Raw genomic sequence first — 40,726 nt, forward strand, 5'->3', positions numbered from 1 at the left:
GAAAAGAGAAAATAATCGGAGAAACGATGTCCTCATCTATTCCTGTAATACTTTACAGGGAAGATGATATAATAAAGAAGAGCTTTTCTCTTGGTTCACTATGAAAACTATAAACTTATCTACTGAGCAGGATACCATAAACCTTGCCAATTACCTTGCTCCTCTCTTAAAAAAGGGTGACATTATAACTCTTTTTGGCGATCTTGGCAGCGGAAAAACCTTCTTTGTAAAACAGCTTGGTTTGGCACTTGGCATCAAGGAAGAAATTGATAGTCCCTCCTTCGTTTTAATGAAAGAATACTCCGGTGGACGCCTCCCCTTGTATCATTTAGACCTGTATCGGCTGAAAAACGAAGCTGAGTTATATGACTTGGGGTTATTTGATATTCTGGATAAAGGGATCACAGTTATTGAATGGCCCTCATTGGCAAAAGACATTCTTCCCTATCAAACCTGCAAACTGCAATTTCACTTTGACGGGGAAAAACGTTGGGTAGATATTATTCCCGATAGTGAACACTCTAAGTATTTCGTTTAAGGAGAAAAAATGATTACAGCACTACTTGTAATTATCTGCATAGCTATTGCGGCAGGTATTGTCTGGCTGATATTTACTAAGGATAAAGTTATTGCCCGCACCTGGGGAATAGTTGGATTGTCCTTTATTATCGGTTTAACTGTTTTCGGCTACTTTTTTATGCAAAGCAGGCAAGCTCCAACCAGTTTACGCGTAGTTGGTTATGCCAGTAAACTCTTTGAATCTGACTTGGTAAAATGGAACCTCACAATGCAACGCAATGTTAGTAATGATAGCTTAAAAGAGGGCTACACCAAAATGAGCAGCGATGTAACCGCTTTCCAAAAATATTTAACGGAGCAGGGTATTCCAGAAAAGGATATCAGCATCCAGCCCATAAATAGCTATCAGACAACAGATAACTATGGTAATCACACCGGTTATACCTTAAATCAAAATGTCTTTGTGGTCTCTTCTGATATCCCTAAAATAGAGACCCTGGCTTTAAAACCCGATTTCTTTGCGGAACGAGGTATTTTACTGCAAAATTCCAACCTGGCATACCTCTATACTAAGCTGCCAGATTTGAAAAAACAGCTTCTTTCCGAAGCAACTAAAGATGCTGTTGCGCGGGCTCATGAAATTGCCGGTAGCGGAAATACCAAGCTTGGCAAATTAAGAGAGGCACGAGCAGGTGTCTTTCAAATTACCGAGCCCTATTCTACCGAAGTTTCAGATTATGGTATATACAATACAAGCACACGCAGTAAAAGCATTTCCGTAACTTTAACCGCTATTTTTAAGCTCCAGTAGAAATATTTCCACAAAGAATGTTCAAATTTTCACGCAAATTGACTTGCGAAGGGAGTGAAATAGCTTAGTATTTCTTTATAAGATAATCCGTGATCAGGTGTAAAGATGAAATTTAAATGGTTATTTCTACCCTTGGGTTTAGCATTGATCATTGTCTGCGCTTTTGCTTGTTCTTCGCAACAGAAGAAAATTCTACGCGTGGGAACCGATGCAGAAGATCCGCCTTTCACTTATCAGGAAGGGAACGATATTAAAGGCATTGATATAGAAATATGTAAACGGATTGCAGATAAATTGGGTATTCAGTTACAAGTTACCCGCTACCCTTTTGAGGACTTGTTTTCTGCCTTGGCACAGAATAAAATTGATATTGCTGCTTCCGCTATAACCATCACTCCCAAACGCAAACAGACAATGGATTTTACAATTCCCTATTTTGAAACAGACCTTGCCGTAGTTGCCAAAGCAGGTTCTCCTGTGCAAATTGCAAACATTGAGGATATGGGAAAATACCGTGTCGGCTGCCAAAATACTACCACCAGTCACCAATATTTAACTGAGAATTTAGTAGAAAAAGACCTGCTGCCGAAAGAAAAACTAAAACTCTACCCTACAGTGATAGAAACTTTGGGAGAGCTGCTGAATAACAAGATAGACCTGATGGTCTTTGACGAATGAGTAGCTAAAACTATTTCTGAACAGGGAGAAATAAAAGTTGTCTATACCATTCAGACCAACGAACAATATGGGTTCGCTATGCAATTGGGCAAGGAAATAAATGTAAGGATTAATAAGGCAATGAAGGAATTAAAAGATAGCGGGGAACTGGAAAACATCATCAAAGAATATATGCACTAAAAAAACCCTTCACCTTTCACCCTTCACCCTTCACCGTTCACCTTTCACCTTTCACTGTTCACCGTTCACCCTTCACTGTTCACCCTTCATTTCCAACGCTCCGGCAAAGCACAATTGAGTACACAACGAGCATCCAACACATTTATCCGAATCAATTTCAGGATAGCCATCTGCATCTAATTCAATTGCCTGATAAGGGCAGCGAGTGCAATTTCCGCATTTTAGGCACAATTCCTGGATGAGAGAAGAGCTTTTGGTTTTCTTAGGTAAGTTCGGAAAGTCCGTAATAGGTTTTGGCTGTGCTTTTCCAATAAGTTCGGCTACACTTGTTAAGCCCTTTGCTTCCAAAAGGTAAGAAAGTCCCATTTTCAATTCATCTATAATGCCGTAACCGTATTTTTCCACAATTGTGCAGAATTGAACATTTTTGGCGCCTAAAGCTAAAAAGTTTGCTGCATCCAGATAGTTCATTGCACCTCCGTTTCCGGAGATGAAAATTCCGCTTTTTCCAGCACGGGCTAAATTTAAATAACTGATAGGTAAAATGCCTTCACCGCTTAAGCCAACTATTATTCCTTCGTCCCAGGGTTTTTCTTTTTCCCTGAAAGCCAAAGCCGGGAATGTATTCGCCAAAGTTATTCCGGCTTTTTTTGCGGGGTATTTATCCAAAACTCTTTTAACTGCAGAAAGAATTGGATAGATAGCAGTTACCGCACCGGTTAGTTTAAAAAGTTTAGGAATTTCCGGATTGCTGATTTCCATCACCCAATCAATTATCTTAGCAGTTAAAACAGGGTCTTGAGCTACAATATCACCTTTTGTTCCATCTCCACCTTGAGGACAGGATAAACTGTATTCAATTCCCATCGCACCTGCTTGTTCCAGCTTTAAAGTATTGGCTTGCCAGCACTTTTTATCATTAATATCATCACCGGTAACGGGACCGCCTGTTGAAGCCATCGTTAAGCGATCGGGAAAGTCCTTTATTAACAGAGCTATTTCTTCACAAACCCTCTCCAAAGGATGCTCGGAAACATTATCACAATTGGCAAAGGTCTTTTTCTTATCCCCAAAGGTGAACATATATTCACCTGGAATATGAATATCTTCATTATCAAAAGCCGTTTTCATAATTCCCCCGCTCCAGCCGGCAAGATATGCTTTTTTCATTTGTTCATAGCCATCGGAAGGGGGAGCGGCTGAAAGAATAAAAGGGGAATCCATTTTTCTGCCAAAGAAATCGGTCTGCAGTGAAACAGGATATTTTTTCCAACCCCAAACAGGAAAACAGCACTTAGTTGCTTTTTCAGGTTCTGCAATATCTTGTTTGCCTAAACGGGAATGCACTAATAAAGCAGTATTTTTACCTGAGGCAACTGCTTCAACCACTGTAGTTGGTCCGTTTATCATATCTCCACAGCAGAAAAGACGGTCTGAAAGGGTCTTTAGTTTATTAACAGCAAAAGGAGGTTTGTTTCCGATAGCAATAATAACCAAATCAAAAGGACGAAAGGATTCTGTGGTTCCTTCTTCGTCCCTAAGCAAATTCGGGGCAAACTTTTCTCCCTTGGGAAGATAGACCTTTTTCGTCTTAATTCCTTTAATATGTTTGCCTTCATTAACTATTTCCGTTATTCTGGTGCGTGGTGAAAATTCAATTCCCGCTTCAATCAAAGTTGCTTTTTCCGGTTCCGTTAAGGGCATTTCCACAAAATTTTCCAGGGTTATCATTTCTACATAAGCAGCGTTATTTTTGGCAATTAGCAATGCCATATCGGCAGCTATTGCTCCTCCTACAAGAGCAACGCGTTTATCGGTAAAATTGTATCGGGAAGGGTTTTTTAGAATGTCAAAACCGTAAATTGCTGTTTCATCACCGGGAATATTTAAATGCATAGCTTCATTTAAGCCCCCGGCAACAATCACTGCCTCAAAACCTTCATCCAATAAATTCTGCGGTTCATCTATTTTTTTCCGGATATGTTCTATTTTGAATGTTTCTGCCAGGAATTTCAGGTCTTCCAGCAAGTCAATTGTTTCCAAACGCTCTTCCGGAATTAAATTTACCTGACCTCCTAAGGGTTCAGGATCAAACAGCAGCGGCTGATAACCAAATTGGGTTAAAGTTACGGCAGCTCCAATGGCAGAAGGTCCTGCCCCGATAATAGCAATTTTTTTATTTAAAGAAAGAGGGGAAGCAAATTCAGGCACCATCTTCAACTGCCTGGCTTTACGAATTATCGTTGCCTGAACGGCAGGAATTTGAATTGGAGTGTCAAATTTTTCACGCGCACAGGCATTTACACAATGGTCATCGGGACATACATTTCCGCAAATTCCACCTAAAGGATTGCTGGCTAAAATTATTCCCGCAGCACGCTTAAAATCGGAAGGTCTGCCTTTAGCAGCTGCCATCATAAAATCGGCAGGAGAACAATCACAGGGACAGGCATTTTTACAGGGCTTGTTCTCACAATATTCACAACGACTTATTTCACTGAATAATTGGGCATCCGTCAAAATCATTTTTTGCCTCCTTTATTTTTAGCCACCGAAAGCACCAAAAATACCTCTCACAGATAGCACAGATTTCACAGATTTTATAATTCTCCATTCTCCATTCTCAATTCTCCATTCTCCATTCTCAATTCTCCATTCTCCATTCTCCATTCTCCATTCTCCATTCTCCATTCACTTTTCACCCTTCACCTTTCACTTTTCACCGTTCACCGTTCACCGTTCACCGTTCACCGTTCACCCTCATTTATCACTTATAATATGTCCTTTTCCCACACCCCGAACTTGGCATCCCAATTCTTTGTAGATTTTAATGGTTTCATCAGAAAGGAAATTGGAGCAATCCACGATCAAGGGTTTGGTATTGCATAAATTAACAACATATTCAGGATCAAGTTTTCGGTATTGACTGTGTCCTACAGCAAAAATAACCACATCGGACTCGGGTAGAACATTATTCAGATCGTTTTGTATATGGTTTTCTTCCATTTCAGGCCAAGCTTCTACATAAGGATCGTGGGTTTTAACCTGGGCAAGGTCTTTGCGCAAAAATTCCACTAAGGTCTTAGAAGGAGAGTGCCTTGTATCGCCAACATCTTCCAGATAGGATACCCCCAAAACGGCTATTTGCAGGTTTTTCAGTTCCGGATAAATACTTTTAACGATTTCAATTGTATGTAGAGGCATTGTATCATTAGTATTAACAGCTTTAATAGCAAAATTCAAACTTCCATCTACACCAAAAAGGGATTTCATTGCCCAATTAGCTAAAACGGGGTCTTTAGTTAAACAGTAACCACCAACTCCTAAAGAAGGACGCAACAAATTGTCATGAGTTCCTTTTCTTTTCCGAATGGCATCACGCACTTTAAATATATCCACTCCAATCTGTTCTGCAAATTTAGCCCACTCCAAAGTGAAGGCAATATTTACAGCACGATATGAATTTTCCATTGTTTTGGCAAGTTCGCTGGCATTTGTGCTATCTAATTGGGTTAAAGGATAGTTTTTTACATCTAAAATATGGGAAAGAAATTCCCGGCAAAGCTCTATGCTTTTAGGATTCACCCCGGAAAAAACACGCCAAAAATCACGAATAGAAGCTACATAATGAGCTCCGGGCATAACTCTTTCATAAGAATGAGCAATTAGGGGAGGGTTCTTTTCAATATCTATACCCCGCTTAGTAAATTCCTCTTCCAGAATTGGCTTAACAACCTTTTCACAGGTTCCCGGAGGAACGGTTGTTTCTACTAAAACCAAACATTCGGGCTGAATGTATTTGCCTAAAGTCCGAATGCCTTCCCGGAAAGCTGTTATATCACAATAACCCTGTTCCGCATCTCCAAAAGCCGGCTTTGTAGCATCCAGCTGAATATCTACGACTACAATATCTACCAGACCATAAACACTTTCGTCACTGGTAGCACGGAAATTACCTTTTTCCTTTACGGTACGATGAAAAATTGCCGGAACCTCAGGATCGGAGGAATTTACAGGCGGAATGCCACTATTAATTACAGGAACTTTCCAATACGATCTTTGCGAAGCACGTTGATGACCATGCACAAAATAAAGCGGCTTTCCATCTTCATCTGTAGCATCCGCAACAACAGTAGCCATCACACAACCTACAAAACCTAAACCCTGAACAGCCACAATTTTACGCCCTAAAGCTATTTGTTCGGCAGTTATTTGTTTTAATATTTCCTGTTCTTTTTCTCTCTCTTCTTCACTTGGAAGAGGATACTCTTTACCATCCGGGGCAATTGAAACTTTTAACATATTTTATTATCTCCTTTAGCTTTGTGTAGTATTGATAACGGAAAAACGACATCCTGTCGTTTACTGGTTGACCCGGATGTCAGCATTTCAGGAAAAACGACATCCTGTCGTTTAATGGTTGGCAGGGATGCCAGTATTTCAGGAAAAACGACATCCGGTCTTTCTCATTTTACCACTTAATTTTTAAATCGGTTTTTACGCTTTTTACAGTGCCTTTATTGTCAAGAGGTTTTTCCGAAAGTAAAATCACGAGGCAATCGTTGGCAGGTTTTGACTTACAATTTTCACCTGCCTTCAATGTAACCACACCGCACAATCATTTTCACTTACAACCGCAGTATTATTGGCCTCCAAACCTGAAAACTGTGAAGTAAAACAGAATTTATCCGCAGAAATCACTTTTTTCCATCCCAAATTAGTTGTTTATCAATTCCTTCATTTTTGCGTTATACAGCGAATAAGAATCCCGTATCGTTCTCATATCGCGATACGAGAACGATACGGGAGTCATATTGGAGAGTTATTGAGAAAATTCGGGAATTTCCTTGGGAATGATAAGTATTCAATTTTGCTAATAGTTTGTTGTGTATTAGTGCAGCCAATTATTTTAGCAATGAAAGAATATGCCGACCTGTTTATCAAGAAATGTGTGACTGAAGGATTATATTATTGTAAGATTTCTTTATCTTTGCTTTATATCGCAATTTTCAGATTAAAATCCAGCCAAAAAGCTGTTGCAAGATAATAAGAATTTAGGGTGTAATTACATAGAAAACAGGTGAAAATATGAGTCAAAACCTCCTACCTGTTCAGTAATATATCAAAGCAGGGGAAAAATGATAAAATGAGAGAAAATAGTATTATTAAGGCGGAGAGAATGTGCTTTAATAATAACTCTCACCGCTTAAAAATATGTTCAGTCAGAAAATAGGTGCTTTTAGCAGAATAAATCTCTTGACAAATAATCAGAATACCATTTATTGGAGATTGAGTTCAGTTTTTTCGTAGCTCTATGGTGCTAAAAAAAGGAAAAAAGAATGAGAAATTTTATTTCTTTTACAGGCGTAAATGCAGTTCAGCAAAAGAAATTGATAGTGCCCCAAAATCGGTTTCTTCTTTAGTTATCAGTGGGGAAGGAAATAGTAATTATGCTTTTTCATATTTATTTTGCGCTTATCAACTGAGGCGGAAAAGCAACATCAATGAAACCCGCAATCTATAGTTTCGTAAAAAGGGGACTTGTTAGTTTCAGAATGAAAAATGATATTTGGTCAACAGTCAGGTTGCTGCTAACAGATGGTTCTGTTTTGGCTTGCAGTTTAGTTACAAAAACCAATAACTTGCTTTATACCCTATACAGGGGGATTTGATGGCTTACTATTTAGCCACTATATACCCTTGGCAAAAGACATCTAATTATCCTTTAAAAACAACAATCTTACAAAACAATCCCATAATAAATATAATCAGGGAAGGCGTGATAAATGTAGGCGCTTCCCGCAAGGAGATAAAATGAAACCCCAAAAACGAAAAACGAAATTTACCTTTGCATTACACAAAGGTATATTGCCCGATTCAAATTGTATTCTATCAGAATTAAACGGTATTATAACCGAATTTAACGGTATTTTACTACAAACCAAAGAAATTAACTTATTAAAAAAAGCGAGGTGCAAATGAAACGCAAATTTCGCACAACACTACTATTCGTAGTGCTATTTTTAATTACAGCAACCACTCTTTTTGCTCAGACGAGAGTATTTGATGGGGGAAACATTAATGTTACCCTTCAAAATGATAGTGGTGGAATTGTTGTAATTAACACAATTGTTAATGTAACATTAACTGATCCTGAATTTAGCGCAAGTGACGATCCTCTTGGTGAGATATCATCAGCCACTGTAAATTTCAGTGAATTTGGAGGTTCAAATTCTGTTACTATGGAACAGGATCCTGTAACTGGTCTTTGGAGCTGCAATTACACAGTAGTTCCCGGAACCTTGAATAATGTTACTGCAAAGGTTATTGTCTCTGGAAACTTCAGAAATGGTGGTTCTTCCATTATTCCTGATGATGCATTATTTACAGTTAATAATATTACTATTAGTGTAGCTGGCTTGGATATCAATACGGTTATTCAAAACCCTGGTCCAACCGGATATGCTATAGTGGGTTCAAGTATTGTTGTCAGCTTTACCAGCACAACTATTGATGCTGCTTCTTTCTATATTTATAGTGAAGATGGCAATACAAGGTTAGTAGGACCTATAGCAATGACAGGTCCTGATCCTTCTAATGTATTTACGGGAACCTGGAATGTAGATCCACTTTCAGCTTTACCGGCAGATTCATATAAAATTAAAGTAATTGTTTATGATACAGATATTTCACCCAATCCTGGGGAAGTTAATGATGATGAGCTGGTTCTTATTGAAAGCACAGTTCCCGTTGCAGCTGATCTCCTTAGTGCTTATCTGGGTGTAAATGGTAATAATTCTGCTAATTATATTGCTGCTAATGATACCATATATGTATATGCAGAATTTAATCCTAATGTTTACAAGGTAACTATTGACTGGGGATATACATTTCCTGGGAAGCCAGCTGTAGATTACATTTTAGATAATGGTATCCTTGATATTCAATATCCCATTCCGATAACAAGGATTCCATCCACAACTAATTTGGAAATTAAAATTACAGCTCTTGCTACTGAAGCAGGTAATGTCTATACAGGCGATCTATTAATTAATTTGAATGCAGATGATAATCCTATTGTTCTGGATTTTACTCCTCCAACTCTCACAGCTGCAGATGTTGATCTGTATTATGATAATGATCCGGCTACAGGAAACTTAAGATTTTCTCCTGTTTCACCAGCGGTTACAGGATATTCCGATACTAATCCTGATCATATTGCTATTAAGTTGGATTTAGCTAACTGGGGAAATCCTGATGAAATATACGGTTTGCAACTGCGCTTTGAATTTGAAGGCAGAAGCGTATATTTTAGAGATTATACTGTAAATTCTCCTGAAGTTACTTACGCACCTCCTACTTTAACTATCAAATGGGATGGTTTAGATAATGGAGCATCTCTTCCGGAAGGTACTTACGGAATTACTTTGTGGAAATTATGGGATGAAGTAGGTAACATACTTGACTTAAGCAGTCATTATACTATTGCTGGTGAATATCCTCCTGCATCTCCTTTGTTAGATAATAATGAGCCACAGGTGATATTGAACCGTATGCATGTAGTAATTGATAATACTCCTCTGAATTTCTCGCAGGAACTTAATTCTCCCGATCAGGAAAATCCAGGTGATGAGATTGTCTTTACTCACAAGCATCATATTGATCATTTTATCGGAGATATTGTATTTCCCGATCAAGTATATGATGAGTGGGTAAACAGCTTCAGCTCAACAACCTTTAATTTCCAGGTGAGTCGTAATTTTACGGTTGATACTAATCAATTACGCTGGGAAAAAGGAACTTACTGGGTAATTGCCAGTAACGGGACAAATAGCTGGTATTGGCTAAATAATGTCTGGACTCCATATACGGTCTTTGATCCTTCAACGATGAGCGACAAATTGATATTTCCTACTCAAACTCATCAGTATGCCAATACAGTAAACTTTTCCTGGGACGCTACTCAGTTTGATGCTGGGACATATACAATCACAGCTTACACTCAAGATAATGCCGGAAATATAAAGCCCTCTGCTGTAATGACGATTCAAAATATTTATGAACTTACAGAGGATTCTTATACGGCAAATCTGGCTCTCATAGATGATATTGTGATAACTTCGGTACATAATGGAGGAGCTAATAGTTTAGCTCCTTATGATACTGACGGTGATCATAACTTCTATCTGAATGGTGATAGTTATTATACTTCCATAGATGCGATTTCTATTCAAATTACCGTGAATAACAAAAATTATCTGAAAACAACTAATTCAGTTCTTTTGGATCTAACTAATCTGGGTTTGGGCGAAAGATGGCTAGATCAGGATGATTTTAGTAATTTGAATAAAGCAGAAATAACTATATCCAATGCCGAAGTGCAATCATTGAGTTCAGCTTTAGCAGGAGAATGGATTCTTGGTATTGCTGGCGGGAATAATTATCTTCCTGCTCATGCTTATAGTGAATACATAAATACAGATTTAGATACTGTGATTAACGATGCTGTTTCCACACATTCGGATATCTTTAATCTGGTTATTCCTCCCCAACCAACATACCCTGCTCAAGGTAGTGTTTCTGTATCAGATCATAGTTTTTCTCCCGGACATCCGAGTAGAACATATAATGCATTTTCTAATCCTGCCAATGACGGTATTCAGGATTCTACGAAAGTAACCATATCTGTTCCTTCTTCTACTTATAATCTTACCTGGAAACTAAGCATTACTAATCCTGTAAATTTAAAAGAATGGAGTAAAACGGGTACTCTTGCTTCGGGTGTATCCTTACCTGCAACAGATTATGTCTTTGCTGGACTCAGTAACGACCTGAAAGCTATGGCTGATTCTACTGGCTATCAGGAACTGGATGTAAAACTATATGTTCATGTTACTCAATTTGATGATGATGGTTATATAGAAGCTGATGACCCTGCTCCAGCTTCTACGGAATTAGCTATTGATAACGAAAATCCAAAGCTAGAAGATATTAGCGATAATTACACTTATAACCACGATAGTAGATCAATTACTTTTGCAGATGATATGCCTATTCCAGTGGTCTCCGCGGCTAATAACAGCTTTGAGATTATCCTGCAAACCAGCGAACCACTTAGAACCACTAATTTGAATGATCTGGGAAGCCACACTTTTCATACTTCAGGTTGGAATGTAGCAGGTGTTTTTACTGCAGATAACACACAAATAGCAGGTGTGACAGGTTCTGTAGATGAAATTAGTGTTGTTCCCGGTGCGGATAGACAATATAAATTGAAAATAAGTGTTAGCGGAATCTCCGGTTTGGAATATCCTAATTCTAAATTGGTTTTGCGTTTACCTTGGGATGAAGCCGGAAACCCTGGCAGATACAATAATCCTATCTATCCTGTAGCGCTAGATCTGTTCCATAACGATTCTGCAGAAATTTCTTTCCCCATTCATATTTTGAATGCCAGACCCTGGATAAGTAAAATTGAATTTACTAATTTTCAATCCACGGGAACTGTAATTTATGATGAAGCCGGAAATGTTACGAATGCTATTCAGGGTTATGTAAATAATGTAGATAATACAGGAACATTAAAAGCACAGATTTCCGGAGGTTATAACAGAAGTGTAGTAACCAATTTTGTAGCTGATGTTTCCAGTATTTCTACTATGGCTGATGCAGCCGCTCTGCCTTTGGTTAATCCTGTTGTTGATCTGGGTGGAAATGTTTTTGAACTTACTTGGAATATAACAGATATAACCCTTCCCAATTTGATTCATAATAATGTAGCTAATCTAATCGTTTATGCAAATTCTATGGAAGGATCTACTCAAATGCATACTACTAATAGAAGTATTGCGGTAATTGTGGATCAGGAAGTTCCGATACTTGATAGTTCATCCTTTGATGATGAAAATAACTATGTAACAGCAGATGGTAATCCACAACCCTTTACTTTCAATGTTAGTGATGCATTAGCAGGAATTTATGATAATATTCCTGCTTCTATTAACCTTGCCTTTACTGAAAATGTGACAGCTACAGATTTACTTTATAATGCTGGTGCCATAACCGGTAATATTACACTGCTGGATACAACTGCAGTTAAGAACTTTGTAGCTACTCTATCTGTAAAAGACAAAACAGGAAACGAACTTGTGGAAAGCCGCTATATTAATGTAGTGCCTTCTCCTCACCCTGTTAATGTAGTAATATCTGGAGCAGTTCCTACTGCAAATCCTTACTTCCAACCTGGAACTGATATTACTGTTGCCTTTGAGGTAGCAAATTATCAACGAGCTGATAAGATAGATGTGATGCTTTTCGATCAGACCACTGGTTTACAAGTTGGTAATACACAGACAATCAGTGCTCCTGATTCCAGTTTATTTAATCTGTTATTCACTGCAGTCAGCATTCCGCATACGAATGTGTTATCTGCTCTTGTAGTAGTAACTTATTCAAAATATGATACGGGAACTTCTACTTTATTAAATACTAATGCAATAAATACTGCTAATAGTAATAATACTCTTATTGCTGATGGTGTTGATCCTGATGGGCTTCCTGTAATATCTGCCACTGCTGGCTCTTTAGATTATCTTACTGCAGGAACCGATCAGATACTAAGCTTTGATATTACTGATGCCGATTCCGGAGTAAATTGGTCAACTCCTGAAATAATATTCAATCCTGCTGATGGAATTACTATTGGTGCGTTGGATATAACGGAACCTGGTAAAGCTAAATGGAATATAACTGTAGATCAAGATATTGCAGCTCAAAGAGTGGTGGCAACTATAACTGCTAACGATAATGTTGATAACACCGGAACTCTTGTCCGCTATCTGAATATTATCCCGATTCCTGAAATTACTGTAACCGATATTTCAGTTACAGATAACAATCCTGATAATACTGATCCTACAAATTGGTTTGTTCCCGGACACGATCTAAAAGTAAGCTTTACGGTTACTAACCCTCAACGCGTTAATCAATTAATAGTTTCTCTCACAGCGAATGAAGACCCTCTTGCTTCTCAAACCTTCAATGTGAGTGATCCCGTTTTTCAAAGTAGCGATATGAATGTTATATTCTCTGCTCTTACTGCTACAGACCTTGATGGTAAGGTTATCAGAGCTACTATCACAGGTAATACTCTCACTTACTTTGATTCAACTGGAACAGATGCTTATACTCCGTTGACTGGTGATGGCAGCTGGGATGAAATCAATGTTGATACAAAACCTGTTATTCAAACAGTAACATTCTATCTGGATCAGGCACATACTACCGCAGTTGATAATATTGTAAAAGAAATGGATAATGTTTATGCGGCGGTAGAAGTAAAATCACCGAACGATCTCACTGATCCTGTAATTACCCTGCCCGCTATTCAGGGAAGTATAACAGCTACTCTAACTGCCGGTCCTCTTTCTGAAGGAACCGGTGCAGATAGAATTATAAAATACTATTATACTATTGATATCACTCAATTAGATTATTCTGCTTCGGCTCTTTATACTGTAGCTAATTTCTCAGTGGACACAAAGACCATTTATGGCTATGCTGCAGATACTTATATTCACGATATGATTATAATTGGCAGCCCTGTTGTAGATCAATATGGACAAGGTTATCCCGAACGAAGCTATAGCGATATAGGTAGAGCTCCTAATGGTTGGTTTGCTCCCGAGAATGATCTGATTACGGAATATCATTTTATCAGCACTCTTAATCCTAATGAGGTTGGTATTGTTGCCGATTTTGACAGGATTGAAGATAATGTTCCTGAAAACTGGTCAACTCCGGATACTTTAGTAATAGATACACCTGATGGACAACCGATAGTTATTAATCTGTCCGGTGGAAGAACAGTTAATATTTATCCGTATTTTGTAACTTGGGTAACGACTCCGGATTATAGTTCTGTCTGGAATGCTTACTCTGATGGCGAATCCATTCAAATTGATTATAAATATTTGAGTTTCCTACCTGAAGAGATAGTAGATACTACTTGGGTGAAAGTTGATAAGGAAGTTCCTACATACGATGAAACCAGATATTGGGTTGCTACTGCTACAGATGATAATCCTCCTGTTTATGAAATGATATCTTCTATGGGTTCTGTTATAAATCTGTCTTTAACACCTCCCGCTCCCGGCGTTTGGGAAACTAATAGATATCTTTATTTGAAAGTTGCCGCAAAAGATGATGATGGAGATGCAAGTAATCCTTATAACGGAGTAGGAGCTGGCTGGGTTAATGATCCCATAGCAGCTGGCTGGAATGTTGTCCCTTACAATACATCAAGGGTTGGTGATTACTTCTATACTGAATGGAAACTAAGTCCAGTAACTCCGAGTGATCTTGGTCCCGATTATATTCTGAACATTAACCTTCAGGGAGTTGAAGACCTGGTTGGGCATAAGAACTATATTGGTTCAGACCCAAGCTTGGTTCCTATTCATTCCATCCAGTATGTAGCTAATGGACCTATTATTACTATGGGCTTTACTACCAGTGCGGATGATGGGACGGCATCTTATATGATTGCCTATCAAAAAGTTGTAGGCGATGAATTGAATACAAAGACCAGCCCTTATATCAAACCTGGTAACAATCTTGGTTTCATCTTAAAATTGAATACAAACCGTGCTGTAAACACTCCACGGGGAGTTGCTGTTGAGTCCGTAGAACCTATACTGGTTCAAATTAACAATCCTGTTGAAATCAATGATGATAACGAAGTATGGCATGATTTGGCTATGCTGAGTGGCAATCCTTTTGAATGGTATCTGGATGATGATCTGGTAATAAATCCTGCTAATACTGTTAGCTCTCTGGGTTGGAAATATAAAGTTACCTATCGGATAACTTATACCGACAATACTACTACTCAGGAAACTTACACTTCAAACTGGTTTAATGTTGATGTGAATAGTAAGTCACTTATGCTAATAGATCGGACTTCTCCGCAATTTGCTCAGAATGGAATAGTTGTAAAGAGTGCTTACTCGGTTACAGATAACTATGTAGTTCCCGGTGAAGAAGTTCAAATTACGGTTAAATTTACCGATGAATCATCCTATAATGCAGTAGCAACCAAACCGTTTGTCAGTATAGAACATCTTGATACATTTATTGAAGGTGTTCCTGCTGTTTATATAGTAAATGATTCTGATATTACCTTTGATAATGCTCTTCACATTTGGGTTGCTCAAATAAACGGTCTTACTGCTAAAACCGATCCTGGAATCACTTCTCAAGAGATAGTAGTTAATCTTCAAGACCCTGTTATGAATCCTTTAACATCTGCAGATAGATTTGTGGAAATAGCTAATGAAGGTCCTATTGTTCCTATAATTCGCGGTGCTAAATATCTAACTCAGATATATGACGGCAGCTGGGAAGAAGTAGTTGTAGAACCAGTAGGAACAGGGACAATAAACTCTAAAATTGAAGTATATGTTGATGTAAAATATCCTGAATATATTGATGAGGTAAGCATTGACCCTGTAGCAGGTATTACTATTCCTCCAGCATATACTATCCGACCAGCCACTCAAGCAGATAAAGACCTGATTGGTAATAATAGTATAGATTATGTAGCAGTGTTTGATAGTGTTTCTGCAATAGGTATGGTAGATGGTGCTATTAACTTTATAGCCCATACTAAGCGAATACCTTATAATGCAGAGATATTTACTCATTCATTTGCATTCTCTGCACCAGTTGATATAATGGACTATATTGCTGACATCCCTGTAGTTCAAGGTAGAGTTATTGACGGAACCTGGGAAAGCAATATAATCAGTCCTGAAAGAAGAATGAGAATTAGTGTTCAAGTAACAAACTTGGGAGAGAACTTCCCGACTGCACTTCCTGCAGATATGAGCGGATGGTTTACACTAACAAGTGATCCAGCAGGATTACTTACAAATATACCTGCGCCTGTAATTACTGATTCTCATAAAGCTACCTGGACTATTCCTGCTGCTAATATTGCTGATCTTGATATTGAACAAGCCAATATAACTATAACCTACAAAAATATATATGGATTAACTCAAACTGTAACTCATAACTTCAATGTTGATGATATTGCTCCTCAGTATGCAGGTATGCAGTTATACTTGGGTGATGAGGTAAAAGCTGATGATAGTTCAGGAAGTTTCTTCTATGATGATTCCTGGGATAAGATCAGAGTTAACTTCATTGATCTGCCTAATGTTTATGTTGGCCTTCATAGTGTAGATGTTACTTTCATTCCTGATCCTGTAACTTATAGTTATGATCCCAGCCAATATCCTCAAGCAGCTGATGCCTTAGCTAATATGCAATATTCACCTCTTACTATTAATGCCGATGGAAGTGGATATTTAGATATTACATTTAGTGCTCCTTATACAGGAACAACTCTGGCTAATGGTAGATACATAATTACAATTGCAGATTTGAAAGATAAGTTTGATGCCACTGTCCCTACTTTTGAGAAATATTTTGACTGGCAATATAATCCTGCAATGATGACTCTTTACATTAATGGGGCTACATCAAACTTTGAAGTAAATGTTTCTGAAGCACCTCTCAACATCATTGCTAATACAAATTCTAATGTTCCGATTCAGGGCGTAGAATTCCGTTTATTCTATGACGCAGATGGTGACGAGACCTTCACTGCAGCCGATCTTAATTATGAAATTACCAGTCACCTTGATAATACATCCGATATGGAATTTCCTTATGAAACTCACTGGAGTATGACGGATGAGTTATATGCCTTTATTCAGGATCCGAATTATCCAAATCGTGATTATCGCGGCTTCTGGTTAAGAGCCAGCGTTATAACTCAAAATCGTGACCTCTATGATGTAGTTCAGTATGTGAAGGTTTTAGATAATGTAGCTCCAGTGGCTGAACCTGATCTTACTGAAATTGTGAAATCTATAGATTATGCCAATACTGCTAATAATAACCTAAATATTCCTGTATCTTTCAATATTAGAGATGCTGTAACAGTTCAGGTTGATGTTTATTCTGCAGGTGTTATTGTGGATACTATAAATGAAGCAATAGCTAACCCCCTTGGTGTTAATTTAATTAACTGGGATTTTAATGGTTTCCTTCCTGGAAATTATACTACAACGGTAACATCTTGGGATTACATTGGCAATTCCTCTGTTAAACCTGGACCGAATATTCTTCTGGAAAATGACATTAGTAACGCAATATCTACTGTTAATATCCTAAAGCATGAAGATATCAATAATGAAGAAATTATTAACAGCATAGAATTTGCCTCCAACCCTGTTGTTGATGCAAACGATTATATTATTCTGGAAGGTAGAATTACAAATCCCACTTCTACCAGCGGACCTCTAAATGGTATTGCTTCAGTAACCTTCGGAGCGAAGATTGTTGATAATACCGGCATAATTGCAGATGTTATTATTGCACCGGTAACCAATGATGTTGGTAATCAACCTCAAATTCCTGCTACCGGAATTATAACAAGTAACTTGATTTATATTGATCCGGTTGATAATGCAGCTATTGTCCGTCTTGCTATTCCGAATAGTTTCTTTGCTCCCTATATGGTAAACGGAACTGACTATACCTTTAATTTCAATATGGCTTTCACTCCCACTGCTATGTACACAGGTATTGATCTTCCGGAACAACCATATAGCTGGTTTAGTGTTGATCAGCTTGCTCCTCAGGTTACAATAAACAATACTTCAACGATTGATCCGGTTTCCTGGACTGCAGGCAAACAAGGTTCATTCAGTGTTACTCCGGTGAATTTTAATTATGATAGTGTTACAGAGATTGCTACTACTTTACTTGAGTGGAGTGTAGATGGAACCAACTGGTTTACTACAGTTCCTCAATTAAGTTATGATGCATATACTGGTACCTATAAAGCATTAAACTGGAATATTGCTGGAGGATCTGCAAACACTTTCTTGGGCGAAAACTACTTCGGTCCTGTTCAGATTAGGGTAACTGTTACCGATAATAAGGGAAATGCAGCTACACTGAATTTGAATACACCTATTAATGTAGATAATCAAGCACCTGAAACCAGATTTACTCATATAATTCATTCCATAAATTATCCGAATCTTACTGAGATTACGGATATTCCTAATGCTCCGGACGAAATATCTATTGTAACCAGTTCTCAGCAAGGAACCAATGGTGCTTCCAATCTCAGGTTATTTGTTGATGCCAGCAATCTTGGAACCGATAATGTGATGCCTTTGATGATGTATCAAAGAACTCCTGATGGAAACTGGCAACCTGTTGAATATGACCACGAGGCATGGAATCTTGGTAATATTACCTATCCAGAACTCTTTGAGTTTGAGATTCCTTTTGATTTGTTGTCTGCTGGTCAACATAGATTTGTGGTAGTGCGTAAGGATGCTATGGGTAACCTGGAAGGAGATAAAGCTTCCGAAACAGTTGCTTATAATAATAAACTAAGCAATGCTGAAAAACTTGCTGCTACCGATTTGATAGTTAATGTTACCAGTATTGATGATGTTGTAGCTTCAATTGAGTATCCTGAAGATATTGCATTTATTAGCGGTAAAAAAGCTTTAACAGCTAATACTACTGATAATAATGCTGTTCAATCTATTCGTTTTGAACATAAGGAAAATAATGTCTGGCAACCTATTGCTACCGTTGCTAAAGCCACAACTCAAACCATTACTTTTGATCTGGATATAGATCAGCTGGTTTGGGCTCCTGGTGTTCATTTGATTGCTAATGGCAATGTTTTAGGTGAACTCGTGTATGATGGAAATTCCTGGAATGGAAGTTTTGAGCTGAATGTGGGAACTACCTATAATTTCCAGTATGGTATTGATATTAATAATAATGGAACTTGGGATCAGGGTGAACCGCTGATTGATGATATTCACGGTTTCACAATGTTTACTCCGCTGCCTTGGACAATCAACTTTAACAGTGCTGATTATGCACAAGGTATAAATGAATTCCGGGCTGTTCCTTTAGATATAGCGGGAAATGAGCTTGAACATTATCAATCCCCTATCAGTCAAATATATATAGATAATGTTGCTCCTGTAATAAATAATCTAACAGCTATTAACAATGTGAATTGTGTTACTCCTGGAACTAATGTTAATTTCGTAACTGATGTAGATGAACTTCTGGTTGCTTCGGATGATATGGTTGGAGTTATGTATCAATATAGTGGAATTCCAATCAGTGAAAATTACAGGATGTGGCAAAATATTGGAACTTCTAATCAGATGGCTGGTAATTATCCCATAACCTGGCAAGCACCGAATCCTTTGTTTGATAATTTGGATAACAACTCTAATGGCTTGGTGGATGAAGCTGAAGAAGCAAATTCAACCTACTACATTCGTTCAATTGCAATTGATAAAGCAGGTAATTTTGCTATCTCTGCAGAAGTTGCGGTTAATGTTGATGCCAGCCCTGCGAAATTAGAGCTTACTCAAATTGATGATACTATACTTGCTAATACTAATTATATTTATGTTATAAATCCTAATGCAACTATTATAACATTAACAGCCACAGAAATTTCTACCGGTTTTGATCCTGCTCAGAAAGCTGAATTCTTCTACAAGTTTAAAGAAGAAGTTACAGATACCTGGCCCACTGACTGGACTCAAATCGGACAGAGAGTAAATGTAATTAATTCTGAAGCAACTGCAGAACTTGATTTTATTCAGGAAGGATATTATCAGTTCAAAGTAGTTGCGTATGATGCTCTCGGCAATAATGAATCTGCAATAACTAATGTAATCTTTAATGATGTTACTGGCCCGGAAATTACCTTTGTGCAAGTTGGTACCTGCCCTGTTATATCTGAAGAGTATGCATTTGCTAAACAAGCAAATCAATTCAATGGTGAACTTAAAGCTACTCTTTCTGATATAGCTGGTGTTAATACAGTAACCTTTGAATACTCTACTACCGGGATAGATAATTGGGTAAATATTACTACTCTTGGCGCAGGTTCTATCGTTCCTAATGGAACTGGCGGTGGAACAGTAACTTATAGTTGGAATTATTTCCCAACTCGTACTCCAGTATTATATTTAAGAGCTACTGCTCAAGATACTAATGCGAATAATATGTCCACAGAAGTTATAAAACTATATGTAGATACTATTCCTCCTAATGTTGAAGTAGTAAGTTTGACCAATACAATTTATGATAACAAGATGGCTGTAGATAGAACTCAGGATGTAACTGTTATTCTCAATTACACAGAGTTGAATAACGACGGTTTACTTGATATTGCTAAGGTTAAGATTCGCTTCTATGATTCAGCAGGGAATTTAGTCCTGCATAGAAATGGAAACTATAATGATGTAGGTATGGCTGCGACAGTATTTACCTTCACACCTGTTCAAATGGCAGGTATGGTAGAGGATATTTATCGTCTTACTGTTGTTCTGGAGGACTTTGCAGGTAACACTGTAACTCTACAGCCAGCAATTTATCAGGCGATGTACTTTGATATCTATGCTCCTGCTATTCAAAGCGTTGCCTCTCTTGCACCTAATGTGAATAATACTGTTGCTTACAATCATCCTATTACATTCAATGTAAATTATAATGATCTTATCGGTTTACCTGCTGAAGCTCTAAAAGTTCGGTTCAAAATCAATGGTATAGCAAGAGATTCAGTCCAAACATATATTCCAGTTGATAGCACTAATATCACATTCACCTGGACACCGATTGATTTTGACAACCATTTTGCCAATGGCAATATGGATGATATCATAGTTAACGCAGAACTTACATTGAAGGACTATATGGGGCATACTACCCCTGGTGATAACTTCAATATAAATGTGACTTATGGTATTCCTAATGTCGCACGCATTATGGCTATCACAGATGTTCAGAACGGTGAGCCCATCATTCATTATGTAAATTGGAATAATCCTGTTGATCTCAGTATCGGTTATATTAATGAACCAATTGGGATGAATCAGAATGGAACTGGTACTCCTATAGAGCTATATGCTTATGTTCCTCATAATGCTGAAATTCCAGCCAGTATTTCTTTCGCCTACAGAGCTATGGGTAGTTCCAATTGGCTTCCAATTACCACTATCTTTAATGGTGATTCTTCTTGGGAGTTCATTGATCCATCATTTATGGGGCAATTCCAAAGCCAGTTTACAGCTGAATGGAATATTCAAGGACTAACAAGTGGCATTTATGAAGTTCAAGCTACCGGTAATTATAATTCCGGCTCTACAGCTTCTATAATTACAGTAAATATCTACAATGATACCATTGTTCCCCAAGTTTCAGTTGCCGACATAGAAGCAGGAAATATTGTCCAACGCGGTGAGACATATACCTTCACTTCCAATTTCACTAATACCGATTATTTGAGTGCAGTTCGTTACCGTTATCGTTATGTTAGTATCAATGGTAATGACATAACTCCTGTAAGCAACTGGTCAGATTTTGGAGATGATCAAAATGGTGGTGTACCTACCGAGGTCTGGAACGATGCTACAGCAAATTACAGTTACGATTGGTATGTAGCTCCTTATTATCTGTTCAACAATACAATGCAGATTGTTGGTCAAGCAAAAGATATCTGGGGAACTATTACTCCAATTTCCAGTGTAATAACTGGTAATGCTTATGCGATTGCCAATATTAGAGATACCCAGGCACCGGATGCTGCTATTAGCTACAGTTGGAATGGTTTAACTGATCCTGAATGGGTAAGCGGTGTTGTAGATTCTACAATGACTATTACTGCAAACATAACCAGTGATATAATGCTTGCTGATTTGGTAAGAGTAGAATTCAAATTCAACGATGAACTAATTGGCACTGTGAATGCAGTAAATGGTGTTCTACCTAATAATGTAACTCAAATTATCTGGGACGAATTACCCCAAGCAACAAATGTTACTAACGGCGTTTTGAAAGTGATAACTTACGATGTGTATGGTAATACACGCGAAGTTACTAAAGCTCTGAATATTGATAATGTGTTACCTACTGCCGACTTCACAGTTCCAGAGAATATTGAAAGAGAAACTACACTTGTTCTGAATGCTAATCCTATAGATAACCTTTCAGGTCTGCTGAATGTAACTTATGCTTATGCTCCAGTTACAGATCCGGCTTCCCCCTGGATTCCTATTGAGACAGTTGTAGAAACACCTTGGACTTATTCCTGGAATTTACCTGCCAATTTGATCTTTGGTGCAGAATATATTGTTCAAGCCAAAGTAACTGATACAGTAGGTAATATTCTTAATGTTACCGATACCTTTACGGTAATAGATAATCATACACCAATGCATATTGTTAGTGTAGCCGGTCACATTCCTGTAAATGGAATTATTCCGGTTCGCATACATAATAATGTAAATGTTGTAACGCAAGTGAACGATATTAATATTCCTCGCGTGGAATATGTTATTCGTGCTGTGGGTGCAACCGATTGGACTCATCTGGAATATGCAGAGGTAGTTGGAACTAATGCCAATGTTCTTCTAACGGATGTTCTGACTGCTTATGCTGAAGGTGATTATGAACTGGGTATCCGTGCCCGTGAAGCAAGAGTAACTCTTGGTCAGGTTTCTGACATGGTTACTTTAACTATTGATCACAGCTTTGCGATTACAACTGCGGAATCAGTTCCTGCAAGTAACGGTTTCTTCAATGGAGAGACCTTTACGGTAAACTTCACTGTAAATACAGATGATGAAATTGAGCCAAACAGTGTTGCTCTTCAATATCATATTATCGGTATTGATGGAGCAAATGATCCTTGGCGTGATCCTGTGTTAGGTAATGCAGAAGTTACCAGAACAGGAACTAACGCTTACCTTGCTACATTTAGCGGAATAGAAATATACCATCACGACAATGTTTTGTTAAATGGTATGTTAGATTTCAGATTCAGCGTTTCTGACCTGGCGGAAGAAACACCGAATACTGATAATAATACAATTATTACTAATGTGATGTATGATACTACCGATCCTGAAATTGTCCTTAATGGAATTACAGGAAACGGGGTAACAGAAAATGAAGGTAACTACACTATCCAGTTAGCTACAACCGCTACTCTTGATGTTAATACCTTTGATGTTCTCTATGGACAGATTACTCAGGTTGCTTCCGGAATTGAAAAAGTAGAAATCTGGTATAACTACAACGGAGTAGATGTATTAATGGGAACTGATACGGAAGCACCTTACAGCATTAACTGGAATACAGCAGGTCTGGCAGTTGGTGACTATCTCCTTGGCATTTTGGCTTATGATAAAGCCGGTAATGTTAATGGGTTAGCTAAAACAGTTACTATAGTTCCACCTGCTACCTGGGAACCTTTTGCTCTGATTACTGCGATGAGCTTTAATGGAGATAATGCTAACCAGGATATCCTCTATGCTGAAGTTGACAATTGGAACAATGAAGCTATAGATGCAGTTACCTTTGAATACTTCGCAAACAATATCTGGACTCCGTTTGCCACTATTGCTAATCCTACAGCTACACCTTTCGCAGTGCAGTTTAATGCTGAACTGATGAATGCTGCTACTAAGATTAGAACAGTGGTAACTTATAACGATGGATTGATTTCTACCAATAAACCCGAACTGAATGTCACTTACGATGCGGCTGAAGGCGGAAAACTGGTAGCTACTAATCCTACAATTACTGCCAATGTATTCTATAATAATGAAGTGCGTATTAGCGGTGCGCTTAGTGCTCCGATAGTAACTACTCTTTATAATGGAGTTTATGCTAATACTCCTGCTGTACAGATAGTTAATGGAACACCTACTGCTTTCTTTAATATTCCTAATCATGGAGAGTATGAATTCTGGACTGCTTCCATTGATTATGATAATTGGGTTATGCAGTTAAACAGCACTGTGCTTAATACTACTAATATTGGCACAATTACTCATAATGGAATTGCTCTGCCAGTTCCTAACGGTAGTTTTGCTTACTATGAAAATGTTGAGCCCGCAATTGCACTTCCTCTTGGTTATACTGAACTAAGTAATCCTGCTCAAACAGCATTTATTCTGAATCCACAAGATGATATCAATCTCACGGTTACATTAGCCGCTACTCCTGATCCTGCAGCTGGAACCATTGTGGGAATGTATTATAATGGTAATCAGTGGATTAATGTAACAGCAAATGTTACTGGAAATGTTGCAACCTTCACTGCCCCGAGCGGATTTATTTATGCGGTTGGTCAATACACTGGAACCGTGGACTTCAATGTTGTCTTTAACAGTATTGAACCACAGTATATTAACACAACTAATAACGAACTCTGGACAGTAGCAAATCCTTCTACTATCAAGTTCTTCGTTTATGATGGGTTTACCGATGGCGGATACACAACTCCTGCTGCCGGAGAAATAACCTATCAAATGTATATTGATGAAATAGCGGTTCCTGCTTCTTACAATAACGGTTTCATTACTGCTGCTAATATTCTGGACCTTACTGCAGGTAATCACATTGCCTCTGTTATGGTTACTCGTAACAATGTAAATATCAGTGCAGAAAAAGCATTCAAAGTTGATATTACAGCACCTGTTATTGTAGCAACTGGAACTCAACTTACAGTTACAGATCGCACATTAAGTGCTACTATAACTGATCCGGAAACAGCTATCAGTGATGCTCATCTGTATGTTATGGGCTGGAATAGTAACATTACTGTTCCTCTTGCAAATATGACCGTAAGCGGTGATACTTACAGCTATACCTTAACAATGGATGATTTGAATGCTCTGGGTTATGACATTAACTATACAATGGAAATGCAAGCAGTATGGAATGCAGATAATAATCTGGAGATGAACAGTGTAACAGAGCCCGTTAACTACACAGTTAATATTGAAGGCCCTGCAATCACCTTTACCGGTTTTGCTAATGGCTGGTGGTTGAATCCAACCTTCAATACTCCTTTAACCTTCACAGTAACTGTTCCACAAGGTAGAACAATAACCAATGAAGGTGTCTGGATAGATTTATATGAAGTAACAGCTGCAGGTGAAAACCAAATCCAGCAAATGACTCTTGCTCCTGTATCTGTATCTGGAAATGTCTATAGTTATTCCTTCAACTTTGGTCAGCTGTTATCTCCTATGGCAACTGCAGTTAAGCTATATGTTGAAGCAATAGATAACTACAATATTGTTAATCAATCACAACAGACCTACGGAATTGATATGGCTGCTCCTGTTGTTTGGGCTCTTGCTCCAGTTGGTGCTCCTATTGATAACGATGGTGATGGCTTATATAATGAAGATGTTCCTAACGGTGTGAACGAAGACCTGGATTGGGTTGACCTTGATCACGATGGTTTCTGGGATCCTGAAGAACCGCAAATCGTAGATGAAGACCCGATTGATTACTATCCTGCAGTTTTAGCACAGGGAACTGATGTAGCGATTGCAGTAGCTTTTGAAGATTATAGTGGTAGTCAATTCCTGATTCCTGGGGGAGCCGAATGGTTCTATACTAGCCAAAGCGGTATTAATTCAGCTGCCGTTCAGGTAAGTTTAAATGGAATAGTAGTAAATGGAACTGTAACCAACGGAACCTTCACACACAATGCTGGTGTATTACCGGCTGGTCATTATACGGTTGTTGCTTCTATTCCAGATGCAGTAGGTAATGTTGGTTCTGCTGCATACGAATTTGACATTGTAGGTGGAGCTCCAACAATTGTGATCAATCCTCTTAATGGTAACTGGTGGCTGAATACTACAGGAACCAATACATTCACCTTTACTGTAACTTCAGTTGTTCAGCTTGCTAATGGCGGTGTAGTAGCAAATGTCTATACTGAACCAAGCAACACATTAATCCAGGGTCCGATCACTCCTACAGTAGGTGCCAATAATCAATATTCCGTAATTCTGTATGGCGGAGTAGTTCCTGCAGATCAAACAGCTGTTCGTTTGGAAGTTATTGCTACTGATGTTTGGGGTGGAACTTCCACTTCCAATCAGACCTACCTGATTGATAACATTGCACCTGTAATTACAATTCATACTCCTGTTGCCGGTACTGAGGTTGCTTATAATGAGCAGGTTAGTATTACGGCTACAGTTACGGATAATGCAACTACGCGTGGTTTATTGAAAACTTCCAAGGATAAACAGGATAGAAGCGGTTCTGGCTTACAGACCGTAACTATGACTGTTACACCTCCTACGGGAACACCTGTTGTATTCAGTAATCTCACTGGAGCTATTGCTGAAATCGTAACTGCCAGTCAGTATGGTAACTATTCAGTAGCTATTACAGCTAAAGATGTTGTAGGCAATGAGAGTGTAGCCAGCACGAACTTTGTGGTTGCTGCTCCTGCACCTGAAATTACCTTCCAGCCCTTGGTGAATAATTCCTGGTGGCTCAATTCCACAAATAACAACAAGCTTAGTTTCACTGTGAATACTGCAGGTATCAATCTGGCAGTTGGTGGAGTGGTTGCTAATGTTTACACTATTCCTGCAAATGCTCTATTCCAAGGTCCTATAATTCCAACTGCAGTAAGTGGTGTTTACAGCATTGATGTTATGGGTGGCGTTATACCTGTGGATCAAACCGGAATTCGTTTGGAAGTGACTGCTTCCAATATTCTGGGTGGAATTTCCACATCCAATCAGACCTACCTGATTGATAACATTGCACCTGTAATTACAATTCATACTCCTGTTGCCGGTACTGAGGTTGCTTATAATGAGCAGGTTAGTATTACGGCTACAGTTACGGATAATGCAACTACGCGTGGTTTATTGAAAACTTCCAAGGATAAACAGGATAGAAGCGGTTCTGGCTTACAGACCGTAACTATGACTGTTACACCTCCTACGGGAACACCTGTTGTATTCAGTAATCTCACTGGAGCTATTGCTGAAATCGTAACTGCCAGTCAGTATGGTAACTATTCAGTAGCTATTACAGCTAAAGATGTTGTAGGCAATGAGAGTGTAGCCAGCACGAACTTTGTGGTTGCTGCTCCTGCACCTGAAATTACCTTCCAGCCCTTGGTGAATAATTCCTGGTGGCTCAATTCCACAAATAACAACAAGCTTAGTTTCACTGTGAATACTGCAGGTATCAATCTGGCAGTTGGTGGAGTGGTTGCTAATGTTTACACTATTCCTGCAAATGCTCTATTCCAAGGTCCTATAATTCCAACTGCAGTAAGTGGTGTTTACAGCATTGATGTTATGGGTGGCGTTATACCTGTGGATCAAACCGGAATTCGTTTGGAAGTGACTGCTTCCAATATTCTGGGTGGAATTTCCACATCCAATCAGGTATATGGTATTGATAACAACGCACCTGTAATTACAATCAACAGTCCTGCCGAGAATGCGCAGTTCAATCCTGATACTACTGTAAATATTGCAGCAACTGTTTCTGACATAATTGGTACCAAGGGTATGGGAATGCGTAGTATGATGAATGGTCCTAAAGATAAAACCGGTTCTGGAATATCTCAGGTTTATGTAACTGTAATTAAACCTGATGGTAGTTTCGCTGTTAATGATTCAACGGCTGCTCAAGTTATTTCCAAACCGTTAGTAGTATCTGATTACGGAACTTACATCATCAACATTCTGGCAAAAGATAATGTAGGAAATCAAGCAATGGCAACACGGAACTTCTTTGTTACTCCTGCTATTGCTCCTACAGTTACTTTCACGGATATTGCCTGGTTGAATTCTACCGGTGCTAATAACCTTATCTTTACAGTGGATGCTGTAGTTCCTGTAACGGTAACCGCAAATGTAATTACTTATCCTTCAGAGGCAACTCTGATGGGTCCGTTAACTGTAAATCCTGCCGGTAATACTTATACATTAGTATTAAACGGTGGAATGATACCTGCAGGTGAAACCTCGGTTCGTTTGCAAGTATTTGTTGCCGATCATTTCGGTAATACTACTGAAGCAAATTACTATTATGGCGTGGATCGTTTCGTTCCAGTGATAACCTTCCTGAATCCTGTAAATGGTGCGGAAATCACTTTAGTAGATGAGACCACTAAAGTTAGAATTGAAGCCCAGCTTAGTGATCTGATTCCTCTTATGAAGAAGGATGGAAAGAATTCAGGTTCTGGAATTGCTGGAAGCCGGATGGTAATTATTGACCCCAATGGAATGCCTGTTGGAATGCCAGTAGAGACCGGTGCAGGGATTACAGAAATAAGTAACGAAATAGATAATTTGATGCTTGGAACTTACACCGTGCGTGTAACTGCATGGGATAATGCAGGTAACCAGGCAATGGAAACTATTAACTTCACAATGATTGCTGCTCCTCTACCTCCTGTTGAACTGGCAATTGCGGATGCTTATGTATATCCGAACCCCAGTGTAGATGGAACTGCCAGATTTACCGTAACCTTAACCAACGGTGCTTATGTGAACATCCACATTTATGACTTTGCGGGTCGTGAAGTTCGCACCTTAAGTGCAAACGGTAAAGTGCAGGGTAAGAGCAAAGCAGAGATCGTTTTTGACGGTCGCAATAATGATGGTGTGAAACTGGCACGCGGAGCATATTTTGCCCGTGTGATTGCCAATGACGGCACGAAGATAGTAGAAAAGGTAGTTAAGATAGCTATCAAGTAAATTGGTGAAGAGGGGAGGAGGAACTCCTCCTCCCTTCCAACCGAAAGGAAGGAAAAAAATGAAACAAATTAAATCAGTACTGATAGCCCTGATACTGGTGATTTCACTGTCTTCTGTCTTTGCTGAAGATAATTCTGCAGCAGCATATCAATTGCTCGGTATAGATGCCCGTTCTATTGGTATGGGTGGAACTGGGACCGCGTTTTTGGATAATGTCTCAAGCGCATACCTGAATCCGGCAGTTTTAGCAGATGTTAAAACGATAGAATTTACTTCAGCCACAAGACAGAATATGGCTTGGGATAGAAATCATAATGCACTTGCTTTAGGGTTTGTGCTTCCCATGGGTTATATAGCGGCATCCTGGCAAAATGCTACTGTTAGTGATATTCCAGGATACGATGTTAATGGTAATCCTACCGGGGAATTCAGCAATAGTGATAACACGCTTGCTTTAAGTTATGCAGCTAAAATAGGGAAAGTTAATTTCGGTGTAACGCCAAAGTTTTATCTTTCTAATCAGGATAATGAATCCGAAACCGGTTATGGAGTGGATTTAGGAGTTCTCTATCATATCAATCGTTATTTTAATGCAGGGATGGTTGTGCGTGATTTAGTTGCCAAATATCCGGGAGAAGAAGATGACATTCCCATAGAGTTCATTCCTGGCATTGCCGCCTATCCTATTCCGGGTTTGATTATTGCTGCAGACCTTTCCGGCAGGGATAATTTTGAGGACTCAAAATTGCGGTTGGGTGTAGAGTATTGGCTCGGTGTTAAAGATGATGCCGAAATTGGTTCCAGTTTATCCGGAATTCGTATTAGAGAGAGTGCAACCTGGTCTGATATCCTATCCAAAGTTCAAGCTGGAATTCGTGCCGGTGTAAATGACGGTGCATTCACAGCTGGTGCAGGACTGCGGTTTAAGATGTTAGAAATGAATTATGCATTCCAGATAGCACATGATGAATACTTGAATGATACTCATTCAGTTTCCCTGTTACTGCATTTCTAAAATGCGGTTAACCGGGATTTCTGGTATGCAATAAAAATAATTGTGGGTGTATTCCCCTGAGACGATTTCTCAGGGGAAACGCTCACGGTAGAGGAGATATAATGAAGAAACTAATAATCTGGTTGATAATCCTCCTATCCTGCCAGTTTGCTCTTGCTTTAAATGATAATATCTATTTTATTAATGCCCGGCAATATTATGAACTGGGTAATTATACATCCGCCAAGCTAAATCTGGAGATGATTCAAGCGCCGGATAATCAAGACCCGGAATATGCCTTGTTACAAGGAAAAGTTCATCTTGCTTTGGGAGATTACAAACAGGCACATATTTGGCTTACTGAATATAGCAAAAATTCCCTGGCTACAGACCCCTTAGTGCAAGAAGAATTGCTGCAGATGTTAAATGAGGTTGCCTTGTATCAGGAACAAAAATCTGTTTCGGTTTCTTTGGGAAAACTGAAGGGCGCTGTTAATTCAAGTGATTCAGAATATGCTCCGGTATTTACACCAGATGGCAGATATATGTATTTCAGTTCTCTCCGAAACAGTAATTTTGGTAAGGAAAATATTTTTCTGTCTTTGCAGCAGAATTATGTATTCAGTGAGGCAATTGAAGTAGATGAACTCTGCACCGATTATAATGAATCGTTTGGCTCTCTATCTATGGATGGCAAAACTGCTTATTTATTCGGGTATTATTCCAAAGATAAGACCAATGGTGATATTTATCTTACAACTCTGAAAGATAACGGTCGTTGGAACAAACCAACTTTGATTAAAGAGGTCTCCAGTAATTATTATGATTTGCAACCCTTTGTCTGGCGAGATAAAGTTATGTTTTTAACCAGCAATCGTGACGGCAATCATAAGAATTATGATCTTTTTGTTTCAGAGAATATAAACGGAACCTGGTCTGTTCCTGTTAATATTGGCGAGGTTATCAATACTCCTTATGACGAGCAATCCCCTTTCCTGAGTTCTGATGGAAAATATCTATATTTTGCCTCTTTCGGGCATAACGGTTTTGGCGGAAATGATATCTTTGTTTCCACGCGGATAGGAAATTCCTGGACACAATGGAGCAAACCGGTAAATTTAGGACCCGTTATCAATTCCGTGAAAGATGATCGCTATTTTACAATTGCTCCTGATGGCAAAAATGCCTATTTGTGTTCCAACAGAGTTGGAGGAATGGGACAGGAAGATATCTATACGATAGACCTTGGTTTACTGGATAAGATGAAGGAACAAATTGCCTTACTAACAGGAGTGAAGCCCAGTGAAGAAACACAGGTTGTTCCCCAAACATTTCAAGAGTTGAAAATCAGCGGTGTAGTTGTGGACGATAAAAATCATCCGGTAAAGACGGATATTATATGGGTTTATAATCTGAAAGATAAAACCTTTATGCGTATTATTCCATCCGATGATTTGGGAACTTTTTCCTTCACTTTACCCGGGGATGCTACCGATGTTGCTTTTGAAATAAATACTCCCGGTTATAAAAAGACGACCGGAGCCATAGATATTCCTCCAGATAAGAATGAGATATTTGTAAATATCACTCTTCCCACAGAAACAGGTATTGGAGAAGGTGGAAATCTTGCCATCAACGGCAAAGTTCTAGATGAGGAAAATAATCCTGTTAAGTGCAGTATTCGGTGGAGCTATGTTTATGAGGGTGAATTAACCGAAGTTATTGTAGAAAGCAATAATGAGGGTGCCTTTAAACTCTATACTCCCCTTATGGATAAGCTTAAATACAGAATTGAAGAACCCGGCTTTGCAGTGCGGGAAGAAATTATAACTATTCCCAAGGATGTGAATAGTTATGACACAATTATTCGTTTAGTAAAATTGGGGAATGAAGTTACGCTTAGCGGTAAGGTCTTTGACGATAATGATAATCCTTTGGTTGCTATGGTTGCCTGGATTTATGAAAATGAAGATGAAATTATTGAATATCGGGTTGTAACTGATAGTAACGGTGATTATAGCATTTCGTTGCCGCGTATCCCCAAATTTCAATACCGTGTTTCCAAACCAAACTATTTGCAGATTTCGGGTGAGATAGATATTCCGGAAGAGCAACAAAATATTACTAAGAATTTCCGCTTGTCCAAATTGGAAAAAGAAGCTGTCTTTGAACTGGAGAATGTAGAATTTGAGTTTAATAAGGCAGTTCTTACTTCCAGGTCTCTGGAAATCCTGGAACCGGTTTTGGCTACTATGAAGGAAAATGAGACCCTGGAAATTGAGCTTTCGGGGCATACAGATAATATTGGCAGTAAACAGTATAATCAAAAACTTTCCGAAGCCCGCGCACAAGCTGTTGCAGATTACCTAATCAAAAACGGCATTGATCAGAAACGCATTAAAACCATCGGCTACGGATTTGATAAACCTATTGCCTCCAATTCTACTCCTGAAGGAAGACAGAAGAACCGCAGAACCGAAATGAAAATCCTGGGAATTGAATATAAAGAGGATAGTTACGAAGACCTGGAAAAAGAATTTATGCAGGCAGAGAAAAAAGCCCGCGTGGTAAAAACAATTTCCAAAGATTCTGCCTATACTGTTACGAAAACCGGAATTCCTTCCTCCCTGGAAGCACAGTTTAAAACTATGATTCAACAAGCATTAGCCGGCAATAAACAATTCAGCGTAAAAGTTGACCTTTTCCTGAATAACGGCAAAATCCAATCGGCAAATGTGCAAGACCTTTTGGGTAATCTGGATGAAGAAACAACAGAAGATATTGCTGATATGATGCTGGGTTGGAAAGTTCAATCTCAAGGCAGGGATATTTATTCCTTTACGGTGAAAAAATAACACTCTGATAAATTAACTATACTAAAGAATCCTGGAGCTTGCTTCAGGATTCTTTTTTTGCCAAACCGGGTGAATATTGTCTCGCACAGATGGTACAGACAGCACAGAAAAAAAGAGATACAAAGTGTGAGAGAAGCAGCTTTTTGGCGAACGAAATTATATGCATTCCGTATTGAGAATACATAAAATAAAAATGGGCATTTAACTTTATGCCTTTCTTATGGATACCCCTCTTTTTAGCAACTACATTTGTTGCAATACACCTGAAATTACCTTGGGGACTTTGTTTAGCTTCTTGTTGGCTGGTCATTTCTTTAATGACTCTTTAACGATCCTTTAACAATACATTAACTTCGTTAAAGAATCGCTAAAGAAGGTTTATAGAAGCATAAAGGTTTCAACTTGGGCAGGAATCTGCTTCAGTCAGGAAAATATTTATGCATTCTCAAAATGAAAACCATATACTTTGCCATTGTGAACAAGCATAAAAAAAACTCCCAACAGCTGCATTGCCGTTGGGAGTGTGTTCTGAATAAAGAATCAGGAAATTGCGTTAGCCGCTATTTCAGCAGAATCAATTTTCCGGTTTCGCTGGAGCTATCGCAAATCGTGCGGTAGAAATAAATCCCGTTTCTAACCGGCTTGGTGTTTTCATCCAAGGTATTCCAACTAAGCTGAGCTGAACCGTTTTGGTCGGTTTTAGTTGCTAAACGCTTTATCAGTTGCCCTTTCAAATTATAGATTTCAATAGTGACAGGGCGGTTTGATTTGCCCGAAATTTTGAAGGTAGTATTTCCTTTGAAAGGATTGGGGTAGGCACAAACATTATTAAGAGCAGATGCAATTTCATCATCATTGGGCACATTCACCATAACAGTAATAGAATTTGAGGGATTAGAAACTAATAGCGGATAGGTGAAAATGGAACAAACCCAATAGGTATGAGTTCCATCTGGAACATTTATATCTGTATAGGAGAGGGAATCCGGGTTCATTAAATTATACAGCGTTGAACCATCGCGGAAAATGCGATAACCACTAAATGCCTTTCCCTGATAGTGAATTGGTTTTTGCCAATGCAGGGTAACGGTATTGGGAGGAGTAAAAGTTCCCGTAAGATTTTGCGGTGCGGGTAAATCTTCAATAGGAATAGTAGGAGAACTTAGAACCGGAGTTCCAGCCATACCATGTTGGTCAAACGGGGTTATTTGACAGGCAATTGAATAATCCAAATCTTCCGGTTGAATGGTATAGGTCTGTTGAGTAGCATTAGGAATTATAACCGGTTGATTATTGAACATCTGCATCCATTGGAATTGAGTAGTGCCTTCGGCATCGCCATCAGGATCGGAAAAATCATAGAGAACGGTTATTCCCTGATAAACGACAGGAGGACCTGCTATAATTAAATTGGCGGCAACTGGCGGGGCATTATTAAAACCGGTTCCGGTAAGGGGAATCTGAACTACATTGTAGCCACTTAGATTGCTGTTTAAAGTTAAGGTTCCTGTATATGGAACTGCAGAAGCAGGAACGAAATCTACATTGACAGTGCAGGATTGATAGGGTTCAATGCTGAAATTGGTCTGTTCAGGAACAAAAACAGGATTGGATGAAGAAATCGTGCCGGTTACGGTAAAATTAAAAAAGTTATTCACCGTAAAAGACAAACTGTTGCTGTCTCCAATATAAGTTTCGGGAAAACTTAGTTCGGTTGCCGAAACAGGATTAACTCCCACCAGACCGGGCAAAGGATACTTAACTCCTTGAAGGATTTCTTTAGTGGCACTATTCTGCAGGAAAAGAACTACTTCACAAGTGTTGATATTCCATGCAGAATTAAATACTCCGGTAAGATTATAGGTCTGCTCTTCTCCCGTGGCAAGAGAAACGGCGGTTCCGCTTTGATTAGGTAACATCAAGCGGTTTACAAAATTAAGATGCGTCTGACCCTGCCAGGAATACTGAATATGTGATTCGGTAACAACGCAATGTAAAAGGACATTGGTATTAGTGTCAGCTTCCGGTTTGGCAACTGTAGCAACAATGTTCAAATTATTTCCATCCAGAGAACCGGTCGCGGAAATGGTATATTTGGAAGCAACAGCAATACGCGATGTAACTCTGGGCAGGTAATAAGAATACATTGATTGGTTATGGTCACCACCCTCCACAGCATTTAATCCGTCAAAATAAGCAGTAGGAACACCGCCTGGATTGTAATAACTATTTCGGGCATTAGAATAAGCATTGGCAAAGCTATCACCGGTATGATTTTCAATGATAGCTGCCGGCTGGCCATTTGCTATTAAGTCATCGGCACCCATAGCGGCTCCTGGACAATAAGTACACCAGGTTCCGGTAGAAATTTCTACAACTACCAAATTTCGGGGCACTGCAAAGATAAATAGCAGGACACCGGTAAAAACGAGGGTTAAGAGAATTTTTTTCATTATTACTCCTTATGTTTATTTAGTTTAAAAAACATTATTATCCTCTCCAGGGGAGAAGATATGCCTTAATTTCTTCGTTGTAATAGCGGTCTGTCATTGTTGCTATAAAATCGCGCACTTGTTCTGCCGGCGAGAAATTATCCAGGTATTCGGGAAATTTGTGGTTCAGGAAATGTTTGAATATTTTGGATTCCCGATTATTTTCCTGGATGTCATTCAAGTAAATATCAAAAAGGATAGGCATTGTGCGGTAAATAATGGAATTTGATTTTTTCACATTATCATCGGTGTAAATTCTTTTGTAATTGAATTTTTTCAAAGCCAAAAGATGCTCACTGGTCTCTTTATCAAAAGCAATGAAATCCTGATCGTAGCTATTTACAATCACGCTTTTGATGAGGGTTTCAATTATCTGACTATTAGTATTGCCCAAATAGGCAACCTGCTCTGGAGGAAGCTCATCTCTATTAAGAATATTAAAACGAATGGCATCTTCTATATCTTGTCCTATATAGGCAATAGTATCGGTAATGCGAACTACACATCCTTCCAGAGTAGCTGGCATAAATTGAATATCCCTGCCGGCTTTTTTAGCCAAAATATAATTCTGAATATCCTCCTCGGTTTTATTGGTTTGAGGAATTAGCTGCGTGTTGTGCACTTCTCCATCGTGGGAAATTATGCCGTCTCGTACCTGAAAAGTTAAATTCAGTCCTTTCCCCTTGCGGGAAATGTGATCTACGATGTGCAAACTTTCAATGTTGTGATGAAATTCCCCGATACCGTATTTCACACAACACAGGGAAAGAGTATTCTCACCATCATGACCAAAAGGACAATGCCCCAAATCATGCCCCAAGGCAATTGCCTCAATCAATTCCGTGTTTAGTTTCAGATATTTTCCTATAGTGCGTGCGATTTGGGAAACATAGGCAATATGCAGATTGCGGTTAGTCATTTCTTCATCAATCATATTGGTGAAAGAGAAAACCTGTGTTTTTCCATGGTAGCGACGGTAAGCACCACTGTAAAGAATTCTATCTCTATCCACGGCAAATTGGGAACGCATAATATCCGGCTCTTCTTTTTTACTGCGCCAGGCATTTACAGAATGAAAAGCACGCTTGCCTAAAGTGCTTTCGTAAGCAGCTCTGATTTCATTGAAGATATTGGTTAGTTCGTCATTCCTCATTTATTTCCTTTCTCCATACTGATATAATATTTCAAATAGGGATACTGTCAAGTGTTACTTTGCATCTTTGCAAGAATATAACCTAAGCTTTTCAAATAATAAACATTACACTGACTACATGGTTTTTGATTTGATAATAGCTCCGGACTGAACAAGACGAATGAGATTTTCTGGATTTAAATTCTATTTGTTAGCTAATATCGGTTCTTGAATGAATGGTGCGTTGCAGGGAAATGTGTTAGTGGGGGATAAATCTGGTTGGTAGCATAAATATTAAAAATAATGGGCTTTTCGCAAAAACTCATTGACAAGAAATATATAAACAATTCTTATGGTTTTTATTGACTTTTATTACTGGTGGTTGCTATGTTATATACTTTGCCGGATGGTAAAAAGATTGATTTAACGCGTGTGGAAAGCATCTCTAAAATTAGAGAATAGGGTCAGGCAGGAAGGATAATTGAAAAGCAGTTAATTGGCTTTGCAATACATTTAAAGAATAATGAAACAATTGAGGTTAAAGAGGAATATCATTTCAGTGATTGGGCAGAAGTGAAAATACGCTTGAGCAAATTACGAGATGATATTATAGCTCATTGGGAGAAAGTGCAAAAGAAATAGCAGCGTTTGTTTTGTTTTATCAGGATGTTAAAGTCGTTCTTCGTTACTAAGAAGACAGTTCTTTAAAAGCCATTTTTGCCTTTACCGAATCAGAATTCAACTATTCGCTACTTTAAACCTCTTGACCTCTCGCCCTCTTGACCTCTCGACCCCTTGACCTCTCGACCCCTTGACCTCTCGACCCCTTGACCCCTTGACCTCTCGCCCCCTTGACCTCTCGACCCCTTGACCTCTCGCCCCCTTGGACTTTTTCATAGACAAACAAGCCAACCTTGATTTTTTGGTTTATAAACTGTAAAAAGGATTTAGATATGGATACCGATGCGGATAGTCCGCTTACTAAAATACGCAATATAGGGATAATGGCTCATATTGATGCCGGAAAGACAACAACCACAGAACGCATTCTGTTCTATTCAGGATATCTGCATAAAATGGGTGAAGTGCATAATGGAAATACTTTTACGGACTGGATGGAACAGGAAAAGGAAAGAGGAATAACAATTACTTCTGCCACCGTTACTTGTTTCTGGAATAACTGTCAGATAAATATTATTGATACTCCCGGGCATGTAGATTTTACGGCTGAAGTAGAACGCTCCTTGCGTGTTTTAGATGGTGCGATAGGTGTTTTTTGTGCGGTTGGAGGCGTGGAACCACAATCAGAAACAGTTTGGAATCAAGCAAATCGTTATTATGTTCCCCGCTTGGCGTATATCAACAAAATGGATCGGATTGGAGCGGATTATTTTCATTGCATACAAATGATTAGAGAGCGGCTTACTCCTAATGCTTTTCCGGTGAATTTTCCGATGGGCAGTGAAGATAACTTTGAAGGGGTGATAGATTTAATCACGATGCAGGCATTTTATTTTGATCCTTTAACTTATGGCTATGAAGTGAAGCACACGGCAATTCCGGAAAAATATCTGGAAAGTGCAAAAAGGATGCGGGAAGAGCTTTTGGAAAAGGTAAGCGAATTCAGTGACGAACTTATGCTGCAGTTTCTGGAAGGAGAAGAGATTTCTGTAAGTATCTTAAAAGAGGCAATTCGCAAGGGGACGATCAGCTGTCAATTTGTGCCTGTTTTTTGCGGAAGTTCGTTAAAAAACAAAGGTATTCAACTTCTTTTGGATGGAATATGTGATTTTTTACCTTCACCGCTTGATATAGGTGATACGCAAGGTTTTGAACCCGTAACGCATAACCCCGTTAATATCAGTCCTGACCCCAAAGGACCTCTGGTAGCTTTAGCTTTCAAAGTGCAAGTTGATAAATATGTGGGGCGTCTTGTTTACATAAGGGTTTATTCCGGCACTTTAAAGAAAGGCGGTTCTTTTATAAATCAGACCAATGATAAAAAAGAACGGGTTTCCCGCATTTTGCAAATGATGAGTAACCGTAAAAACGATTTGGATAATCTCCATTCAGGAGATATTGGAGCGATTGTCGGCTCCAGATTTTTAATGACCGGAGATACTATTACCGATGGTTCAACAGCAGTATTGCTTTCCAAAATGCACTTTCCCGATACTGTAATTTCTATGGCTATTGAGCCCAAAACGAAAGCAGACCAGGAAAATCTGAATATTGCTTTGCAGCGGTTGGAAGAAGAAGACCCTACCTTTAGAGTGCATATTGATAAGGATACGGGACAGACATTGATTTCCGGAATGGGAGAATTGCATTTGGAAATAATTGTAGAGCGTTTACGCAGAGAATTCGGAGTAGCAGTAAATCAAGGCAATCCTCAGGTCTCCTACAAAGAAACCATCACCAAAGAAGTGGAAACGGAAGAAGTTTTCCAGCGTGAACTGAACGGAAAGGGAAATTATGCTTATGTGAAATTCCGGTTAAGCCCAATTCCGTTAAAAGACCTCCCGGATGATGCCAGGAACATCTTTATCAACAAAGTGACGGAAGAACAAATCCCGCAGGAATTTTGGAAACCGATTGAAGACGCTGTCTTTAATGCTTTGAATGACGGACCTCTTATCAGCAGTAATGTTGAACGAGTTTGCATTGAGCTTATAGACGGTAACTTTAATCCTGTAGATTCCAATGAGCTTGCCTATCGCATTGCTACAGGAATTGCTATTGGTAAAGGGCTGAGAGCTGCTTCGCCGGTAATTATGGAACCGATTATGTTGCTATCGGTTATTGCTCCGGATGAATCTGTGGGGGATATTCTTAACGATATTAATGCTAAGCGGGGAAAAATTGATATTATGCGCAGGGAGAATGAATTCAAACAGGAAATTGTAGCGGAAATGCCTCTATCCGAACTTTTTGGCTATGCTACCCGGATTCGTTCTTTAAGTCAAGGCAGAGCAATATACACTTTGGAATTCAAGAAGTATGAAATCTGTCCCGTCCAGGTTCAAAACGCAGTTTTAAAAAGAATTCGCGGTTATGTGGAATAAACACTTGACAGCTATCAGCAGTTTTAGATAATGAAAAATAAGGAGGAGGTATAATTATGAACATTGAACTTGTCCTTGATGGCAAAGTAGCTAAAATGAAGATTGAAGGAATCTTAAATAGCGAAAATGCCTATCTTCTTCAGGAAAAATTAACTGAAGTATTTAATTCAGATGCCACTCTTCTGGAGCTTGATTTGCTGGATTGTCGCAACATCAGTTCAACCGGAATTGGGAAAATTTTGTTATTTTACAAGGATTTTATTACTAAGGGAGGGGAAATTGTAGTAATTAGAAGTTCCAATAGCGTATATGAATTATTTTCAATGCTAAAGCTAAATCAATTATTTACAGTTAATTTGGGCTGAAATGAAACCTCGCATTCTGGTAGTGGATGATAGCAGTTCTCTGGTTTTAAGTTTATCCGAGCTGCTTAAAATTAACGGTTTTGAGATAGATACAGCTTTTAGTGGCATTGAAGCATTACATAAAACCGAAGCCGAAGAATATGATTTGGTAATTTGTGATATTGAGATGCCCGGAATGAACGGTTTGGAATTTCTTTCCCGCATCCGCAAGGATTACGAAAAGGATTTGGAAGTTATCCTGATGACAGGTTATCTGGAGAATCAATATTTCATTGAGGCAATTCGGCTTGGAGCTTCCGATTTTATTCATAAGCCCATAGACAGCAAGCAGTTATTGCGTTCCATTCAGACCGTTTTAAAACGCCGGAAAAAGCACAAAGATTTCAGTGGATTTTACCATAACCTGGAGAAAGCGGAGTTTCATTTTGAACTTAATCCCAACAATTTCTCCAAATTTGATGTCTCGGAAGTTTTTCATTACTTTCTAAAGCAGAATTTGAACTTATCACACAATGTATTGAACGAGATTTTAATCTGTTTGGACGAAATGGTTTACAACGCCTATATTCATGGAACTCTTGGCTTAAATATGCAGGAACGGGTATTAGAACACAATAAGCTGCAAAATTTAATTAATGAACGGCTGCAACAACCTGAATATGCCTCCCGAAGAATGCGTTTTCACTTTTGTCTTTGTAATAATGCAAATACTATTAAAATCTCCGTTGAAGACGATGGTCCCGGTTTTGACTATAAGATATGGATTAACAGAGTGGCAAACGACCCCAAACTGAATTTGGAAGATAATGGCAGGGGAATTGCTATGCTCTATCATCTTGCAGATAAATTGGAGTTTGAAGATGAAGGCAGAAAGGTTACCATCTGCAAAAATATACCGGTTAACAATAGAAAATGACAGTGCAGGAGTTACTGGAGCAGGCAAAAAGTACCGGCGGTCGCCGT

General features: G+C 38.8%; 17 protein-coding genes. 13 read left to right on the forward strand and 4 right to left on the reverse strand.

Annotated elements, in window-relative coordinates; all coding sequences use genetic code 11:
- The first annotated feature begins 100 nt into the window (after positions 1-100).
- From tsaE to PLE33_00375, 3 genes are all read left to right on the forward strand, one after another.
- Positions 101-538, forward strand: coding sequence for a tRNA (adenosine(37)-N6)-threonylcarbamoyltransferase complex ATPase subunit type 1 TsaE (tsaE, locus tag PLE33_00365; GenBank protein HPS59699.1), 438 nt, complete (start codon positions 101-103; stop codon positions 536-538).
- Between the two features lie 9 nt (positions 539-547).
- Entirely contained in the window at positions 548-1,330 is a 783-nt protein-coding gene (locus tag PLE33_00370; protein HPS59700.1) for an SIMPL domain-containing protein, read from the forward strand.
- Positions 1,331-1,435: 105 nt separating this feature from the next.
- Positions 1,436-2,008 carry an ABC transporter substrate-binding protein gene (locus PLE33_00375; GenBank protein HPS59701.1) on the forward strand — a complete coding sequence of 191 codons (573 nt, stop codon included), beginning with the start codon at positions 1,436-1,438 and terminating at the stop codon, positions 2,006-2,008.
- Positions 2,009-2,260: 252 nt separating this feature from the next.
- Here PLE33_00375 and PLE33_00380 read toward each other — a convergent pair whose 3' ends face one another.
- The gene (locus PLE33_00380) at positions 2,261-4,714 is read right to left on the reverse strand and encodes an FAD-dependent oxidoreductase (GenBank protein ID HPS59702.1); all 2,454 of its coding nucleotides are present in this window, start codon (positions 4,712-4,714) and stop codon (positions 2,261-2,263) included.
- 234 nt (positions 4,715-4,948) lie between these two features.
- Positions 4,949-6,490: a nucleotide sugar dehydrogenase gene (locus PLE33_00385; GenBank protein HPS59703.1), complete on the reverse strand. Its 1,542-nt coding sequence runs from the start codon at positions 6,488-6,490 to the stop codon at positions 4,949-4,951.
- 21 nt (positions 6,491-6,511) lie between these two features.
- Between PLE33_00385 and PLE33_00390 the strand changes: the two genes are divergently transcribed.
- The 7 genes from PLE33_00390 to PLE33_00420 all read left to right on the forward strand — a co-directional run bounded on the left by PLE33_00390 (position 6,512) and on the right by PLE33_00420 (position 32,709).
- On the forward strand, positions 6,512-6,670 hold the full coding sequence (locus PLE33_00390) for a hypothetical protein (protein HPS59704.1): 159 nt from the start codon (positions 6,512-6,514) through the stop codon (positions 6,668-6,670).
- Positions 6,671-7,692: 1,022 nt separating this feature from the next.
- Positions 7,693-7,860 carry a hypothetical protein gene (locus PLE33_00395; protein ID HPS59705.1) on the forward strand — a complete coding sequence of 56 codons (168 nt, stop codon included), beginning with the start codon at positions 7,693-7,695 and terminating at the stop codon, positions 7,858-7,860.
- Entirely contained in the window at positions 7,860-8,006 is a 147-nt protein-coding gene (locus PLE33_00400; protein ID HPS59706.1) for a hypothetical protein, read from the forward strand. The genes PLE33_00395 and PLE33_00400 overlap by 1 nt, the downstream gene beginning before the upstream one ends.
- On the forward strand, positions 8,003-8,170 hold the full coding sequence (locus PLE33_00405; GenBank protein HPS59707.1) for a hypothetical protein: 168 nt from the start codon (positions 8,003-8,005) through the stop codon (positions 8,168-8,170). The genes PLE33_00400 and PLE33_00405 overlap by 4 nt, the downstream gene beginning before the upstream one ends.
- Positions 8,167-28,860 carry a FlgD immunoglobulin-like domain containing protein gene (locus PLE33_00410; GenBank protein ID HPS59708.1) on the forward strand — a complete coding sequence of 6,898 codons (20,694 nt, stop codon included), beginning with the start codon at positions 8,167-8,169 and terminating at the stop codon, positions 28,858-28,860. The genes PLE33_00405 and PLE33_00410 overlap by 4 nt, the downstream gene beginning before the upstream one ends.
- A 58-nt stretch (positions 28,861-28,918) precedes the next feature.
- Positions 28,919-29,875: a hypothetical protein gene (locus tag PLE33_00415; GenBank protein ID HPS59709.1), complete on the forward strand. Its 957-nt coding sequence runs from the start codon at positions 28,919-28,921 to the stop codon at positions 29,873-29,875.
- 101 nt (positions 29,876-29,976) lie between these two features.
- The gene (locus tag PLE33_00420) at positions 29,977-32,709 is read left to right on the forward strand and encodes an OmpA family protein (protein HPS59710.1); all 2,733 of its coding nucleotides are present in this window, start codon (positions 29,977-29,979) and stop codon (positions 32,707-32,709) included.
- Positions 32,710-33,269: 560 nt separating this feature from the next.
- On the opposite strand, the gene PLE33_00425 is transcribed toward PLE33_00420, so the two are convergent.
- Positions 33,270-35,162 (reverse strand): Omp28-related outer membrane protein, encoded by a 1,893-nt coding sequence (locus PLE33_00425; GenBank protein ID HPS59711.1) that lies wholly within the window; start codon positions 35,160-35,162, stop codon positions 33,270-33,272.
- 37 nt (positions 35,163-35,199) lie between these two features.
- Entirely contained in the window at positions 35,200-36,354 is a 1,155-nt protein-coding gene (locus PLE33_00430; GenBank protein ID HPS59712.1) for an HD domain-containing protein, read from the reverse strand.
- A 932-nt stretch (positions 36,355-37,286) separates the two neighbouring features.
- On the opposite strand from PLE33_00430, the gene fusA reads away from it, so the two are divergent.
- The 3 genes from fusA to PLE33_00445 are packed head-to-tail and all read left to right on the forward strand — an operon-like array spanning position 37,287 to position 40,679.
- On the forward strand, positions 37,287-39,398 hold the full coding sequence (gene fusA, locus PLE33_00435) for an elongation factor G (GenBank protein HPS59713.1): 2,112 nt from the start codon (positions 37,287-37,289) through the stop codon (positions 39,396-39,398).
- A gap of 56 nt (positions 39,399-39,454) precedes the next feature.
- Entirely contained in the window at positions 39,455-39,763 is a 309-nt protein-coding gene (locus tag PLE33_00440; protein ID HPS59714.1) for an STAS domain-containing protein, read from the forward strand.
- Position 39,764: 1 nt separating this feature from the next.
- A complete protein-coding gene (locus PLE33_00445) occupies positions 39,765-40,679 on the forward strand; it encodes a response regulator (protein ID HPS59715.1) in 915 nt (304 codons plus the stop codon).
- Positions 40,680-40,726 lie beyond the last annotated feature (47 nt).

The sequence above is a fragment of the Candidatus Cloacimonas sp. genome, assembly GCA_035403355.1.
In the GTDB taxonomy this organism is placed as follows: domain Bacteria; phylum Cloacimonadota; class Cloacimonadia; order Cloacimonadales; family Cloacimonadaceae; genus Cloacimonas.

Excerpts from the sequence above, each read along its gene's own strand:
- tsaE (HPS59699.1), top strand. The coding sequence starts at position 101 with ATGAAAACTATAAACTTATCTACTGAGCAGGATACCATAAACCTTGCC.
- PLE33_00370 (HPS59700.1), top strand. The coding sequence starts at position 548 with ATGATTACAGCACTACTTGTAATTATCTGCATAGCTATTGCGGCAGGT.
- PLE33_00375 (HPS59701.1), top strand. The coding sequence starts at position 1,436 with ATGAAATTTAAATGGTTATTTCTACCCTTGGGTTTAGCATTGATCATT.
- PLE33_00380 (HPS59702.1), bottom strand. The coding sequence starts at position 4,714 with ATGATTTTGACGGATGCCCAATTATTCAGTGAAATAAGTCGTTGTGAA.
- PLE33_00385 (HPS59703.1), bottom strand. The coding sequence starts at position 6,490 with ATGTTAAAAGTTTCAATTGCCCCGGATGGTAAAGAGTATCCTCTTCCA.
- PLE33_00395 (HPS59705.1), top strand. The coding sequence starts at position 7,693 with ATGAAACCCGCAATCTATAGTTTCGTAAAAAGGGGACTTGTTAGTTTC.
- PLE33_00400 (HPS59706.1), top strand. The coding sequence starts at position 7,860 with ATGGCTTACTATTTAGCCACTATATACCCTTGGCAAAAGACATCTAAT.
- PLE33_00405 (HPS59707.1), top strand. The coding sequence starts at position 8,003 with ATGAAACCCCAAAAACGAAAAACGAAATTTACCTTTGCATTACACAAA.
- PLE33_00410 (HPS59708.1), top strand. The coding sequence starts at position 8,167 with ATGAAACGCAAATTTCGCACAACACTACTATTCGTAGTGCTATTTTTA.
- PLE33_00415 (HPS59709.1), top strand. The coding sequence starts at position 28,919 with ATGAAACAAATTAAATCAGTACTGATAGCCCTGATACTGGTGATTTCA.
- PLE33_00420 (HPS59710.1), top strand. The coding sequence starts at position 29,977 with ATGAAGAAACTAATAATCTGGTTGATAATCCTCCTATCCTGCCAGTTT.
- PLE33_00425 (HPS59711.1), bottom strand. The coding sequence starts at position 35,162 with ATGAAAAAAATTCTCTTAACCCTCGTTTTTACCGGTGTCCTGCTATTT.
- PLE33_00430 (HPS59712.1), bottom strand. The coding sequence starts at position 36,354 with ATGAGGAATGACGAACTAACCAATATCTTCAATGAAATCAGAGCTGCT.
- fusA (HPS59713.1), top strand. The coding sequence starts at position 37,287 with ATGGATACCGATGCGGATAGTCCGCTTACTAAAATACGCAATATAGGG.
- PLE33_00440 (HPS59714.1), top strand. The coding sequence starts at position 39,455 with ATGAACATTGAACTTGTCCTTGATGGCAAAGTAGCTAAAATGAAGATT.
- PLE33_00445 (HPS59715.1), top strand. The coding sequence starts at position 39,765 with ATGAAACCTCGCATTCTGGTAGTGGATGATAGCAGTTCTCTGGTTTTA.